This is a genomic window from Arthrobacter sp. Rue61a (assembly GCF_000294695.2).
Lineage (GTDB): Bacteria > Actinomycetota > Actinomycetes > Actinomycetales > Micrococcaceae > Arthrobacter > Arthrobacter aurescens_A.
Map to the genome: position 1 here is coordinate 3433886 of NC_018531.1, position 56738 is coordinate 3490623.

The 56738-nt window shown below is 62.7% G+C and carries 58 protein-coding genes and 2 tRNA genes (2 of these 60 running past the window's edge); 27 read left to right on the forward strand and 33 right to left on the reverse strand.

Annotation, left to right across the window (positions count from 1 at the left end; translation table 11 throughout):
- The 5 genes from ARUE_RS15625 to ARUE_RS15645 form a co-directional block, all read left to right on the forward strand.
- Positions 1–341 carry the end of a PspC domain-containing protein gene (locus tag ARUE_RS15625; protein WP_187329894.1) on the forward strand. Its footprint begins 1225 nt before the window's first position, so the window shows 341 of its 1566 coding nt (coding positions 1226–1566); the start codon falls outside the window, past its left edge; its stop codon occupies positions 339–341.
- Between the two features lie 154 nt (positions 342–495).
- The gene (locus tag ARUE_RS25105) at positions 496–747 is read left to right on the forward strand and encodes a hypothetical protein (protein WP_286140385.1); all 252 of its coding nucleotides are present in this window, start codon (positions 496–498) and stop codon (positions 745–747) included.
- Between the two features lie 49 nt (positions 748–796).
- Entirely contained in the window at positions 797–1045 is a 249-nt protein-coding gene (locus ARUE_RS15635) for a PspC domain-containing protein (protein WP_011775618.1), read from the forward strand.
- A 191-nt stretch (positions 1046–1236) separates the two neighbouring features.
- A complete protein-coding gene (locus ARUE_RS15640; protein WP_014922397.1) occupies positions 1237–2262 on the forward strand; it encodes an ATP-dependent 6-phosphofructokinase in 1026 nt (341 codons plus the stop codon).
- Positions 2263–2279: 17 nt separating this feature from the next.
- Positions 2280–3029 (forward strand): GNAT family N-acetyltransferase, encoded by a 750-nt coding sequence (locus tag ARUE_RS15645; protein ID WP_014922398.1) that lies wholly within the window; start codon positions 2280–2282, stop codon positions 3027–3029.
- A gap of 105 nt (positions 3030–3134) precedes the next feature.
- Here ARUE_RS15645 and ARUE_RS15650 read toward each other — a convergent pair whose 3' ends face one another.
- The 7 genes from ARUE_RS15650 to ARUE_RS15680 all read right to left on the reverse strand — a co-directional run bounded on the left by ARUE_RS15650 (position 3135) and on the right by ARUE_RS15680 (position 9158).
- Positions 3135–4652, reverse strand: a complete 1518-nt coding sequence (locus ARUE_RS15650; protein ID WP_043470513.1) for a DHA2 family efflux MFS transporter permease subunit — start codon at positions 4650–4652, stop codon at positions 3135–3137.
- Positions 4636–5265 carry a PadR family transcriptional regulator gene (locus ARUE_RS15655; protein WP_014922400.1) on the reverse strand — a complete coding sequence of 210 codons (630 nt, stop codon included), beginning with the start codon at positions 5263–5265 and terminating at the stop codon, positions 4636–4638. Before ARUE_RS15655 ends, ARUE_RS15650 begins: the two co-directional genes overlap by 17 nt.
- 110 nt (positions 5266–5375) lie before the next feature.
- Positions 5376–5768, reverse strand: a complete 393-nt coding sequence (locus ARUE_RS15660) for an ankyrin repeat domain-containing protein (RefSeq protein WP_014922401.1) — start codon at positions 5766–5768, stop codon at positions 5376–5378.
- Positions 5765–6850: a CAF17-like 4Fe-4S cluster assembly/insertion protein YgfZ gene (gene ygfZ, locus ARUE_RS15665; RefSeq protein ID WP_014922402.1), complete on the reverse strand. Its 1086-nt coding sequence runs from the start codon at positions 6848–6850 to the stop codon at positions 5765–5767. Before ygfZ ends, ARUE_RS15660 begins: the two co-directional genes overlap by 4 nt.
- A 39-nt stretch (positions 6851–6889) precedes the next feature.
- Positions 6890–7609, reverse strand: coding sequence for a flavodoxin family protein (locus ARUE_RS15670; RefSeq protein ID WP_011775624.1), 720 nt, complete (start codon positions 7607–7609; stop codon positions 6890–6892).
- Between the two features lie 49 nt (positions 7610–7658).
- The gene (locus ARUE_RS15675) at positions 7659–8258 is read right to left on the reverse strand and encodes a nitrobindin family protein (RefSeq protein WP_011775625.1); all 600 of its coding nucleotides are present in this window, start codon (positions 8256–8258) and stop codon (positions 7659–7661) included.
- Positions 8259–8423: 165 nt separating this feature from the next.
- On the reverse strand, positions 8424–9158 hold the full coding sequence (locus ARUE_RS15680; protein WP_014922403.1) for a hypothetical protein: 735 nt from the start codon (positions 9156–9158) through the stop codon (positions 8424–8426).
- Between the two features lie 262 nt (positions 9159–9420).
- Here ARUE_RS15680 and ARUE_RS15685 point away from each other — a divergent pair, with 262 nt between their 5' ends.
- From ARUE_RS15685 to ARUE_RS15700, 4 genes are all read left to right on the forward strand, one after another.
- Entirely contained in the window at positions 9421–10119 is a 699-nt protein-coding gene (locus ARUE_RS15685; RefSeq protein ID WP_011775628.1) for a winged helix-turn-helix transcriptional regulator, read from the forward strand.
- 231 nt (positions 10120–10350) lie between these two features.
- Positions 10351–11322: a mycothiol synthase gene (gene mshD, locus ARUE_RS15690; RefSeq protein ID WP_014922405.1), complete on the forward strand. Its 972-nt coding sequence runs from the start codon at positions 10351–10353 to the stop codon at positions 11320–11322.
- Positions 11323–11425: 103 nt separating this feature from the next.
- Positions 11426–13675: an RNA degradosome polyphosphate kinase gene (locus ARUE_RS15695; RefSeq protein ID WP_011775630.1), complete on the forward strand. Its 2250-nt coding sequence runs from the start codon at positions 11426–11428 to the stop codon at positions 13673–13675.
- A gap of 8 nt (positions 13676–13683) precedes the next feature.
- Entirely contained in the window at positions 13684–14652 is a 969-nt protein-coding gene (locus ARUE_RS15700; RefSeq protein WP_011775631.1) for an NUDIX hydrolase, read from the forward strand.
- 137 nt (positions 14653–14789) lie between these two features.
- Here ARUE_RS15700 and ARUE_RS15705 read toward each other — a convergent pair whose 3' ends face one another.
- Entirely contained in the window at positions 14790–15122 is a 333-nt protein-coding gene (locus tag ARUE_RS15705; protein WP_014922407.1) for a hypothetical protein, read from the reverse strand.
- An 82-nt stretch (positions 15123–15204) separates the two neighbouring features.
- Complete coding sequence (locus ARUE_RS15710; protein ID WP_011775633.1) at positions 15205–15549, reverse strand: WXG100 family type VII secretion target; 345 nt, start codon at positions 15547–15549, stop codon at positions 15205–15207.
- Positions 15550–15878: 329 nt separating this feature from the next.
- Here ARUE_RS15710 and ARUE_RS15715 point away from each other — a divergent pair, with 329 nt between their 5' ends.
- The 4 genes from ARUE_RS15715 (at position 15879) to asd (ending at position 18759) form a co-directional block, all read left to right on the forward strand.
- A complete protein-coding gene (locus ARUE_RS15715) occupies positions 15879–16682 on the forward strand; it encodes a thymidylate synthase (RefSeq protein ID WP_011775634.1) in 804 nt (267 codons plus the stop codon).
- A complete protein-coding gene (locus ARUE_RS15720; RefSeq protein WP_014922409.1) occupies positions 16679–17278 on the forward strand; it encodes a dihydrofolate reductase in 600 nt (199 codons plus the stop codon). The genes ARUE_RS15715 and ARUE_RS15720 overlap by 4 nt, the downstream gene beginning before the upstream one ends.
- 10 nt (positions 17279–17288) lie before the next feature.
- The gene (locus tag ARUE_RS15725; protein WP_011775636.1) at positions 17289–17510 is read left to right on the forward strand and encodes an NF038396 family protein; all 222 of its coding nucleotides are present in this window, start codon (positions 17289–17291) and stop codon (positions 17508–17510) included.
- 106 nt (positions 17511–17616) lie between these two features.
- Positions 17617–18759 (forward strand): aspartate-semialdehyde dehydrogenase, encoded by a 1143-nt coding sequence (gene asd, locus ARUE_RS15730; RefSeq protein WP_011775637.1) that lies wholly within the window; start codon positions 17617–17619, stop codon positions 18757–18759.
- Between the two features lie 13 nt (positions 18760–18772).
- Here asd and ARUE_RS24750 read toward each other — a convergent pair whose 3' ends face one another.
- Together ARUE_RS24750 and ARUE_RS15740 are read right to left on the reverse strand one after the other, a co-directional pair.
- Positions 18773–19282, reverse strand: a complete 510-nt coding sequence (locus ARUE_RS24750; RefSeq protein WP_286139766.1) for a DUF559 domain-containing protein — start codon at positions 19280–19282, stop codon at positions 18773–18775.
- A 633-nt stretch (positions 19283–19915) separates the two neighbouring features.
- Positions 19916–21046 (reverse strand): winged helix DNA-binding domain-containing protein, encoded by a 1131-nt coding sequence (locus ARUE_RS15740; protein ID WP_014922412.1) that lies wholly within the window; start codon positions 21044–21046, stop codon positions 19916–19918.
- 85 nt (positions 21047–21131) lie between these two features.
- Here ARUE_RS15740 and ARUE_RS15745 point away from each other — a divergent pair, with 85 nt between their 5' ends.
- Positions 21132–21611 carry a hypothetical protein gene (locus ARUE_RS15745; RefSeq protein ID WP_014922413.1) on the forward strand — a complete coding sequence of 160 codons (480 nt, stop codon included), beginning with the start codon at positions 21132–21134 and terminating at the stop codon, positions 21609–21611.
- A gap of 95 nt (positions 21612–21706) precedes the next feature.
- Here ARUE_RS15745 and ARUE_RS15750 read toward each other — a convergent pair whose 3' ends face one another.
- The 7 genes from ARUE_RS15750 to ARUE_RS15780 form a co-directional block, all read right to left on the reverse strand.
- Positions 21707–22774, reverse strand: coding sequence for a UDP-N-acetylmuramate dehydrogenase (locus ARUE_RS15750; RefSeq protein ID WP_011775641.1), 1068 nt, complete (start codon positions 22772–22774; stop codon positions 21707–21709).
- Between the two features lie 9 nt (positions 22775–22783).
- Positions 22784–24073: an MFS transporter gene (locus tag ARUE_RS15755; RefSeq protein WP_286139767.1), complete on the reverse strand. Its 1290-nt coding sequence runs from the start codon at positions 24071–24073 to the stop codon at positions 22784–22786.
- A gap of 50 nt (positions 24074–24123) precedes the next feature.
- Positions 24124–24561 carry a MaoC family dehydratase gene (locus tag ARUE_RS15760; protein WP_011775643.1) on the reverse strand — a complete coding sequence of 146 codons (438 nt, stop codon included), beginning with the start codon at positions 24559–24561 and terminating at the stop codon, positions 24124–24126.
- 2 nt (positions 24562–24563) lie between these two features.
- Positions 24564–25013, reverse strand: coding sequence for a MaoC family dehydratase N-terminal domain-containing protein (locus ARUE_RS15765; protein ID WP_011775644.1), 450 nt, complete (start codon positions 25011–25013; stop codon positions 24564–24566).
- Positions 25014–25071: 58 nt separating this feature from the next.
- Positions 25072–25296 (reverse strand): DUF3188 domain-containing protein, encoded by a 225-nt coding sequence (locus ARUE_RS15770; RefSeq protein ID WP_011775645.1) that lies wholly within the window; start codon positions 25294–25296, stop codon positions 25072–25074.
- A 103-nt stretch (positions 25297–25399) separates the two neighbouring features.
- Positions 25400–26320 (reverse strand): DUF2797 domain-containing protein, encoded by a 921-nt coding sequence (locus ARUE_RS15775; protein ID WP_014922415.1) that lies wholly within the window; start codon positions 26318–26320, stop codon positions 25400–25402.
- A gap of 2 nt (positions 26321–26322) precedes the next feature.
- Positions 26323–27186, reverse strand: coding sequence for an HpcH/HpaI aldolase/citrate lyase family protein (locus ARUE_RS15780; protein ID WP_014922416.1), 864 nt, complete (start codon positions 27184–27186; stop codon positions 26323–26325).
- A gap of 380 nt (positions 27187–27566) precedes the next feature.
- On the opposite strand from ARUE_RS15780, the gene ARUE_RS15785 reads away from it, so the two are divergent.
- From ARUE_RS15785 to ARUE_RS15800, 4 genes are read left to right on the forward strand one after another with little or no spacing between them, the layout of a single operon-like run.
- Positions 27567–28595 carry an ABC transporter substrate-binding protein gene (locus tag ARUE_RS15785; protein ID WP_187329895.1) on the forward strand — a complete coding sequence of 343 codons (1029 nt, stop codon included), beginning with the start codon at positions 27567–27569 and terminating at the stop codon, positions 28593–28595.
- A gap of 2 nt (positions 28596–28597) precedes the next feature.
- Positions 28598–29485, forward strand: coding sequence for an ABC transporter ATP-binding protein (locus ARUE_RS15790; protein WP_011775649.1), 888 nt, complete (start codon positions 28598–28600; stop codon positions 29483–29485).
- Positions 29485–30408 (forward strand): ABC transporter permease, encoded by a 924-nt coding sequence (locus tag ARUE_RS15795; RefSeq protein WP_014922418.1) that lies wholly within the window; start codon positions 29485–29487, stop codon positions 30406–30408. The genes ARUE_RS15790 and ARUE_RS15795 overlap by 1 nt, the downstream gene beginning before the upstream one ends.
- 50 nt (positions 30409–30458) lie before the next feature.
- On the forward strand, positions 30459–31388 hold the full coding sequence (locus ARUE_RS15800) for a TauD/TfdA dioxygenase family protein (protein WP_014922419.1): 930 nt from the start codon (positions 30459–30461) through the stop codon (positions 31386–31388).
- A gap of 103 nt (positions 31389–31491) precedes the next feature.
- Here the strand turns inward: ARUE_RS15800 and ARUE_RS15805 are convergent, their stop codons facing one another.
- From ARUE_RS15805 to ARUE_RS15825, 5 genes are all read right to left on the reverse strand, one after another.
- On the reverse strand, positions 31492–32451 hold the full coding sequence (locus ARUE_RS15805; protein ID WP_043470519.1) for an aldo/keto reductase: 960 nt from the start codon (positions 32449–32451) through the stop codon (positions 31492–31494).
- A 24-nt stretch (positions 32452–32475) separates the two neighbouring features.
- The gene (locus tag ARUE_RS15810) at positions 32476–34230 is read right to left on the reverse strand and encodes a glycoside hydrolase family 13 protein (protein ID WP_014922421.1); all 1755 of its coding nucleotides are present in this window, start codon (positions 34228–34230) and stop codon (positions 32476–32478) included.
- 76 nt (positions 34231–34306) lie between these two features.
- Positions 34307–35215: a carbohydrate ABC transporter permease gene (locus ARUE_RS15815; protein WP_011775653.1), complete on the reverse strand. Its 909-nt coding sequence runs from the start codon at positions 35213–35215 to the stop codon at positions 34307–34309.
- Positions 35215–36129 (reverse strand): carbohydrate ABC transporter permease, encoded by a 915-nt coding sequence (locus ARUE_RS15820; RefSeq protein ID WP_014922422.1) that lies wholly within the window; start codon positions 36127–36129, stop codon positions 35215–35217. The genes ARUE_RS15815 and ARUE_RS15820 overlap by 1 nt, the downstream gene beginning before the upstream one ends.
- A gap of 24 nt (positions 36130–36153) precedes the next feature.
- Complete coding sequence (locus ARUE_RS15825; protein WP_238324346.1) at positions 36154–37431, reverse strand: ABC transporter substrate-binding protein; 1278 nt, start codon at positions 37429–37431, stop codon at positions 36154–36156.
- 250 nt (positions 37432–37681) lie between these two features.
- On the opposite strand from ARUE_RS15825, the gene ARUE_RS15830 reads away from it, so the two are divergent.
- Entirely contained in the window at positions 37682–38905 is a 1224-nt protein-coding gene (locus tag ARUE_RS15830) for an ROK family protein (RefSeq protein ID WP_014922423.1), read from the forward strand.
- A gap of 51 nt (positions 38906–38956) precedes the next feature.
- Here ARUE_RS15830 and ARUE_RS15835 read toward each other — a convergent pair whose 3' ends face one another.
- From ARUE_RS15835 to ARUE_RS15875, 9 genes are all read right to left on the reverse strand, one after another.
- On the reverse strand, positions 38957–40528 hold the full coding sequence (locus ARUE_RS15835; RefSeq protein WP_043470524.1) for a Na+/H+ antiporter: 1572 nt from the start codon (positions 40526–40528) through the stop codon (positions 38957–38959).
- 126 nt (positions 40529–40654) lie between these two features.
- Positions 40655–41311, reverse strand: a complete 657-nt coding sequence (locus tag ARUE_RS15840) for an SDR family oxidoreductase (RefSeq protein WP_043470527.1) — start codon at positions 41309–41311, stop codon at positions 40655–40657.
- A gap of 64 nt (positions 41312–41375) precedes the next feature.
- Positions 41376–41449 (reverse strand) — tRNA-Met (locus tag ARUE_RS15845).
- A gap of 61 nt (positions 41450–41510) precedes the next feature.
- A tRNA-Thr gene (locus tag ARUE_RS15850) sits at positions 41511–41582 on the reverse strand.
- A gap of 129 nt (positions 41583–41711) precedes the next feature.
- Positions 41712–42191, reverse strand: a complete 480-nt coding sequence (locus ARUE_RS15855) for a LysM peptidoglycan-binding domain-containing protein (RefSeq protein WP_014922426.1) — start codon at positions 42189–42191, stop codon at positions 41712–41714.
- A gap of 229 nt (positions 42192–42420) precedes the next feature.
- A complete protein-coding gene (locus tag ARUE_RS15860) occupies positions 42421–44601 on the reverse strand; it encodes a DEAD/DEAH box helicase (protein ID WP_014922427.1) in 2181 nt (726 codons plus the stop codon).
- Positions 44602–44987: 386 nt separating this feature from the next.
- Positions 44988–45587, reverse strand: coding sequence for an MOSC domain-containing protein (locus tag ARUE_RS15865; protein ID WP_014922429.1), 600 nt, complete (start codon positions 45585–45587; stop codon positions 44988–44990).
- A gap of 99 nt (positions 45588–45686) precedes the next feature.
- Complete coding sequence (locus tag ARUE_RS15870; protein ID WP_011775662.1) at positions 45687–46361, reverse strand: response regulator; 675 nt, start codon at positions 46359–46361, stop codon at positions 45687–45689.
- Complete coding sequence (locus tag ARUE_RS15875; protein WP_014922430.1) at positions 46358–47893, reverse strand: sensor histidine kinase; 1536 nt, start codon at positions 47891–47893, stop codon at positions 46358–46360. The genes ARUE_RS15870 and ARUE_RS15875 overlap by 4 nt, the downstream gene beginning before the upstream one ends.
- A 151-nt stretch (positions 47894–48044) precedes the next feature.
- Between ARUE_RS15875 and ARUE_RS15880 the strand changes: the two genes are divergently transcribed.
- Genes ARUE_RS15880 through ARUE_RS15895 form a run of 4 tightly spaced genes read left to right on the forward strand, consistent with a single transcriptional unit; the run spans position 48045 to position 52689 of the window.
- On the forward strand, positions 48045–48743 hold the full coding sequence (locus ARUE_RS15880; protein ID WP_014922431.1) for a hypothetical protein: 699 nt from the start codon (positions 48045–48047) through the stop codon (positions 48741–48743).
- 2 nt (positions 48744–48745) lie between these two features.
- Positions 48746–49951, forward strand: coding sequence for a glutathionylspermidine synthase family protein (locus tag ARUE_RS15885; RefSeq protein ID WP_014922432.1), 1206 nt, complete (start codon positions 48746–48748; stop codon positions 49949–49951).
- On the forward strand, positions 49948–51474 hold the full coding sequence (locus ARUE_RS15890) for an APC family permease (protein ID WP_014922433.1): 1527 nt from the start codon (positions 49948–49950) through the stop codon (positions 51472–51474). The genes ARUE_RS15885 and ARUE_RS15890 overlap by 4 nt, the downstream gene beginning before the upstream one ends.
- 39 nt (positions 51475–51513) lie before the next feature.
- Positions 51514–52689: an acyl-CoA dehydrogenase family protein gene (locus tag ARUE_RS15895; RefSeq protein WP_014922434.1), complete on the forward strand. Its 1176-nt coding sequence runs from the start codon at positions 51514–51516 to the stop codon at positions 52687–52689.
- Here ARUE_RS15895 and ARUE_RS15900 read toward each other — a convergent pair.
- On the reverse strand, positions 52686–53333 hold the full coding sequence (locus tag ARUE_RS15900; protein ID WP_238324347.1) for a TetR/AcrR family transcriptional regulator: 648 nt from the start codon (positions 53331–53333) through the stop codon (positions 52686–52688). The genes ARUE_RS15895 and ARUE_RS15900 overlap by 4 nt on opposite strands.
- A gap of 150 nt (positions 53334–53483) precedes the next feature.
- Here ARUE_RS15900 and ARUE_RS15905 point away from each other — a divergent pair, with 150 nt between their 5' ends.
- The 4 genes in view from ARUE_RS15905 to ARUE_RS15920 are tightly spaced (each overlapping or abutting the next) and all read left to right on the forward strand, a layout consistent with a single transcriptional unit that may run on beyond the window.
- The gene (locus ARUE_RS15905; protein ID WP_014922435.1) at positions 53484–54818 is read left to right on the forward strand and encodes an ABC transporter substrate-binding protein; all 1335 of its coding nucleotides are present in this window, start codon (positions 53484–53486) and stop codon (positions 54816–54818) included.
- A complete protein-coding gene (locus tag ARUE_RS15910) occupies positions 54815–55762 on the forward strand; it encodes a carbohydrate ABC transporter permease (protein WP_014922436.1) in 948 nt (315 codons plus the stop codon). Before ARUE_RS15905 ends, ARUE_RS15910 begins: the two co-directional genes overlap by 4 nt.
- The gene (locus ARUE_RS15915) at positions 55759–56673 is read left to right on the forward strand and encodes a carbohydrate ABC transporter permease (protein ID WP_014922437.1); all 915 of its coding nucleotides are present in this window, start codon (positions 55759–55761) and stop codon (positions 56671–56673) included. The genes ARUE_RS15910 and ARUE_RS15915 overlap by 4 nt, the downstream gene beginning before the upstream one ends.
- A protein-coding gene (locus tag ARUE_RS15920) for a glycoside hydrolase family 2 TIM barrel-domain containing protein (RefSeq protein ID WP_014922438.1) crosses the window boundary here: on the forward strand, positions 56673–56738 show its 5' portion. 3009 nt of this gene lie beyond the right edge of the window; only the first 66 of its 3075 coding nucleotides appear in the window; its start codon is at positions 56673–56675; the stop codon falls past the right edge of the window. Before ARUE_RS15915 ends, ARUE_RS15920 begins: the two co-directional genes overlap by 1 nt.

A 56738-nucleotide genomic window follows, 5' to 3' on the forward strand; every position in this document is an offset into this window, starting at 1 on the left:
GGGCCCCCACCAGCGTGGCGCAGGCACAGGAAGGCATCGATATCACCGGCGCAAAGGGCTTGGTGGACTTGAGCGACATCACCATGACCCCGCCCCTGGTGTCCGAAGTCCTGATTCCGGTTGACGCCACCGCCAGCAACGTCACGGTGGTCATTCCCGACGACGTCCCCGTGGAAGTCAGGGCGGACATGACGTTCGGCAACCTGAACGAGCGCGGCACGGATCGTGGCGGCCGGCTCCAGGATGACAGGACGCTGTACAACACCGAAAAGCCCGGAGCCAACCTCGTGGTGGAAATTGACGGCACGTTCAGCAACGTGACCATCCAGGAAGGAAACTGACATGAACACCAATGAGCCAGGCAAGGCCCGCGAAGCGCAGCCAACCGAGCCGGTCTCCAAGCAAACGCGCCCCACTGAGGCCCTGCCCCGGGAAACCCGTCCCAATGAGGCCCTGCCGAAGCCGGGACTCCAGCAGATCCCGCTCACGCCGCCGCTGGAACCCAGCTTCAAGGTGGAACACACGGACGACGACGAACCCCGGCAGGCGCGAATCAGCACAGTGGTGTGGGGGTTGATTGTGATCGCCCTCGCAGCCCTGATTGTTATCTCGACACTCGGCTGGGTCACGCTGAACGGTACCTATGTACTGATCGGCCTGATGATCGGCGCGGGCGCAGCCCTGGTGGTCGGTGGACTCCTCTCAGCCCGCAAGGGTTCCGGCACACCAAAGAGCCCGGCGAAGTGAGTGGAAGCAACAACGTGACAAAGCAACCGCAACAGGGAAGGGTGTAGCCATGGACAAGTTCTTCAGCATCGTCAGGGGCTTCGGCCTGAAGCGTGGTCCGCAACGCTGGATCGGCGGCGTCTGCGGAGGAATCGCAGCAAAGCTCAAGGTAGACGTGGCGTACGTCCGAGTCGCTTTCCTGCTCTTCTGCCTGCTGCCTGGCCCCGCATTCGTGGCCTACATCCTCGGCTGGCTCATCCTGCCGGACCAGAACAACAAGATCGCTCTCGAGTCCTTCATCAGCCAACGTTCCCGGTAATTACTGGAGACAGCGAGCCGAAACGCCCCGCCGGCCGGCGGGGCGTTTGGTTGTTTTCAGCCAGGTTTCCAATACCGCACGGTCGTGGGCAAAAGTAACCGTTTGTGTCCCACCCCACATGCGCGTCTACAATCATTGGGAGCTCAGCGTGGCGCTCTGCACGTATTCCTCCAAGCCATGAGTGAGCAAACATGAAAATTGGCATTCTTACCAGCGGTGGCGACTGCCCCGGCCTCAACGCAGTGATCCGGGGATCAGTCCTCAAGGGTATTGCCATCCACGGCCAGGAGTTTGTGGGCTTCCGCGACGGCTGGCGTGGTGTGGTTGAAGGTGATGTCATCGACATCCCCCGCACCATGGTCCGCGGTATTGCCAAGCAGGGTGGCACCATTCTGGGCACCTCCCGCACCAACCCCTTCGAAAACGGCGGTGGCCCGGACGTCATCAAGGCGCACATGGAACGCCTGGGCATTGACGCCATCATTGCAATTGGAGGCGAGGGAACGCTGGCAGCAGCCAAGCGCCTCACCGACGCGGGCCTGAAGATTGTTGGTGTCCCCAAGACCGTGGACAACGACCTCGACGCCACCGACTACACCTTCGGTTTCGATACCGCCGTGCAGATCGCAACTGAGGCCATCGACCGGCTCCGCACCACCGGCGAATCCCATCACCGCTGCATGATCGCCGAAGTCATGGGCCGCCACGTCGGCTGGATCGCCTTGCACGCCGGCATGGCAGCGGGCGCCCACGCCATCCTCATCCCGGAACAGAAGGCAAGCATCGAGCAGATCACCGAATGGGTCCAGGAAGCCCACGACCGTGGCCGTGCGCCGCTTGTGGTGGTTGCTGAAGGCTTTGTTCCGGACCACATGGAGTCCCCGCACTCCGAGCGCGGCCTGGATACCTTCGGCCGTCCCCGCCTTGGCGGCATCGCCGATCAGCTGGCACCCGAGATTGAGGCGCGCACGGGCATCGAAACACGGGCCACGATCCTCGGCCATATCCAACGTGGTGGCGTCCCCACCGCCTACGATCGCGTTTTGGCGACGCGCCTGGGCATGGCTGCCATCGATTCCGTAGTGGAAGGCCGCTGGGGCACCATGGTGGCACTGAAGGGTACGGACATCTCCCACGTGGGCTTCGAGGAAGCGCTCGGCAAGCTCAAGACAGTGCCGCAACACCGCTACGACGAAGCGTCTGTGCTCTTCGGCTAGTCGGCTAGGCTGAATCCATGACTCTAGAGCCCACGTCTGCTGCCATTATCCAGCTGGCGTGGGCTCGACGTTTGGGGCTCGACGACGACGCTTTCGCCACCGCTGCCGCCAGGCTCACCACTTCCGCGGCGGACCCGGGCGAGCTGGGCAGCCGCATTACCCGTGTGGATGATTCTGCGCGGGCCTTGGTTTTCCTGCGTCTCTTCGGCGTCTCTGCGCTCGTGGGGCCACAGTGGGCCTTGGAAGCTGCGGCGTCCATCCCCGATACGGAGCTCGCCCAGCATGTGACGCTGTTGACCATCACGCGGTCCCACGGCGGACACGGGCTTGGATCCTCCGCCTTATTCTTCGCAGACGATCTGCCGCTCCAGCAGCCCTCCGAAGAACTCACGGTTTCGCCAGGCAACCCCGAAGCGATCACGCTGGAAGGCTTGTGCCCTCCGGATGACGTCAATGAAGTTGGCCTCCAAGGGCTCGAACATCGATTCACCATCATGCACCCCGAAGAGGAACAGCCCACGCCCGTGGCCTGCGGCGCCTATTCCGAATGGGAAGGCATCCTGGCCAACATGGGCGTCCTGGTTGCCCCTCCGTGGCGACGGCGGGGCCTGGGCACGCTGGCCGCGTCCATCGCCGCGCACGAGGCCCTGGCATCCGGGCTGACCCTCCAGTGGAAGGCCGACGTCAGCAACACCGGGGCGCTCGCGATGGCCCGCAGCCTGGGCTTTGCCACGGGCGGGCTCCACGCGAGCGTACTCCTGGGCTGACTAAGAACCGAACCGGCCCAGCTTTGGTCCGGTAGAGGGCTCGTCCTTCTCTAAATCCTGGCAGGACCAGCCCAAAAATGGGCTGGTCCTGACACCGAACAAACGCTACTTCCGGACAGTTTCCGGCACGGCCGGTTCTCCAGTGACTTTCCCGCCCCAACCCTGCACCGACTTGGGCTTGCCAAAGAACAACGCCACCACGGCACCCAGCAGAATCGCACAGGCGGGCAACAAGATGGACTGGCTCATCGCCGTCGAGAATCCTGCATGGAGCGCCTCCGGCAGTACGCCGTTCATGGAGGCTTCGCCTACGGGAGCACCGGCGGGAGCCGCAGGCAGCTCTGCCGCGAGTCGCGACTGAATGAGGGCAGCGATGGCCGCCGAGCCCAACACAGCACCGATCTGGCGTGTGGTGTTGAAAACGCCGGAACCGGCCCCTGCCTGGCGTGGTTCCAGGTTGCGGGTGGTCGCATTGGACACCGGCCCCCAGATGAAAGCGTTGGCAACACCCTGCAGGGCGCTGGGCAGCAGGAACATCCAGATGGGAGTGTCCGGCCCCAGGAGCGATGCCGTCCAGAACAATGCCCCGGCCAGGCAGACGAGGCCGAAGGATGCGAACCAACGCGGGTTGGCGCGGTCAATGAGCTTACCCACGAACGGGGCAAGCGCACCCGAAATAACGGCCATGGGGATCATCAGCAAAGCGGACTGTGTAGGTGTCAAGCCCCGCACCGTCTGGTAGTAGAAAATAGTGGGCAGCGGGAAGGCGGTCACCGTGAACCCAACGGCCATGATGGTGGTGTTGCCCAGGGAGAAATTACGGTCCTTGAACAGGCCAAGCGGCAGCAAGGGCTCCCCGCCACGGCGTTCAAGAAGCCACTGCCAGACGACGAACAGCACCAGAACCACGAGCCCCGTGATGATCAAACCCCACACGGAAACGACCCCCGTGACGGTCCCCCACTTGTACGTCTGGCCCTCTTGGATGCCAAAGACCAGCAGGAACATGCCGACGGCGGAAAGCACCACGCCCACGACGTCGAACGTGTGGCTATGCGTGGTCAGTTTCGGTACGAAACGCGTCACCAGGATGAAGGCCACGATCCCGATGGGGACGTTGACGAAGAAGATCCACTCCCAGCCAAGGCTGTCCACCAGCAAGCCGCCGAGGATCGGTCCAATCAGCACGGCCATGCCAGCTGTGGCGCCCCACAGCCCCATGGCTGCACCACGGCGGTCCGGCGGGAAAATGCGCGTGATGACGGCCATTGTTTGGGGAGTCATCATGGCGGCACCCAGGCCTTGAACGGCGCGGGCAGCGATCAACATGGTGACGTCGCCGGAGAGTCCGCACCACAGCGAAGCGAGCGTAAAGACGACCAGACCGATCAGGTACAGGTTCTTGGGGCCAAAGCGGTCACCCAGCCTGCCCGTGATCAGCAGGGGCACGGCGTAGGCCAGCAAGTAAGCGCTGGTGACCCAAATGACGGCGTTGATGTCCGTGTTGAGCCCTTCCATGATCCGCGGGTTCGCGACCGACACGATGGTGGTGTCGATGAGGATCATGAAGAAGCCCACCACGAGTGACCACAGCGCGGGCCATGGCTTAGCTACGTTTTCCAAGGGATTCCTTCGGCTTGTGTGAAAGTTCGGTTGGAGTTGGCAGGGGTTCATCCCAGGGCAGGCGCCCATTGCCCAACTCCTCGAGGAGATCGCGGATCCACGCGATCTCCGTTCGGCGCATTGCCTGTTGGTACGTGATGTCGATCCAGTACTTGCGGTCCAGCCCCTTGGCCGTCACGGTTGCCTCCGCATGGACCAGGAAGTCGAGATCGGCGCCGAGGGCCACCAGCCGCTCCTCCAGCAGTTCCATGACCACTGCAGCTGGAAGGTGGTGAGCCTCAGCTATTGCGTGCGGAAAGACGGGGTATTCGTTGACGGGAGTGGAGAGCATGGCCTGGAGACGTGCGCCGAGGGCCTCGTGTCCGGCGGGGGTGATCCGGTACGTGGTTCGCTCGGGACGGTTGCCTTCACGTTCCGTTCCTGTGGCCTCGACAAGCCCGTTTTCCTCGAGTCGACCCACGGAATGGTAGAGCGTGCCGGGGCGGACCTTGACGAGGCGGTCTTCATGACGGGCCATCAACAATTGGTACATCTCATACGGATGCATGGGTTCTTCTGCGAGGAGAGCCAGTGAGGCGACTCCAAGCGGAGTCAATTCAGCGACCTTAGGCACAACACCCAGCCCCTTCCGATCAAATATTCCACAACAACTATTCCACGTGGAATATCTAGACGCAAGAAAGCCCGGCCGCTGTGCGACCGGGCACTCCTCGCGTTAGTTGCTTAGCCCAGGAGTTCTTGGATCTCTGACCTGGCAAACATAGCGGCAGCCTCGCGCGCGGTGGGGGTTCCGGCGTCGGGATCCGCTCCAGCATCCAGCAGGACCCGGGCCACGCCGGTGTATCCCTTGAAGACCGCCCCGGCGAGTGGGGTCTGTCCGCGATCATTCGCGGCGTTGACGTCAGCACCGTGATGGAGGATCAGCTGCGCGGCTTCCTCGTGCCCGTGATAGGCCGCCAGCATCAGCAGCGAGTCGCCAGCGGCATTGGTCATTGTGGCAGGAGCGCCGGCGTTCAAGTAGCCTCGCAGCAACTCTGTGTCACCTTCGCGGGCAGCATCAAACAAGGCGTGGGCCAGGGCCAACGTTTCGTCGTCGGGGCCTGTAGCTTGGCTCATCGGTGGGGTCCCTTCAGGAATCCGGTCTGGCGCCCGACAACCTGGCCGGCGTCGGGGGCGACGATCACTTCCTGGGCCGCGATGTAAGGCTCCTCGCCGTCCATCACCGTCAGGGTTTCCTCCGCCGAAACGGACCGCTTGATCACGGCCAAAGCAACGGGTCCCATTTCAAAGTGCTGCGCCACCGATGTCAGAGTACCCACCTTGCGCTCCCCGACAAATACAACGCTGCCAACGGCCGGCAGTGTGTGCTGTGATCCATCAAGCTGCAGGAAAACGAGGCGCCGCGGCGGGTGGCCGAGGTTGTGGACACGGGCAATGGTTTCCTGGCCCTTATAGCAGCCCTTGTTCAGGTGTACCGAGGTCCTCAAAAGGTCCAGTTCGTGCGGAATCGTCTTCTCGTCAGTCTCTGCCCCGAGGCGGGGCCGCCAGGCAGCAATCCGCAAAGCATCTGCTGCCATGGCACCTGCCAAGGCGAGGCCTTCCACGGATTGTTCCAACTCGGTGGAAGGAACAAGGTACTCGTACCAGGGGCGTTCGAGGCCGGGATGCGATTCCTCGGGGACGATGCTGTACGCATACCCTCCGGGGCTGACGTGTGGCCATGGATCCTCCCACACCAAGCGGCCGGCCAGCTGCGCCAACGGCTTGGTGGCACCCACCACGGCCCACTGCTCAGAGACGTCTTGGATCTCGACGCGGAGCATGAACTTCATCCTGTTCAGCCACTCGGCCAGCGGCTCCGCCTCGGCGGTCTCCACGATCAGCCAGGTGGTGCCGCCGTCGTCAATAACGCGGGCGTCGAACTCGATGCGGCCCTGAACGCTGAGCAGCAGCAGTTCGCTGGCAACACCGGGCTGAAGGTTGGTGAGCTGTTGGGACGAGAGCGTGTTGAGCCAACTGAGCCGGTCCGGGCCAGTCACGGTCACCACGCCACGGTGCGAAAGATCGACGGCGGCGGTACCGGTTGCCAGGGCACGCTGCTCGCGCAGCGGTTCGCCGTAGTGGGCCGCGACGCCGGCATCCAGGCCGGTATCTTCAACGGCACCGGGGCGCGACAACAGGGGGCTCTTGTAAGTCATATGTAGTAGAAGTCCTTGCGGCTCAGCGGTATTCCGTGGTTAGCGGTATTCCGGGTTTTCGAAATCGAATCTGGTGCCCGCTTTCCATTCCTCCGGGAGGTTGCCGTAGGCAGGAATTCCCCCGGCATCCCGCAGGAGCTTGGCCATGTGGAGCAGGTTCCACGTCATGAACGTGGTGTTCCTGTTAGTAAAATCACTCTCCGGCCCACCCGAACCTTCATCAAGATAGCTGGGTCCGGGGCCGACCGGACCGATCCACCCGGCGTCCGCCTGGGGTGGAATGGTGAAGCCGATGTGTTGAAGGCTGTAGAGCACGTTCATGGAGCAGTGCTTGATGCCGTCCTCATTGCCCGTGATGAGGCAGCCACCCACCTTGGGGTAGAACGCCCACTGGCCTTTGCTGTTCAGTTCGCCCGAATGGGCGTACAGCCGTTCGATGAGTTTCTTGGTCATGGACGAGTTGTCGCCCAACCAGATGGGGCCTGCGATCACCACGATGTCGGCGTCGCGGACATCGGGATAGATCTCCGGCCATTCATCCGTCTTCCAGCCGTGCTGGCGCATGTCGGGATAGACACCACTGGCGATGTCGTGGTCCACCGTCCGGATGAGGCGCGTGGTGACGCCCTGCTTCTCCATGATGTCCCGGCTGATTTTGATCAGGCCATCGGTGTTGCTGAGCTGCGGCGATGGCTTCAGAGTGCCATTGAAAAAGACAGCCTTAAGCCCGCTGTAGCCCTCCGGTTTGAGGTTGGTCACTTTCTGCTCCTTTTGCTGGTTGCTGTGGAACGAACAGTGAGGCCTCGGGTCAGGAAACCTTGTGGAGGAATGCCGAGGCGTGCGCTTCGAGAGCCTTGCCGCTGGCAGCGACGTCCCAGCGCCACAGGAGGTTGCCATCAACCAAGCCAAAAATCCGGGTGGCCGCGGTGTACTCCTTGGAGTGGCTTCCGCGCATCACCATGTCGGTGCTCAGCTGGATTTGGGGTCCCTTGATCTGGCCGTAGTAGAGCTCGGTAATTCCGCCGGGGTGGGCGATCGACACCGAAATGTCGAAGCCGCCCTCCTTGTTGCGGCGTTCCTCGACCTCGTCGGCTGTCTTGAGGACGGGGACGATGTCCGCCGGGATCAGCCCGGGTCCGCCGTCGCCCTCTTCCAGCTTCCGTTCCAAGGCCCAGAACCCGGTCTCAACGGTCAACGGCCGCAACTTTTCGCCGGCATCGTCACTGAGCCAGGTCTCGGCCCGGTACTGCAGGTACGGGAGCCCGTTGTGGGTGAAGGACACGCGCTGGACGAAATGCTCGGAATCCTCGTCTCCGCTGCCGAGCCGGCCGCGGCCTTCCCACTCACCAATGAGCCAGGAAAGAGGGACAAGTTCGGGCGTCAGATCTGTTGGGATCTCAATAGGCACAACGATTACCTCTGGTGGGCTGCAGGATCAGAAGGTTACTTCTGGCCCTTGAAAAGGCGGTATACGACAAAACCCGCAAACCAAGCCATGGCGACGCTGGCCAGGCCAAGGAGAACGAGGAAGAAAATTTCAAATGCGAGTACAGACATGATGCAATCCTAACCTTTAGTAGATGAGTAGTTTGTCTATGAAGTAAGCCAAGGCCCCCACAGCCCAAACAGGCGCTACGCCCATTCCTATGGCGGCAGGGATGTTGAGGCGGCCCCTCCGGAGCGTGGTCATTCGCCGGAAGCACACCAAGACGGATCCCACCACTACGCCCACCAAAGCGGCGGGAAGCACAGCGATATCCGAGAAAACGAGACCAGCGAGCGGACCCATCAGTCCAGCCATCACAACGCCGAGCGGAGCCACGATGCGGTCCGGCCAACGAATGATTCCCACCAACAAGGCCGCCGCGGCACTGAGGCCCGCCACAAGAACCATCTCTTTGACGCCATTGAACCGCGCACTGGCGATCCAACCCGCGCCAAGGCAGTTCAGCAGCACACCGGCAGAGCAGCCAAGAGTGGATTCCAGTCGTTGGGCCTGTCCCGTGCCCCTAATGAGCTGGACGACGAACACAGCCATCACGCCCAGGGCAGCGAACGCCGGTGTACCGTCCAGGAATCCGGGCGCCGGGCTGTAGGCAGCAGTGACAGCCGATCCCGCGCCTGCAAGACCAATGACAGCGGCCAGCGTTTTCTTAGCCGGGACGGCAAGGAAATGCGGCCAGCCGATTCCGACAGCCGCGGAGGCTACGATGCCTACGCACACCATGGCTTCCCGGGAAACGAAGGTGCTGGCCACGATGGCTGCGAGCGCCACGAGTCCGAATACCCCGATGCTCCAAGACTTCACTGTGTGCCCGACCTCAATCCGATGCGCCTAACGACCTCTCGACAATCCTGCCTTAAGCCGGCCCAATATGTCGTAATTCCAGCGTTGGCCCGTCACGAATCCCTGTGTCGCAGGGCACTGGTGGGTATACTCAGACTTCAACGGCGCACTGTGTTGGCCTTGATCCCGTTACAACGGGCAGAGGCGGCCCGCGCGCTGTGACCGACCGGTGAGACTCCGGTTTCGACGCCCGATGATGCGCGTAAAGCCCATTGGAGGAACTATGTCGCACATCCTGCTCCTAACGAACAGCCCCGGCTCTTCGGTGGACATTTTGCCTGCCTTGGAACTGCTCAACCACCGCGTGCATATCCTCCCGGCAGAACCCACCGCTCTGCTGGAAACTGATCCCACGGATATCGTCTTCCTGGATGCCCGCAAGGATCTGGTGGGCGCCCGCTCATTGACCCAGTTGTTGAAGGCCACCGGCCTGAGCGCACCCCTCATGCTGATCCTCACGGAAGGCGGCATGGCTGCTGTCTCGTCCGCGTGGGCAGTAGATGACATCGTGTTGGACTCCGCCGGCCCCGCGGAAGTCGAGGCCCGCATCAGGCTGGCCATGGCGCGTGCTGTGCCGGGCGAAGAGGAGACGCAGACCGAAATCCGGGCAGCCGGCGTCGTGATTGACGAAGCAAGCTATACCGCCCGGGTCAGCGGCCAGCCCCTGAACCTGACGTTCAAGGAATTCGAACTCCTGAAGTATCTGGCCCAGCACCCGGGGCGCGTATTTACCCGCCAACAACTGCTGACTGAAGTCTGGGGCTACGACTACTACGGAGGCACCCGGACAGTGGACGTCCACATCCGGCGGCTTCGCGCCAAGCTGGGCGTGGACCACGAAAACCTGATCAGCACGGTCCGCAACGTCGGCTACCGGCTCACCCTTGTCCGCCTCCCGGACGATGAGCTGTCCGAGGCCTAAGCGGCCAACAGGGCAAACACAGAAGAGGCCAGGATCCACACGGATCCTGGCCTCTTTCTTCGTTTCTTGGTGGAGGACATACGGGTCGAACGTATCGAGGCCACCCCACTGGTGGATCCCCCCTGTGCTGACTTACGGACAAACCGGAAAGCCGAACGAGATAACGACACTACCTCCCATTTCCAGTGACATCAAATCCCGGGGCTTGCGCCGGGCGTATAGCCTTGCATCATGAGTCACGCGCACCCGGAAAACTGGCCCGTACTGATCATTGCCGGAGCCTTGGACACCGAACTTCTCAGGGACGTCAAGACCCTTGCCGCTGCTGCCGGAGAGTCCGACGGGAATCCTCCCTTCTCCGAGCAGACGTTGGTCACGCTGCGCGGTGCGGACGCGGGGGATCATTCTGTTCTGTCCTTCGTCCTGTACGCCCCGGACGAAGATTCCGATCCCGCCACTGCCGAAGACCTGGCTGGCGTCGCCGTCGTCGTTGAAAATGGCGACGAAAGCGGCGTGCTGGAACTGGCTGTCCACCCGAGCTACCGCAACCAGGGCGTTGCAGGTCGACTGCTGGACGCACTGCAAGGCAAACGGGGCCTCGGCGGATTGAGTGCATGGTCGCACGGCAACCACGAGGCCGCCGCCGAGCTGGCCACGCGCTTCGGCTACGGTCCGGTGCGCGAACTGTGGAAAATGCGGTTGATGTCTTCAACCTCTGCACTGCCCGACGCCGGACTCCCGGACGGCGTTTCACTCCGCGCCTTCGTCCCGGGCCAGGATGAGCAGGCGTGGCTGACAGCCAACAGTGCTGCGTTCTCCCATCACCCCGAGCAGGGTTCCATGACGCGGGCGGACCTAGAGGCGCGCAAGGCTGAAGATTGGTTCGATCCCGCTGGCTTCCTGCTGGCCGTGAATGCCGAGGGTGAGCTTTTGGGTTTCCACTGGACCAAGGTCCACCCCCGGCAAGGGCCGCACCCGGCAATCGGCGAGGTGTATGTGGTTGGCGTGACCCCGAAGGCGCAAGGATTGGGCCTGGGCAACGCCCTGACGGTTGCCGGCATCAAGCACCTTCAGGACCAGGGCCTGCATGCCGTGATGCTCTACGTAGACGCTGACAACGAGGCAGCAGTAGCCCTATATCAGAAACTTGGCTTTGTTCGCTGGGACACCGATGTGATGTATGGGCCTTTAACCAAAAATTAACCTGACGGGATCAGTTGCCGGAAAGCAGGTGACATCTTGGATTCGAGCGCCGGAATTGCTTGTAATGTGGGAGGAAACCCCGTCCTGAGCTTAGGAGAACCCCATGCAGCCGGACCCCGTCGGCACCGCCGGATCCACCTCGAAGGGCGCAACACTGCCCCCGCGCTTCGGATCATCGGAAGTGCCGGCATCGCGAGCCACCCAGGACCGCATCGACATTCCGGAATTCGCACCGAGCCTGGAGCCCGAGGGCGACATCACCCCGGACCGTTTCCTGGACCGCGAACTGAGCTGGCTGGCCTTCAACTCCCGTGTGCTGGAACTCGCCGAAGATCCTGACCTTTTCCTGCTGGAACGTGTCAATTTTCTTTCCATCTTCGCCTCCAACCTTGACGAGTTCTTCATGGTTCGCGTGGCTGGCCTCAAGCGCCGCATCGCCACCGGGCTCGCCGTGCCCTCCCCTGCGGGCCTGAGCCCCATCGAGGTGCTGGAACAGATCAGCGAAGAAGCCCACAAGCTGCAGGAACGCCACGCACGGGTCTTCGCCGAGCAGATCCGTCCCGCCCTGGCCTACGAGCACATCCACATCATGCACTGGAATGAACTGGATGAGGATGCCCGCCACCGGATCAGCATCATGTTCCAGGAGAAGGTCTTCCCCATCCTGACGCCTCTGGCAGTGGACCCGGCGCACCCCTTCCCCTACATTTCGGGTCTTTCCCTCAACCTTGCCGTGATCGTGAGCAACCCGATCAGCGACAAGGAACTCTTTGCCCGTGTGAAGGTTCCGGATCAGCTACCCCGGCTCATTTCCGTGGACGGACCGCGCGCAGGTGCCATCCCGGGCCGCGTGGCCCGGTTCATTGCCCTGGAAGAAGTCATCGCTGTCCACCTGGACAAGCTCTTCCCCGGCATGGAAGTCCTGGAGCACCACACCTTCCGCGTCACCCGTAACGAGGACCTGGAAGTAGAAGAGGACGACGCCGAGAACCTGCTGCAGGCTCTGGAGAAGGAACTCCTGCGGCGCCGTTTTGGCCCGCCGGTCCGCCTTGAAGTCACCACGGACATCAACCCGAATATCAAGGCCCTGCTGATCCGGGAACTTGGCGTCGAAGAATCCGAGGTGTACTCCGTCCCCGCGCCGTTGGACCTCCGCGGCCTGTCCGCAATCAGCGGCATTGACCGCGCCGACCTTCACTACCCCAAGCACGTGCCACACACGTCCCGGTACCTCAACGAGTCCGAGACGTCCAAGGCCGCCAACGTCTTTGCCGCCATGCGGCGCCGGGACATCCTGCTCCACCACCCCTACGACTCCTTCTCCACCTCCGTTCAGGCCTTCCTGGAGCAGGCCGCAGCGGATCCCAAGGTGCAGGCCATCAAGCAAACGTTGTACCGCACGTCCGGTGACTCCCCCATCGTTGATGCCCTGATTGATGCTGCGGAAGCGGGCAAGCAGGTTCTGGCCCTCGTGGAAATCAAGGCCCGCTTTGACGAGCAGGCCAACATTTCCTGGGCACGAAAGCTAGAGCAAGCAGGCGTCCATGTGGTGTACGGCATTGTTGGTTTGAAAACCCACTGCAAGTTGTCGTTGGTGGTGCGCCAGGAAGTGGACGGGCTGCGCCGCTACTGCCACATCGGCACCGGCAACTACCACCCGCGCACAGCACGCTATTACGAAGACCTTGGCCTGCTGACCGCCAACGAGCAAGTGGGCGAAGACCTGTCCAAGCTGTTCAACCAGCTCTCCGGCTACGCCCCGAAGTCAACGTTCAAGAGGTTGCTCGTAGCACCGCGCTCGGTACGTGCCGGCTTGGTGGACAGAATCGAAGCCGAAATCCGCAACGCCCGTGCCGGCGTCCCCGGTTTGGTGCAGATCAAGGTCAACTCGATGGTGGACGAAGCCATCATCGACGCCCTCTACCGCGCCTCGCAGGCCGGCGTGAAGGTTGACGTCGTAGTGCGCGGCATCTGCTCGCTGCGCCCGGGAGTGCCGGGCCTCAGCGAGAACATCACGGTCCGCTCCGTGCTGGGCCGCTTCCTGGAACACTCACGCGTCTTTGCCTTTGGCAACGGTGGCGAGCCCGTGGTGTACATCGGCTCCGCCGACATGATGCATCGCAACCTGGACCGCCGGGTGGAGGCACTGGTGCAGCTGGCCAGCAAGGAAGACACGGCCACCGTCATGGACCTGATGCGTCGCTATGTTGACGACGGGACGGCCAGCTGGCATCTGGACAATCACGGACACTGGACCAGGCACCACTTGGACGACGAGGGCAAGCCGTTGCTGGACATGCAGTCCTGGCTCCTGGCTTCCCGCTCCCGCCAGCGCGCTGCGGCCCGGCGGTAAGGACCGAATTGAACAGCGATACCCCCGTGGCGGATCAAACAGACCACCCCGGCGAGCCGGTGGCCGTTGTAGCCGCCGGCGCCATTCCCTGGCGCGTCACCAAAGGCGCTCTTGAGGTCCTCCTGATCCATCGTCCCCGTTACGACGATTGGTCATGGCCCAAAGGAAAACTCGACGCCGGCGAGACAGTTCCGGAGTGCGCCGCACGTGAGGTGTGGGAAGAGATCGGGCTCCAGGCCCCATTGGGCATCCCGCTTCCGGCGATTCACTACCATGTGGCTGCCGGACTGAAGGTTGTCCGCTACTGGGCCGTCAAGGTCAATGGAGCGCAGCTTCGGCCCGACGGCAAAGAAGTGGACAGCGTCATGTGGTGCAGCCCGGACCGGGCAGCCAGCTTCCTGAGCAACCCGTCGGACGTGGAGCCGCTGGAATACCTCGAGAAGGCCCATGTCCGCGGGGAATTGGACACGTGGCCGTTGGTGCTGATCCGCCATGCCAAGGCGAAGCCGCGGTCCTCATGGACCAAAGCCGAGGGCGATCGCCCCTTGGCAGCCACGGGCCAGCGGCAGGCAGTTGCTGTCCAGCGCCTTTTGGAAGTGTGGAAGCCGCAGCGGGTAGTGACCAGTCCCTGGGCCCGTTGTGTGGCCACTATCGCCCCCTACGCCAAGGCCAGCGGCGTCAAGGTGAAACTGGTGGAAGCACTCACCGAGCACACCCATCAGCGCTCCCCCAAGAAGACGGCTGCCGCAGTTGAGGCCTTGTTCGACAAGCAGCTGCCGATCGCCGTGTGCACGCATCGCCCCGCCCTGCCCACGGCGCTGAAGCAGCTGGGTCAGCACATGTCGCAAACCCTGCGTGCCCTACTTCCTTCCGCAGACCCCTATCTGTCGCCGGGTGAGGTCATCGTGTGCCAGGTAGCGCGGGGGTCCGAACGGAAGATTGTGTCCGTGGAGCAGGTCAAGCCTTTCGACGACTAGCTGGGCGGCGGGGAGTTTCGTTCTCCGATGTCGATATGCCGAACTGTTGCAGGCTGTCACGTGGTTTCCCTGCCGCCGAGGCAGTCCTGCAACAGGGTCGGCAAGGTTCGAACACCCGGACGATGACCTCGGCCGTCCTAGCTGCCGAAGAGTTTCTTGCTGAGATTCGTCCAGAAGCCTGGCTCTTTGGACGGATCGATAATTGTTGGTTCGACGGAGAGGTCCGTTCCGCGCTCCCTCACAGGGCGGCGCCGGTTCTTCCAATCCACAGAGTTGAACTCGGGGTTGTAGATCGGCGGCGTGACGCCCTCGGCCCGGAAGATATCCCACATCCACGCTGGAATGTTTTCCACGGTCCGGGGGTATTTAAGGAGCTGTTGTGCCCAAGTCTGTGCACCGACGGGCTTGCCGCCGGGGTGCCAACGGCCGTTGCTCATTCGTTCGAGATGTTCCTCATCGAAGACATCCAAGCGGCCAGCCTTGTTAGGAAAAACGTGGATTTCTGCTGTTGTCCAAGATCCAACGCCGCGTGTATATGACCGATCCCTACATTCATCCAGCCAGTGATCGAGGCATTGCGCTGAAAAATCGTCCTCGAAGCTTTGGCCCGCGGCGCGCGTTATCCGAAGCTGTCAGGTCGCCCTGGGTGAAAGCGGTGTTCATCCCGGACTGGCCCTGGACAATGCCGGCCAGGGCGGTGTTCAGCTCGGACGCGACCAGATCCGAGCGGTTCTTGAAGGAGTCGAACGCGGCCTTGCCAGCGCCGCTGAACTTGCCCTCCAGCGGGGTCACGGCATCCACGAAACGCCGCACCAACGCGCCGAGATCCTGATGCGACGCGTCCGTTTGCTTACTCAGATTCCCGAGCGTCTCGGCACCCATATCAAAAATGGCCATTGAATCTCCTAAGTGAAGTGGTCGGTCGTGTGGCGGGCCGAAGCCCCTGCGGCGTGGTCACCACGCCAGCCCAGATTCCCCCATCAGAAGCCGTCTAGGTGTCAAAAAGAGCAAACTAGGTGCTGTCTTTGCTACGACTAGGGGACAAAATCACCAAAATTGAGTGGTGGCGAAGCGCGTCTAGGTGTTCCGACGGCATGCAAGCGAAGTGGAGACTCTCTGGTGATTGCCGCCGTCGACGAATTGATAGGAATGGCGCGGGAAGCGGGTTTGGGTGACGAAACGCTCATAGATCTGCTTCGCGGCAGGCTGGCAAGTAAGCTGGACTCGTGAGCATCCCCACCCCTTATGAAGACCTTCTGCGCGACGTCATGGCTAACGGCACGCACAAGTCGGACCGCACCGGAACCGGAACGCGCAGCGTTTTCGGCCGCCAGTTGCGGTTCGATCTTGCCGAAAGCTTCCCCCTGATCACCACCAAGCGGGTCCACTTCAAGTCCGTGGCGGTGGAGCTCCTGTGGTTCCTGCGCGGCGATTCGAACGTGAAGTGGATGCAGGACCAGGGCGTCTCCATCTGGGACGAATGGGCGGATGCCGACGGCGAGCTCGGTCCCGTCTATGGCGTGCAGTGGCGAAGCTGGCCCACCCCCGACGGTGGACACATCGACCAGATCTCCGAGCTCATGACCAATCTGGCAGCCAACCCGGATTCCCGCAGGCACATCGTGTCCGCATGGAACGTCTCCGAACTCAAGGACATGGCATTGCCGCCGTGCCATGCGTTCTTCCAGTTCTATGTTGCGGACGGCAAATTGTCCTGCCAGCTGTACCAGCGCTCCGCGGACACCTTCCTGGGCGTCCCCTTCAACATTGCCTCCTACGCCCTGCTCACCCGCATGGTGGCGCAGCAGCTGGGGCTCGAGCCGGGCGAATTCGTCTGGACCGGCGGAGACGTCCACGTCTATGACAACCACGTGGACCAGGTTGCCGAGCAACTCAGCCGGGAACCGTATGAATACCCGCAGCTGAAAATCCTCCGCAAGCCGGACTCCATCTTCGACTACACGCTGGATGACTTCGAGGTTGTGGACTACCGCCACCACCCCACCATCAAGGCTCCGATCGCGGTATGAGCACTTCATCTTCAGACGTTCCGGCTCAGCTTCCCGGAGTTATCTTCACCCAGGAAACCGCGGCCAGCATGACCGGGATCGGGCTGGTCTGGGCGCAGACAAAGTCCGGTGTCATCGGCAAGGACGGCGCCATGCCGTGGCACCTGCCCGAGGATCTCAAGCACTTCAGCCAGCTCACCACAGGGCACCCGGTCATCATGGGCCGCAAAACGTGGTTGTCGTTCCCCGAAAAGTACCGTCCGCTCCCGGGCCGCACCAACATTGTGGTGACCCGCAACGCAGAGTGGGGGTCCACGCCCGAGGCGGAGGGCGCCGTCGTGGTTTCCTCCCTTGACGCCGCGCTGCTGGAATCGCAGTTCGCACCGGGTGGCCAGAAGGTCTGGATCATCGGCGGCGGCGAAATCTTTGAACAATCCATGGGCATCGCCAACCTGGCGGTCATCACCATCATCGACGCAGACCTGGAGGGTGACACCTATGCCCCCGAGCTCGGTGATGATTGGACCTTCGACGCCGTAGCCCCCGCCGACGGCTGGCTCACCGCCAAGAACGGCACCAACTACCGGTTCACCACATGGCGCCGGACAGAAAGCTAGGAAAGCCTGCATGTTGAAGAAACCCGAAACCCTGTTCGTGCTGGGCTACATGCTGCTGCCGCTTTTCGCCCTGATCTCTGCCATCGTGGGGCTCACCATGATCCTGGGTGGCAACAAAATTGCCGGGATCATAGTGCTGATCGTTGTCACACAGGTATTTACCTTTGGGGCGTTCTTCGCCCTGCGCAAGCGCAAGGCCGTACTTCTCCAAGAGCCCGACGCCGGCCACTAGCCCGGGCGGGCGGCTTGCGGGCCGCTGTGGCGAGTTCCGTCGTCGTGCTTGACCTGCGTGACGTAACCAACAGCGGCGGTGTGCTCCGAAAGTTTAGACTTGGTGAATGACTACAGCAGCTAATCCGTCCGTTGGACTGGTCGGTTGGCGTGGCATGGTCGGCTCCGTCCTGATGCAGCGCATGCAGGACGAGAACGACTTCGCCAACATCAACCCGGTATTTTTCTCCACCTCGAACGCAGGAGGTGCCGCCCCGTCCTTCGCTGATGGGGCCGGCAAGCTCGAGGATGCGTTCGATATTGAGACGCTGGCCAAGCTGCCGATTATTGTCACCGCCCAAGGTGGCGACTACACCAAGCAGGTCCACGGCGAACTCCGCAACCGCGGCTGGGATGGCCTGTGGATCGATGCTGCTTCCACGCTGCGCATGAACGACGACTCGATCATCGTGCTGGACCCCATCAACCGCGATGTCATCGACGCCGGACTGTCCGGTGGTGTGAAGGACTTCATCGGCGGCAACTGTACGGTTTCCTGCATGCTGATGGGCCTCGGCGGCCTGTTCAAGAACAACCTGGTCGAGTGGGGCACCTCCATGACGTACCAGGCGGCTTCAGGTGGCGGGGCCCGGCACATGCGTGAACTCCTCAACCAGTTCGGCACCCTCAACAACGAGGTCAGCAGCGAACTGGACGATCCCGCGTCCGCCATTCTCGAGATCGACCACAAGGTCCTCGCGGCCCAGCGCACCGGCGTTGACGCCACCCAGTTTGGCGTGCCCCTGGCCGGCTCCCTCATTCCGTGGATCGATGCCGACCTGGGCAACGGCCAGTCCAAGGAAGAGTGGAAAGCCGGAGTAGAGACCAACAAAATTCTCGGCACCGGCAACGGCACCGCAGGTAAGGACCACATCGCCATGGACGGCCTGTGCATCCGCATCGGCGCCATGCGTTCACACTCCCAGGCCCTCACGCTCAAGCTGCGCGAAGACCTGTCCGTGACGGAAATCGAGAACCTCCTGGCCAAGGACAACGAATGGGCCAAGGTTGTTCCCAACACCAAGGAAGCCTCCATGGCGGACCTGACCCCTGTGGCAGCGTCCGGAACCTTGGACATCCCGGTGGGCCGTATCCGCAAGCTCGAAATGGGCCCGGAGTACATCAGCGCCTTCACCGTGGGAGACCAGCTCCTGTGGGGTGCAGCCGAGCCGCTCCGCCGCATGCTCAACATCGTGACGGGCAAGCTCTAGTCCTGCCACGTCTCTAACCCGCTGTTCCGTTGCTACTTGGCCTCGGGACAGCGGTTTTTCCACGATAATAGGGCCTCCGCTCCAACGCCGCTTTTAGCTTCCGTTCCACTTCCCACGGCCTGCTGAGTTGTTCCCAATCAATCCGGAAAACTTCCCAGCCAGAGCCCGCAAGGGCCTTTTCCCGACGACGTTCGTTGAAAAGGACCTCGTCAGTAGGTGCGTAGTCGAAATACTTGGCGCGGCCGTCAAACTCAAGAATCACTCGACGGTCCTCCCAGCCGAAGTCTCCCCGGTATCGCCCGAGCGGGGTTTCCACCTCGAGTTGAAGGACGGCGTCCCGGATGCCAAGCCTGCTCAGCAGAATCCGTGTCCGGGTCTCCCCCACCGATTCGGATCTGGCATCCATCGCTTCAAGGACACGGCGCACTCGTCGAACACCCCGCGTGATGCGGCCGCTGTCCACATAGGTTTGAAGCAGCAGCTGATTCGCACCGCGGCGGAGCGCTTGATCTGCGATAACCACAGCCCTTTCCAAGTCCATGGTCCGGGCACAATCAACGACAGTACGCTCCAAACTGGTGACACGTACGGGCCGGGGCCACGACGCCTGTAACTCAACCATTTCCGACGGCTCCAAATGGCCGCCGTGGGCTGTGACGTCCTCACCAGAGCTTGCCTGGGCAGGTGAAAACGGCACGGTGACGTGAACCGTGGAACCCGCACCCCACGGAGAGCACCCATGCAGCCGGGCGGCACTTGCATGACTGTAGACGCTTCTGCGGCCCACATTGGAATGATGTGCCTGTATCCGCAGCAGGTCTTGCTCCCACGGTTTCTGTGTTCGCCAATCCAGTGTCCGAATGTAGGCACCACGCCGGAGCCTGATCAGCATTCCGGAGCGTACGCCCAGGGTCAAAACCCGGTCACTCAGCCCTCTCAATGCGAGATCCGTGGTGGTGGCAATGACGGCGTCCGGCCAATGGCTGGCGATCAATACATCTAGTTTTTTGCGTTGCATCGGCCCATCGTGTGTCCGGGGCGGGCTGTGAAACGAGCTGCCGGGCATCATATGTGGACAAACTCGTTGTGCTGCCGCAATTACGTTGCTGGCCAGCAACGTAATTGCGGGCCGCCAACGCGTTCGTGAGGCTCCAACTCAGCCTGCCATGAACTTCAGGTAGGCCCGTCCCTGAGCTTGGAACGAGCGCTCAGCGGCCGGACCCAACCACCCCGCGAACGGCTCCGGAGCGACGCCTATGGTCTTGCCGCTCACGGTCCTGGCCCACGTTCCCACCACTTCTCCGCCGGACACCATGATCCGTTTGAACACTCCGTTCTTGCCCGGCACCACCAACTCCGCATGCTCCGGAGCCAGCACGAGGCTCCTGTCCTGGTATCCGAGAAGGAATTCGTCGAAACCCGGGAGCGCCAGCAACGAGCGCGAGCCGGGGACGCCGTCGTCGAGCATTGCTGCCGTGTCCGGCGAGAGCCAATAGGCGGTGCCTCCGAACTGCATTTCAACCAGGCGGTCCTGTACCTCCTTGAGGGCGGCACGCGCCTCTGTAAGGGGCACCTGGCTCCACCACGAAAAATCCTTGATGGTGGCAGGGCCGTGGCTCAGGACGTAGCGAAAGAGAAGCTCGGCGATGCCTTCCTCACGTCCCAGTTCCCTCGAGTTCGGAATCCACTCGCCGAACGGCACGAACAGTTGCTGCACACCCACTTTGCCGTTGGACCCCGCCATCGGTCCTTGGACCAACCAGGCGCGCTGGCAAAGGCTGCCCAAGAGGTGGATCCCCCGTCGTGCCTTGGTGATTTGGCCGGCTTCCTCGAACGCCTGGAACAGCTGCTCCCTGCTTGCTCCTGGCGCCCCCTCCGCTTTGAGGACCTCGGCGGTTTTGAAAGCTATGTCCCGGCAATGCCTGATGTCGTCGGGCGTGATGTTGAGTTCGCGGTGTCGGCCCGCCGTCGAATTCATCAATCGGTCACTCGTGATGCCCAGGATCCAGCGAAGATCTTCGGGCGCGAGCAAATGCAGCGTCCCGCGCATGGGCCATGAGCGGACCACCGTCCCGGCGTCAAGGGCGGCCCTGACGTCCGATGCAGCCGTGCCTGGAACGCGCTGCCCAACCGCCCACAAGGCTGAGCCAAGATCCTGCGCCTGCATGGCTGTCATCCACCGGACCGCCTCCGGAACTCCAGGAAAGCCGTCGCCCAACAGGCCTTGGCTGGCGAGCCGCATTCGGCCCAAGACGCGCGGAGCGGGGTTCGTTCTCTCGGCAGGCATGCTTTATCGTAAAAGGACCAGCGAGCACAGGGAACCTTGCCGAGCCTCCCAGCCGTCACCCAGCAGCAGATCCTAGGATGGATTCATGCTTTTTGGTGATCTTGCTCCGTTTGTGCGGCCGATGAGCCGGTGGTTGGCTACCACCGGTTGGTTCTGCACGCTCGTCGGGCTGGGCGCAGGGCTGATCGTGGCTGTTGGGACGGGCGTCAGCTTGTCCCCTTCAATGCAAGCCATCCAGACAGTCAGCTTGGTGGCAACTGCGGCGGCCGCGCTGCTCATCGGAACCGCTGCCGCCACCCAGCCAGTAGCCGATCGCGACGACGACGCGCCCGAACCTTGGTTTTATCCGGCAGCTGCAGCACAGGTCCGCAGCTTCCTGCTCGGAGCGATCGTCCTGCTCCTGGGTTTGGTCGGCTTCGCCACTGCCGGCCTGTTCATGCCCAGCGGGCCGTCGCCGCAGAGTATCGCGTTCAGCCAGATCTTCTTATTGGGATCGGTCAGCTGCGGGCTTACGTTCCTGCTGCTCAACAAGGTGTTGCCGATCGCCGAGCGCCGCACACGCTGAGTTGGGTCCCTTCGCCGAGGGGCGACGTCTCGGCCGTATCGCACGCCCAAAGTCCCGAGAGCTTACCCCTCGCGAAGCGGTGAAAGCCAAGCCCGCTAGAGGCTGACGCCAATCAGCAATGGTTCCGGGTGCAGTTCAATGCCAAAACGTTCGACGACGCCGGAACGCACCTCACGCGCGATGGCCACCATGTCGGCGGCGGAGGCTGAACCCCTGTTGGTGATTGCCAGGGTGTGCTTGGTGGACAGGGAAGCCCGTCCGCCGGAGACACTGGATTCCTCGAGCCCGAAGCCCTTACCGAATCCAGCCTGATCGATCAGCCAGGCAGCGGACAATTTCACCAGGCCGTCGTCACCAGCGGGATACTTGGGCGCGTTCTCCGGCAAAACCGACGCACGCTCCGCAGGCACGATCGGGTTGGTGAAGAACGAACCCGTGGAATAGGTGTCGCGGTCTTCTGAGTCCAGGACCATGCCCTTGGACGCGCGGAGCCGGAGGACTTCCCGCCGCACATCGTTGGAGTACGCCCGCTTGCCGGCCTCTACGCCCAGCACGCGGGCCAGCTCACCGTACCTGATGGGGGCACTCATTCGTCCCAGCGGCAACTGGAACTCCACGGTCAGCACAACATAGCGGGGCGATCCCTCGACGGTGGTCTGCTTCAAGATGGAGTCGCGGTATCCGAACTTGAGCTCGGAGTTGGTGAATGTCTGCACTGCGTTGCGTTCGCGGTCCCATGTGCGGACAGCGGCAATGGTTTGTGAAACATCTGCTCCGTACGCTCCGACGTTCTGCACGGGGGTGGCTCCGGTGGCTCCCGGAATTCCGGACAGTGCTTCCAGTCCGGACCAGGCGTGCAGCACGGAGTGTTCTACCAGGGCGTCCCAGTTGTGGCCTGCCTGCACTACCACTGACACGCCTCCGCAGCTGTCTTCGGAGTTCACGGTGAAACCCTCGGAGGCGATCTTCAGGACGGTACCGGGGTAGCCGTCGTCGGAGATCAGCAGGTTGGACCCACCGCCGATGATCAGGAGTTTTTCGCCTGCAGCGTCAGCCGACCGGACGGCGTCGATAATCTCCGCTTCGGTGCGGGCCTCAACATAGTTGCCCGCGGGGCCGCCAACGGCAGCGGTGGTCAGTTCGGAAAGCAGCGTTTGGGTCACCAATCAAGCCTAACGGGCTTCGTTGGGCTGCGCGGACTTCCCCGTCTTTTGGCCGGCCAGGGGTGCCAGGAAGAAGCTGACCACCAGCAGCACCAAGGGCGCCAGCAGCGAATGCAGGATGCCAAAATGTTCAGCCAGCAGCCCCAGGAGCGGAGGACCACACAAGAAAGCACCGTAGCCGATGGTGGATACCACGGACACCCGGGCCGCAGCGTGAACGGGATCATCGGCAGCCGCGGACATCCCCACGGGGAACCCGAGTGAGGCACCCAGGCCCCATACGGCCAACGCCACGAACGCGAGCCACGGGACCGGAGAAAATACGAAAAGCGAAAGACCCACGACGGCGGTAGCCGAGCACCAGCGCATCACCACCACACGCCCAAAACGATCCAAGATGACAGTCCCGGTGAAGCGGCCGATGGTCATGAACGTGACGAAGAGTCCGTAGCCGACAGCGCCCGCCGCGTCAGACTGCCCATAGCCGTCGGCCAGAGCCAGAGCAACCCAGTCCCCGGCGGCTCCTTCGGCCAAGGCCAAGCCGAGGACAAGAACTCCAATGAGCAAAGTCCGGCGGTCACGCCAGGCAAGGGCAACCAGCCGCTTGTTGTCCAGCGGAGCTGTGGCCTCGCTGGCGTCTCGCTGGGCTGATTCGGAGGTGATGATCGGCAGCGGCCCGGTGGAGGGATCCTGGAAGGTATCCGTTTGTACGGGCCGGTAAGTTTGCGTGGCTGCAGCGGTCTTTTCCGCGCGGAACCAGAAACCAGCGGTGACAACCGAAGTAGTCACTACAACGCCCGAGATCAGGAAATGCCAGAACACGGGCATGTGGATGGCGGCTGCCCAGGCGCCGAAGCCTGCAGCGGCCACCGTTCCGAGGCTGAACGCGCCGTGCAGGTGCGGCATGATGTGCCGCTCCAACTCGCGTTCCAGCGACGCCCCTTCCACATTGGACGCAGTGTTCCAGCTGGCGGTGCCCAAGCCAAGGACTACCAAGCCTGCTGCCACCACCAGTGAATTGGCTGCAATCGAGGTGCCAACACCCACGGTGACAAGACCCGCACCCACCATGCAACTGCCGATCCTCGTGGTCAGTTTGGGACCGAGCCGTAGCACAATCAGCCCCGAGGCTGAGATCGAGATGAACGACGCCACCGTCATGCACATCAGCAAGAGGCCGATGCCGCCCGGAGTGAGATTCAGTCCGTCGCGGATGGCTGGCAGGCGCGATACCCAGGTTGCGAACGCGATGCCACTGGCTGCGTAGGAGGCAAGAACAGCGGCGCGCCACCGCGACATTTCAGTCGGTGTGGCGCACGGTTTGCTGCTATGAGTGGTGTTCGGGCGGTTCAAGAGACCTTCACAACCGCCTGCGACTTCATGAGGACCTTCTGTCCGGCCGCAACGACGGTGAGGTCGATGCGAGCTGTGCGAGCATCGTCGTCGAGCGCTCCCACCACACCGGTGACGTCGATGACCGCGCCTGCCTGATCGGTGCCGGTGGTATCCGTGACGAGGACGGGTTTGGTGAAGCGGGTCTGGTAGTCGACGACGGCGGCGGGGTCGCCTGCCCAGTCGCTCACCAACTGCACTGCGGCACCCATGGTGAACATGCCGTGGGCGATGACGCCCGGAAGCTCCACGGAGGTTGCGAACGATTCGTTCCAGTGGATCGGGTTGAAGTCGCCCGAAGCTCCTGCGTACTTGACCAGGTCCTGGCGGGTGACGTCGATGCTGCGGGTGCCGATTTCCTGGCCGACCGTCAGTTCTTCGAATGTAGGGCTCATGGTTACTGTCCCTCTCCGCGGACCAGGATGGACGACGTTGTAGTGGCGACCTTTTCGCCCGCCTCGGTGGAAATCTCGGAACGTGTAGTGATCATGGCTCCCCCGCCCATGGCCCGGACGCCGTCAACGTGCAGTTCTGCCACAAGGCGGTCGCCGGCGACGATCGGCCGGTGGTGCGTGAACCTCTGGTCGGCGTGGACCACCCGGGAGAAGTCGATGCCCGACTCCGGGTCCTGGACCAATTGGGCGTCAGCACGCTGGGCGACGATGATGGCAAACGTAGGCGGGGCGACGAGGTCGCTGTGGCCCAAGGCCTTGGCAGCCTCAACATCGAAGTGCGCGGGGTTGCTGGCTTTCACGGCCTTGGCGAACTCGCGGATCTTTTCTCGGCCGACGTCGTATACCTCTGCGGCAGGGTAGCTTCGGCCCTGCAGGTCCGGATTAATACTCATGCTCCAACCCTATCGGGCCGAGGGAGCGCGGGTGCAGCGCGCTGCTGAGGTGAAGGAGTTACTTCTTGTAGCTTTTGCGGATCTTCTGGCCCCGCACTACCAGCCCTGCAACGTGGAGCAGCAGCCCGACACCAATGATGGGCAACGAAGCAATGGCCAAGCCTTGGTTACCGGACGTGTTCCCCACAATGGACAGGATGAGTCCGACGGCGATCAGCCCCATGGCGCTGAAAACCAACGCTTTGTATGACGTGGAGGCGGTGGCCCAAAATTCTTCTAGCACCGTCCAAGTCTACCGGGGCGTGGTTGGTGGGTTCGCGAGGGGTTAGCTCTCGCGGGAAAGGGGCGAACTTACCCCCGAGATGTCGCCCCTCGCGGGGAAAAGGCTAGAAGAGCGAGTCCTGCAGCGCCGGAATTTCCGTGATGTGGGGGCCGAACTCGATCTTGCGGCCCTTCAACGCGCCCAGGTCAGCCACGAAGCTGCCCTCCACCTCGCTACCCGAAGCGTCCGGCAGGCCCGCCAAGGCCACCGCCCCGGACAGTGAGTGGATCCGCAAACCGTGCCCGCCGCCGTCGAACGTTGCCGGGTACGGATGGCGGCGTCCGCCTTCGGCACCCGCAACACAGAGCCGCTCAGCCAAAGCCGGCCGGTCCCACTCTTCCTCCACAACGGCGTAACCAGTCATGGCCAAGCCACCGAGCAACTCGCGCACCCTACCGGCGTGCTGACGATTCAACGACAGAAGCTCGACGCCGGCACGCGGCTCCACGAGTCCCGCGGCTTTGGAAGCGGAACGGACCTGCTGGACGAGGCCGAGCTCGCGCGTCACCATGTCCTCGAGAATGCGAACAACACGGCCGTCTTCGGCATGCGCTACATAGGAGGCGTGCACAGCGCCCTGCTCAGCGAGCCTGTTCCACTTGCGGGGGGCAGAGGCGGTCCCCACTTTGGTGGCACCGTTCGCGAACGTGGCCACATAGAGCCAGTGCGGTTGCATCAGGTAGGCCCGGAGACCGGTGGGAACGGACGTGCCCCGGTGAAAATCGTGCATCAGCCGGGAGTCGTCCCGCGCAAAGCAGGCCCCGCACTGCTTTCCACGCTCGGCCGGAGAACCACTACGGCAGGGAACATGGGTGCGCTCCCCCGGACCGTGAACCTTGGTGTGGCCAAGACACCACAAGCCAGGGATAACGCGCAGGCCCAGGGCTGAGCCCCGGGCCAACGCAACATCAGTGAACTCCGCGTTCGGTGTGAAAATTCGCAACGAGGGGGACGTAGAGTCCCAAGCGACTCCGTGGACCAGCATGCTTACAGGGAAGGCTGGACTCCGAAGGCGACTGCGAGCTTCATGATCTTCTCGGCGCGGCCCAAACGCGGGAGGTCGGAACCATCGCGGATGACACGGCCGTTAGCCTCGAAGTCGTTCATGAAGTCCGTGGCCCAGGCGACGTCCGAAGGCGTGGGGCTGATGACCTCATTGATCACGGTGGTCTGGTCGATGGCCAGGCAAAGCTTGCCGGTCATTCCCATGGTCACGGTGATACCGGTCTGCTCACGCAGGATGGGGTGGTTGGTACCCACGGTGGGACCGTCGATGGGGCCCGGCAGGTTACCTACGCGGCTTGCGACAACGAGCTTTGCACGCGGGTACGCCATGGCCTCCGGGGTGGCCGCCATGCCCGTATCGCGGCGGAAGTCGCCGGAGCCGAAAGCAAGCCGGAAAGCACCCTGCGCGCGTGCGATGTGGTTGGCTTCCTCAATGCCGAGGGCTGACTCAACCAGTGCGATCACCGGAGTCTTACCGTCCATGCGGTGGTAGGACTCCGTGACCTGGTCAGCGGATTCGGTCTTGGCCAGCATGACGCCGAGCAAGCCCGGGGTACCGCGCAATCCGGCGAGGTCGTCGGCCCAGAACGGGCTGGTGGCGTCATTGATACGGACCCAGGCCCTGCCACCGGCGGTCAACCAGTTGATGACGTTTTCGCGGGCAATGTCCTTCTGGGAAGGGTCAACGGCGTCTTCGATGTCAAGGATGATGGCGTCTGCCCGTGAACCCGCGGATTCGTCAAAAAGCTCCGTCTTCATGGCATTCACAAGGAGCCAGGAACGGGCGATATCGGCGGGAATATTGCGGGTAGGCCGAACTGATTCGGCGGCGATGCTAGACGTCATGTATCTACCGTATCCGGCCAGCGCCCTGCACAGCGAAGAATTCCGCCCGCTTGTGAGGATCAATACGAACTAAACCCCATATGACTGTGGGGTCCCGCAGTATGAACGCCCGACGACGGTACCCGCCAGTCATATCCGGCCCAGTTGTCGCTGTTGTTCACAAGGCTCAACACTGCGTCTTTGTGTCCCCGGGTTGCCGGAAAAGGCCCCGGATTTCGTCCCGTTTCGGGCTGTTTCGCAGCGTTTCCGGGAGTTACCGCGGCACTTCCCAGCCGCCGTCGGAATGGGCTTTCATCGTTCCCAAGCCGTTGCACAGGATCCCAAGCCCTTACGTGAGCCGGCCTTACCCAACACCCTGCAATCCATCGAAAGTAGCTCCCATGAAACTGCACCTGCCCCTGCTGAGCGTCGCGGCCGCCGTCGTACTAGCGCTGACGGTGTCCGGCTGCGGCGGTGCAGCCGAAGCCGGACAAGCCAGCCAGACCGGCAACGAGGTCAAGGAACTCCGGTACCAAGGCTCAGCCAACAACGTGACCTTTCCCGAGCTTGCGGCGGATCTGGGCTACCTCGGCGACCTGAAACTGAACTGGGTGGGCAACACCACCAGTGGCCCGCAGGACATCCAGTCCGCAGCCACCAACCAGACCGACTTCGGAGGCGCGTTCTCCGGTGCGGTGGTCAAGCTCATCGAAGCCGGCGCTCCCGTCAAGGCCGTGACCAACTACTACGGCTCGGACGAGAAAACCTTCAGCGGTTACTACGTGAAGGCCGATAGCACCATCAAGGAACCGCGCGACCTGATCGGCAAGAAGATCGCGGTCAACACCTTGGGCGCGCACCACGAAGCCGTCATCAACACCTGGCTGACCAAGAACGGACTCAGCCAGGACGAAATCAAGCAGGTCCAGCTCGTCCCGCTCGCACCCAACGATACCGAGGAAGCCATCCGCCGCGGACAGGTGGACGCGGGAACGCTCGGTGGCGTACTGCAGGACAGGGCCCTCGAAGCAGGCGGACTGCGCTCGCTGTTCAGCGATGTGGAGTTGTTCGGAACGTTCGCGGGCGGCCAGATCGTGCTCCGCAACGAGTTCATTGAAAAGAACCCAAACACCACCCGAACCTTCACCACGGGCGTTGCCAAAGCGATCAAGTGGGCAGCCGAGACGCCCCGCGATGAAGTCATTGCCCGTTTCACCAAGATCATCGAAAGCCGCGGACGCAATGAGAGCACGGCCAACCTGAAGTTCTGGAAGAGCCCTGGCGTCCCGGACGCCGGCGTGATCCAGGACAAGGACTTCACCCGCTGGGAGGCCTGGCTCAGCTCCGCCGGCATCGTCAAGGACAAGCTCACGCCTTCCAAGTACTACACCAACGAGTTCAACGAACTCGCTGCAGCGAAGAAGGGATAGCCATGACCGCGAAAATCAGCCTCCGGAACGTCACCAAAGAGTTCACGGTCCGGGCCACCAAAACCACCAGCGCCACCCGCCTCACTGCCATCGATTCCCTGAGCCTGGACGTCCGCGACGGCGAATTCCTCACCCTGGTGGGGCCCAGCGGGTCAGGAAAGACCACACTCCTGGACCTGCTGGCCGGGCTCTCCACGCCGACTTCCGGTGAGGTCCTGGTGGATGGGAAGGCCGTCACCGGGCCAGGGAAGGACCGGGCCGTGGTGTTCCAGCAGTACGCACTGTTCCCCTGGCGGACGGCCTCGGCGAACGTCTCGATCGGGCTTGAAGGCGTAGGGCCGGACGGCAAGAAGCTGAACCGACGGGAACGGGCCGCGAAAGCCAGCGAGTACCTGGCACTGGTGGGGCTGGCGGGCTTTGAGGACCGCTACCCCCATGAGCTGTCCGGCGGCATGAAGCAGCGCGTTGCCATCGCCCGCAGCCTGGCCTACGAGCCGGATGTGTTGCTGATGGATGAACCATTCGCAGCCCTTGACGCCCAGACCCGCGAGCAGCTGCAGGATGAGCTCCTCAGGATCTGGAAGGCCACCGGGAAGACCATCGTCTTCATCACGCACGGCATCGATGAGGCCGTGTACCTCGGCGAGCGCGTGGCTGTGCTGAGCGCCCGCCCCGGCCGGCTCAAGGAAATCGTGGACATCAACATCCCGGACCGCGACGGTGACGAGGACATCCGCTCCAACCCCGCCTTCGTGGAGCACCGCCACCAGGTGTGGACGCTCCTGCACGACGAAGTCCGCCGCGCCCAGGACGCCGGCCACCGCAAGATCCTGCCGGACGGCAGCGCACCGGACGAACCGGCAACCACCACTGAGAGGAGCGCCGCCTGATGACCACCACACTCACGCACGCGGAATCCGTAGCGTCCAAGGCGGGCAGCGCCACTGAACCGGGTGCCGCCGTCGAACCTTCCGCTACTCAAGCGGCAGCTGCAGAGCCTACGACGCCGGCACCCGGCATAGCGCGACGCGTCGCCGGGGCCGTGGGGTCAGGTTTGTGGAAGTCCGCGGCGGTCCTGGCTTTCCTGGCGCTGTGGGAGCTCGGACCGACGTATCTGGCCAGCCCGTCCACCCGGGTGTTCCTCCCGCCGCTCCACGAAGTGCTCCTGGCATGGGGCAAGCTGTTCGAAGCCGGAACCATCCAAGGCCACATCGCGGCCAGCCTCACCCGTTCCGTGGCCGGTTTCGGAGCCGCACTGGTGGCAGGTGTCTCGTTGGGCCTGCTGATCGCTTGGTACGGTCGCCTGAACTCGGTCCTGAACCCGCTGCTGGAACTGTTTCGCAATACTGCGGCACTGGCTCTACTTCCCGTGTTCACACTGCTGTTGGGTATCGGCGAGGAGTCCAAGATCAGCATCGTGGCGTACGCAGCGTTCTTCCCGGTTCTCCTCAACACCATTGCCGGCGTGAAGACCGTGGACCCGCTGTTGATCAGGGCCGCGCGCTCCTTGGGGCTCAACAGCTTCCGACTGTTCCAGAAGGTGATTCTTCCGTCCGCAGTTCCCACCATTTTCACGGGCATCCGCATGGCCGGCACGGCATCCATCCTTGTGCTGATTGCTGCCGAAATGGTGGGCGCCAAGGCTGGCCTGGGTTACTTGATCGTGAATGCGCAGAGCAGCTTCCTGATCCCGGACATGTACGCGGGCATCCTCACGGTGTCCTTGCTGGGCCTTGGCGTGAACTTCCTGCTGGTAGCCCTTGAACGGCACTTTTCCCGCTGGCGGACCGCCGTTGGCGCCGCTGCTTCCTAGACCCACCCGCGGCCCGTGCCGCAACCATCACAACAAGTAAGGAAAGAACCATGACCGTCATTACCGAAACCAAACTGGAGTTCGCCAAACTCGGCTCCCGCATCGGCGCCGAAATCCGTGGCTTGGACATCAGCGGAGACCTTAGCCAGGAAACCGTCGCCCAGATCCGGGCTGCGTTGAACGAACACAAGGCGCTGGTGTTCCGCGAGGCGAACATCCTCAGCGACGAAGCCCAGGTGAAGTTTGCCAGCCACTTTGGCCCGCTCACCAAGGCCCACCCCACGGTTGCGTCCGTGGAGGGAGAAGAGAATGTCCTGCCCGTGGACAGCGAGAACGGCTCGGCCAACAACTGGCACACGGATGTGACCTTCGTGGTGAACCCGCCGCAGGCTTCCACGCTGCGCAGCATCGACCTCCCGGCCTATGGTGGCGAGACCCTGATCGCTTCCTCTGCCGGCGCGTACCAGGACCTGCCGGAGGAGCTGCGGAACTTCGCGGACACCCTCTGGGCCATCCACACCAATGACTACGACTACTCGGTGCCCAAGAACCTTGAGCACTCCAACGCCGAAGAGCGCCGCAAAGAATTCACCCGCCTGAAGTTCGAAACCGCCCACCCGGTGGTGCGGGTCCACCCGTTGACCGGCGAGCGCGGATTGTTCATTGGGGGCTTCGCGCAGCGGCTCCGGATTGTGGGCCTGTCCAACACTGAGTCCAAGGACATCATCCGCCTGCTGCAGGCATACGTGACCCGTCCGGAGAACGTAGTCCGGGTGAACTGGGAGCCCAACCAGGTGGTCCTGTTCGATAACCGCATCACGCAGCACTACGCACCGGACAACTACGACGGCCAGCCACGCAAGCTCAACCGCGTCACCATCGCGGGCGATATTCCGGTGGGCATCGATGGCAAGCCGAGCCAGGCACTCCACGGTGATTCGAGCACCTACTCGGTAGTGGCTCCTTTGGCAGCTTCCTAGGAGCGCCCATGTGTTGCTGTTGTAGACCCAACTGAGTCGCAGTTCAGGCCGTTTTAAGTGCTCAAAAGGGCCCGAACTGCGACTCAGTTGGGTTAAAACAGCGTTAGGGGATGTTGTTTCCCCGCGCTGCCACCCACAATCCGTACCACTCGGCACGGGTCATATCCGCCGCAACCGCTGCGGCATCGGCGCATGCCTTGATGCGCACGGGGTTAGTAGTTCCCACTACAGGGGAGATCCCGGCCGGGTGCTTCATCAGCCAACCCAGCAATACCGATTCCGGCGTGGTGTCCTTATCCGCCGCCAGTTTTTCAAGCATGTCCGCGGTAGCCGACTCAGCCGGCGAGAACTCCGCAGACGGCGCACCTGTATAACGCCCTTGGGCCAGGGAACCGTACGCCTGCAGTTCAATACCCTTGGCCATGCAGTGCTCAAGAGTCCCGTGCGGGAAGCTGTACTCCAGCCCCTCCGCATGGTTGACGAGCACAGTGCTCTCCAGCCAGTCCCGGCGAAGCAGACTCATTTCCAGTTGGTTCGCCACAATGGGAATCTCCAACTCGTCCTGCAGGAACGCGATCTGCGCGCCGGACATGTTGGACACCCCCACCTGCCGCACCTTGCCTTCCGCCACCAACTGCCCGACCGCGTCAGCCACCTCACGCGGGTCCATCAACGGATCGGGGCGGTGCAGGAGCAGCGTATCCACGTAGTCTGTCTGGAGCCGCTTCAGGCTCTGGTTGACACGTTCGAGGATGGCTTCACGGCTGAGGTCGTAATGCGTATCCAGCCCGCGCTCCCCCAGCCTGATCCCGCACTTGGTCTGAAGCTGAATCTTTTCGCGCAGCCCCTGCGAACGGGCCAGGACTTCCCCAAATACAGCCTCGGACTTTCCGCTGCGATAGATATCCGCATGGTCAAAAAGCTCAACGCCAATCCCCTGTGCAGCTTGGATCACTGCAGCGGCCTGATCGATCTCCGAAGCTCCGTAGGACGTACCGTCCCAAGGGCCACCGAGTCCCATACAGCCGTAAATGAGGCGTCCCCGCCCGTTCGCATGAGTCATAACTTCAGTATTCTGCCGCAGCGCTTACGCGTTGCTGACAATCCACGCGGTGGTGTCGGAAGGCAGTTTGCCATCCTCCAGCGGGCCGCTGGCCACTACGACGTTTCCTTCCGGAAGTTCCACGGGCTTGCTGCCGAAGTTGGTCACCGTGTGCCAGCCACCGGGCCGGCTGAAGTGCAGCACGTCCTGGTTCCCTGTTTCCACCCACTCGAGTTCCTCGTCGGTCTGGAGTTCGCTGCGCAGGCTCAGTGCCTTTCGGTAGAGCTCCAGGGTGGAGCCTTCCACGTTCTCCTGCCCGGACACTGCATAGTCCTTGAACCATTCCGGCTGCGGCAGGTGTGCTTTGCCCGCACCGAAGCCGTATGACGGACCTTCTGCGGCCCACGGCAGCGGCACGCGGCAACCGTCGCGGCCAATCTCGACGCCCGGGTTACGGAAGAAGGACGGGTCCTGTCGTTCGGAATCAGGAATCTCCGAGACTTCGCGCAAGCCGAGCTCCTCACCCTGGTACAGGTAAGCAGAACCAGGAAGCGCGAGCAGCAAGAGCGTCGCGGCGCGTGCACGACGCAAGCCGAGTTCGACGTCGAGCTCTTCCGCCGGTGCGCCGGCCAGCAGCCAGCCCTTGCCGTCCTGTCCCTTGGGCTTTCCGCCCGTGATGTCCTGTGCCGCATTGGTTCCCTGGGCCACCGAGCCGCCCTTGGGCAGGCCGTACCGGGTGGCATGACGGACTACGTCGTGGTTGGAGAAGACCCAGGTGGAGGATGCGCCCGATTCCTTGGCAGCTACCAGGTTGTCCGTGATGATCTTCTTGAACGATGCAGCATCGAAATCGGACTGCAGCAAATCAAAGTTGAACGCCTGCCCGAGTCCTTCAGGGCTCGCATAGCGGGCACGGCGGGACTCATGGACCCAGGCCTCGGCAACAGCGGTGCGGGGCGGGTTGTACTCGTTGAACAGCTTGCGCCACTCCGCGTAGACCTCGTGGACTTCATCGCGGTCCCAGAACGGGTGCGATCCATCGGTGAAACCATCCGTGCCATGGGCCTTGGCTTCCAAATCAGCCTTCATGGGCAGCGGCTCGGAAAGGTCCTTGGCCATGCCGTGGGCAACGTCGATGCGGAAACCGTCCACGCCGCGATCGGACCAGAAGCGCAGCGTCTTCAGGAAGTCCTCGCGAATCTCCGGGTTCTCCCAGTTGAAGTCCGGCTGCTCCTTGGCGAAGATGTGCAGGTACCACTGGCCGGGAGTGCCGTCGGGCTCGGTGATGCGGTCCCAGATGGGTCCGCCGAAGACAGAGTCCCAGTCCGACGGCGGCAGCTCACCGTTCTCGCCGCGGCCGTCGCGGAAGATGTAGCGCTCGCGGGCCGCGGAGCCTTTGGGGGACGCCAGCGCTTCCTTGAACCACTCGTGACGATCGGAAGAGTGGTTGGGAACGATGTCCACCACGATCTTGATTCCTGCGGCGTGCAAGGCTGCGGCCATCTCGTCGAAGTCCTCAAGGGTTCCCAACTTCGGGTCCACATTGCGGTAGTCGTCCACGTCGTAGCCGCCGTCTGCGAGCGCCGACGGGTAGAACGGGCTCAGCCAGACGGCGTCGATCCCCAGTTCTTTCAGGTAGGGGACTTTGGCCGTGATGCCCTTGATGTCACCGAGTCCGTCACCGTTCGCGTCGTAGAAGCTGCGCGGGTAGATCTGGTAGACGGCCGCCTGGCGCCACCAGTTCGGATCGGACATGCGGTCGGCGTCGGTTCGGTGTGCCTGAGTGGCGGAAGTGCTCACGAAACTCCTTTGATTTAGTATCTAAATTTATCTCCTGGACCAGTATGAAACGCGGTCCCGGGAAGGTCAACAATGGTTAGCCCTTGACGGCACCCTGTGTCACTCCGGCCATGACCCACCGCTGCGTGAACAGATACGCAATGATCGCCGGTGCCATCGCCATGAGGTAGGACGCGAAGGACACGTGGTAGTTGTTGCTGAACTGCGTCTGGAAAAGGTTCTGCCGCACGGGAAGCGTCTGCAGTGCCGGATCGGAAATAATCAGCGACGGCATCATGAAGTCATTCCATGCATAGAGGAACGCGAAGATCCCCACGGTGGCACTCATCGGTGCCAAGAGCGGGAAAATCAGTTTCCAGAAGGTCTGCCACGTGGTTGCGCCGTCAATCCTGGCGCTCTCTTCAAGTTCCATCGGAATGGAGCGGAGGAAGGCGGTGAAGAGCAGGACGCTGAAGCTCAGTTGGAACATGGTGGCCAACAGGATGACGCCAAACGGATTGTCCAAGCCAAGGCGGCCCGTGAGCTGAATCTGCGGCAACGCAACTACGGGGAAGGGAATGAACATTGCTCCCAGAAGATAGAAGAACGAATACCTGAACAGCCGCCGCTCCCAGTTGCGCACGATCGCATAGGAGGCGAAGGCGGCCAAGACGATGGTGGCAAGGACTGTCCCGGCTGTTACCAGCAAAGACATCGCGGCCCCCACCGGGAAGTTGGTCAGGGTCCAGGCTTGGACAAAGCCGTCCATGCTGAACGGGGCGGGGAAGGAGAAGGCGTTGCCATCCACGGCCTGCCCTTGGGTCTTGAACGCCATGGAGACCGTGACATACAGGGGTAGCAGCACAGTGACCGCGCACAACACGAGGATGGTGGTTGCGGACCAGTTGACCCGCTCCACCTTCGACGCAGCCCGGCGTCGGGTGGTTCCGGCGGCGGCGGTGTCCAAGGGCGAGTTCTCAATAGCGAGGGTGGATTGGTTGGTCATTAGAGTGCGTTCCGTCCGCGAGTCAGCGAGAGCTGTACGAGAGAGATGAGGATGGCGACCACAAAGAAGATCGTCGCGTTGGCCATCTGGTAGGCGTAGTCGCCGCCGTTGAAGCCGGAGATGACAGTCATGGCGATGCTCCGGGTAGAGGTCCCCGGGCCGCCGTTCGTCAGCCCGACGATGATGTCGTAGGCGTTGAGGAAGCCTTTGAACCCGAGAATGATGTTGATCACCACGTACCCGGCCACCAGCGGCAGCGTGATCTTCAGCAGCTGTTGGAATTTGCTGGCCCCATCGATTTCCGCAGCCTCGTACACATCACCGGGCACAGCGACAAGGCCCGCGATATAGATGAGCAGAGCCCCCGGAACCGCCTGCCAGGCGGTGACCAGCACGATCGCGATCCACGCGAGGTCGGGGTTGGCCAGCAAGCTGCTCTCCAGCCATGGGATCCCGGCCGCAGCCCCCGCCGCCGGCAAGGAATTGGAGAACAGGAAGTTGAAAACGTAGGCGATGATGATGCCGGAAACCACCATCGGGATAACGAAGATGGTTCGCAGTGGCGACTTCATCCGGATGCGCGAGGTAAGCCCGACGGCCAGCAGGAACGCCACAACGTTGACCACGATCACCGTGACGATGGAAAAGCCGAAAGTGAACAGGTAGCTCTGCAGGATGGCGGGATCGCTGAAGATCGCAATGTAGTTGGTCAGGCCAACGAAGTCCCAGTCACCGATTCCAATGGAGTTGGTAAAGCTGAAGAAAATGCCGATGATCCCCGGAATCGTGATGGCCAAGGTGAACAGAATCAGGCTGGGCACCAGGAAGAGGTAGAAGATCGGCTCGACGCGTCTCTTCCCGCGCTGCATTGGGCTGCCCTGCTTGGATGCGTTTGGGGTGGTGATGGTGGACATGTATCTGACTCCCTATGGTCTGCACTACTGGCGGAACGCCAGGCGCGCCCAGTCTGCGTCGAGGGTGCGGAGGGTGGATGCAGGGGACGCGCCGAACACGATTGCCTGCGTGTAGTTCATGATCGGGATGGTGCGGGGAACGAGCACCGAGGGGCCCTGATAGACCTTGGCGTCGTCGTAGTACTGCACCATCCCCTCAATCCGGGGGTCGGGGACGTTCGCAGAGTCCTTGGTGGGAGTGAAGCCCAGCTGTGATTTGTTGTAGGCATCGATCACCTCGGGACGGTACAGATACTCAAGGAACCCACGCGCAGCGTCCTTGTGCTTGGAGGCCTCCGGGATCCAGGCGGCGAGGTCCACGTTGACGCGCACGCGCAAGTCCTCGGGGTTCTCGGTCATCGGCAGCGGAAAGGTGCCGAGCAACAGGCCCGGGGCGGTCTTGGCGATCTCGCTGAACGCCCACGGTCCCTGCAGATACATGGCAGCCTTGCCCTGCGAGAAGGCAAGGTTGCCGTCGCCGTAGGCCCGGCTTGCAGCATCCTTGTTCACGTAGTTCTTTGCCAGCGTCAGCATCTTTTCGACGGGCTGCTCAAAGTCCTTTTGGAATGACACGGAAGACTCCGGCCCAACGTTCACGCCTTCAGCATCGAGCTTCTTGAAGAAGTCGATGGTGTCCACCTGGCCGCCCACAGAGTAGTCGAACCACCCCTGGGCGATGGTCCAGTCATCCTTCCACGTGGCATAAAACGGCGTCACCCCAGCGGCTTTCAGCGCTTCACACGCGGCGATCAATTCGCTCCACGTGGTGGGGACCGCAATGTTGTTGGCGGCGAAGATTTCCTTGTTGTAGATCACGGAGGACGCCATGACCGAGTACGGGAGGGCACTGGTCCGCCCCGGGTATGAACCGTACTGTTCCATCAGCGGTTGAAGGTCTTCGCGGATGTGGGACGCTGCCTCCGTACCGGACAAGTCGCTCAGAGCACCGCGCTGGACGAAGCGGGACGTCTCCATGTTGTAGTTGGCAAGCGCGATGTCCGGCGGGTTGCCGCGAACGAAGCTCGCAGATACGACGTCGACGCCGGACGTATCGAGTACCACTTCTGTTTCATCCTGAGAAGCGTTGTAATCAGCAACCAATTTGGTCATGAAGCCGATGGCCTCCCGCTTGCTGAACGTAAAACGGATGGTCTCTTTACCCGAATCCCCTGATGTGCCCGGTTCCCCGGTGCAGCCGGAGAGAAGGCCGGCAAACAGTGCCAAGCCCAAGCCCATTGCTGCGAAGCGTTTCCTGCGTGTCATTTTCACAGACACCGTAGCCCTTTCGTATTGCGGACCTCAGTGGCCGCATTGCCATCGTGTAGCGGACCGTGTGCATCGCCACCCGAAGTTTAGATAGGCGGTAAATTTACGACCTATCGCTAACCATGGTGAGTGATGTCCGCCACAGGGTCAAGCGTTTGGCGAAATGCGTCGTCATCTAAATTTATGCACTAAATTTAGAGAGACCGTCCTATCGTTCCGATGGACGGCTGAGAAATGGGAGCTCCGAATGCAGACCGGGACTGCACCGTCAACGCAACTGGTACGGCGGGTCAACGCCAGCGCAATGCTCAAGGCCATGCGCGGCGCCGGAGTCGTCACCGGCACCGAGCTGATGGCCGCCACTGGACTCTCCCGGGCCACCGTCATCTCGATTTGCGATGAACTCGTCCGGCTCGGATGGCTCCAGGAACTGGAGAACCAACGAGGAGCCGGTGACTACGTCAAGGGCAGGCCTGCGCGGCGCTTCGTTTTCGACGACAGCGCGGCCAGCGTGATCGGCATCGACATTGGCGCCACCAAGATCACCGCGATAGTGGCTGACATGGCAGGGACGTCCTTGTCCCAGGTCACGATGCCCTTCCGCGCCTACAACGTCCCGGCCGATGAACGCGCAGATGTGCTGGACAAGATCGCCGCCGACGCCTTGGACAAGGCGGGCGTATCCGCCGACTCTGTTCTAGCCGTGTCTGTTGGCGTAGCTGCCCCGGTCAGCCGGGACGGCGAGGTCCTCACTGCCCAGGAATTCTGGAAATCCTTCGATGTCCGCCGGATCGTGTCCGAACGCCATGGTTGGCATGTGCTCCTGGAAAACGATGCCAATCTCGCGGCCCTCGCAGAACGGTGGCAGGGCAGTGCGCAGGGAGTCGACAACCTTGTGGTCATGCTCGCCGGCGACCGTTTGGGGTCCGGAATCCTCGAGTCCGGCCGTTTGCTCCACGGGCAGCTTGGTGGCTTTGGCGAGCTGGGATACTTGGACAACGTGGACGGCGTGGGCGACACCTACGGCATTGCCCACTACGCAACACTGTGGGGACGGGAAGCCCTCGATGCCGGTACGGAAACCAAGCTGACGACACTGTGCGGCGGTGATCCTGAAGCCCTGACCGCAGAGATGGTATTCAGGGCGGCCGCGGACGGCGACCACTCAGCCCTCGGCGTCCTCAACCGCGTGGCGCACCGCATGGCCCGGGCCATTGGCTCCATCAGTACTTTGGTCAACCCTGAGCTGGTGGTCATTGCCGGAGCCGTCGCAGCGTCCGCCAATGCCCTGATCCCCACCATGGAAAAGCAAGTCCCGGACTTCACCTTCACTCCCCCACGCCTGGCAACCTCCGCCCTGGGGGACGGCATTGTTTCCCTCGGCGCGATCCGCCATGCCCTGGACTACGTGGAAGAGCACGCGCTGGATCTTTACCCGGCCTCCCTGTCAAAGCACGTGGCCGCCGGCTGATTCGGCCAGGACCTTATCCGGGGCCTGGCCCGGACCCGGCTCAGCGCTGCCCTAATCCGGCATGGACATGGTCCGCAGGTCCAGTTGCCGGAGTACCCTGTCAGCCACTTCCGGATCGGTGCCTGGCTCGTTGCGGGCTGCCACCACTTCCTGGCGGGCAGCATCCAGGGCGATGGTCTGAACGGCGATGGATAGTTCCCGTCCACGTTTGCGCTTCTCGGCGACGGTTTCGTTCCGCAACGTGCCGTCCAACAGCTCCGCATGGAGGCGGCGCATCTTTTCCTTGACCAGGGTCACTTTCTCGGCAGGGAGTTCCTTCATGAGGTCGTGGTCTTTCAACGCAGCCACAGCAGCGGACTGGGCGCGCTTGGCAAGGACCTTGGCGGCGTCCTGTTCATGTGATCCGTCCTCGGTCGCATCCAGAACGCGCATGAGCCACGGAAGCGTGAGGCCGGGGAGGACCAAAGTGGCCAGGAGTACCGCGCACGCAATGACCAGGATTTCGTGGCGTGCCGGGAAGTCGCTGCCATCCGGCAGGGTCATGGGGAGGGCCAGTGCCAGCGCCAGGGTGGCCAGGCCGCGCATGCCGCACCACGTCAGGATCAACACTTCCTTGGGCGACGTCGGTTGCAACAGGTTTCTGCGCTTCCGCGCTGTGAGGGCGAGGAGGCCCAGCCATAGGAAACGCACCACGAATACCAGGATGCAGATCACTACGGCCATGCCGATCATCCCGAAAATCGCCGTTCCTTCGTCCCGGATGACGTGCCGGATCTCCAGCCCCACCAAACCGAAGGCCAGGCCAGTAGCAAGCAGTTCCACCACGTCCCAGAAGGCGGTGCGCGTGATGCGTTCAGCGGCGTCCTGCGGCCGCGTATGGCGCTGCAGTTCCAAAGCGGTGACGACGACGGCCACCACACCTGAAGCGTGCAGCTCTTCCGCGAGGATGTAGGCGGCGAAAGGAACCACCAAGGTCACGGCGCTGCGGGCGACCATGGAGGTTACCAGCTTGGTGATGAACTTGGTCAGCCAACCCATCGCGATCCCGATGACGACAGCCAGCGCCGCACCGATGACAAACTGCGGAATGACTTCCGGGCCCACTTCCTTGCCGGACATCGTTGCGGCCACAGCTGCTTGGAAGATCACGATTGCCGCGGCGTCGTTGAAGAGCCCTTCACTTTGAAGGACCGTGATGAGCCGGCGCGGCATGTGGACCCGGCCCGCCACGGACTCCACGGCAACGGGGTCCGGCGGGGCCACCATGGCACCCAAAGCAATGGCCGCCGGGATGCCGATGCCCGGGATCATGAGCCACGCAGCACCGGCTACCACCGCGGTGGACACCACCACCAGGGCCACAGCCATCAACAGGAGGGTCCGCCAACGCACCCGGAAAACCGCCCAAGAGCTCTTCTGCGCCGTAGCGAACAGGAGCGGCGGAAGGAAGATCGGCAGGATCAGTTCGGGCGAAATCTCAAACTCAGGGAAGCCGGGAATGAAGGTGAGCGCAACAGCCAGGATCAGCATCAGGACCGGGTAGGGAAGCCGGAGCCTGTCTCCCAGGCCCACTGCCACCACCGTTGCAAGCAACAACCCGACGATGAGCGCCAACTGATCCATTTTCCTGCTTCCCCTGATGGTGTACGGCACTTCCCCAGGCCAAGCCGAAAAAGTTCCCTACCAACATATCCCGGTCCGCAGGACTGTCCCCGTACGCAGACGGTGCGGGGTCAGTACTCCGCTGGGTCAGTACTCCGTGAGGGCATCCACTACATCCTCGGTTCCATCCTTGAACCTGATGGTTCTGTGGATGGTCCCCGGGAGCTCCAGGACGGCCGCTGTCACCAGGGCAACATTGGCCCTGGAGGTCTCTGTGCCGTTGCCGGGGTTTGCTGGATCCGTTTCGATCAGGCCGGTGGCAGGTTCATCCGTCAGAGTTCCCGGGCCAAGGATCGTCCAGTCGAGGTCAGTGCTGCGCAGGTACTCATCTGCCGCCGCTTTGGCCTCCGCGTAGGCGAAGAACGGGTGGTCCTCGGGAACACCGTGATCTTTGGCAGCGCCGATGTAGGAGACCATCACATACCGTTTGACGCCGGACTCGGCTGCCGCGTCCATAGATCGTATGGCTGCGTCGCGGTCCACGGCATAGGTCCTGGCAGGATTCCCTCCGCCGGCGCCGGCTGACCAGACCACCGCGTCATGGTCGGTGAACGCCTGGGCGAGTTCCGCCGTCGTCGAATTTTCCACGTCCAGCACCTCAGCAGTAGCGCCGGTCTCCGTGACATCTGCCACATGGTCGGGATTTCGGATGAAAGACGTGACGTCGTGACCTTCGCCACTAAGAATGCGGGACAGATGCAGGGCCACTTTCCCGTGGCCGCCAATGATTGCGATTCGGCTCATGGACCCATTCTGTCCCACGGAACGAAAAAAGACCCCGCAGGCGAAGCTGCGGGGTCTTGCTCTGTAGCGGTGGGGAGGCTCGATCTCCCGACCTCACGATTATGAGTCGTGCGCTCTAACCAACTGAGCTACACCGCCACGAATGAGAAAAACCTGTGTCAAGCCGGTCAAAACCGCCTTGACACAGGCCCTCATCCAGAGCCCCCCACCGGAATCGATCCGGTGACCTCGTTCTTACCAAGAACGCGCTCTACCACTGAGCTAGGGGGGCAACGAGTAAATACTCTACCGGACGTTTTCAGAAGCTACAAATCGGCGAAAAAACGCGGAAAAACAGCGCCGACACAATTTGCGAAGACGCGGCCTTCGTGATCTATTTCCGGCTTCGAAGCGGCAGGCTTCAGGGCAGCCGGAGCACCTGCCCGGGGTAGATCCGGTCCGGGTTCGGCACGGTGTCCGCATTGGTTGCGATCAGGGCTCCAAGGTCCACGCCGTACTGCGCCGCGATCCCGCTCATGGTGTCGCCCTGCTCCACCACAACCTCCGTGACCCGCGGTGCCACCGGTCCCGGCTGACCCGTCCCTGCCGCGGCCTCAGAGGCGGCCTCCTGCGCTTGCGGCTGGACTTCCGGGGCCTCAGGTTCCAAGCCCTCCTGTTCGGCCTCCTGGGCTGCTGCGGCGTCTGCTGCTGCCTGCTGTTGGGTTGCCTGTGCGGCAGCGGTCTCCGCAGCAGCCTTGTCGGCAGCGGAAACCTCGACGGCGGCGGCATCCTCCGCGGCTTGCCTCTCCGCAGTCCGGTCAAACGGAGCTGCTCCGCTTCTCTCGTCTGCGCCCTTGCCTCCGAAGCCCAAGTTCTTCTTCACGTTGTCCAGCAATCCCATGGAGCACCCTCCTGTTTTCTGCCGACTGTCTTTTCTGCCGACTGTCAGCCGTGCCTCGATCGTACGGCCGGGCACGGCCCCACGGAACCCGCTCCTGTGGGAAATCCCCGCCGCACAACGGCGCGCGCAGCCAACAAGCCCCGGAGGGAAGCATTAAACACATCAGGGGGCCGGCTCGAAAGCCGACCCCCTGACGGGAACTACTTAGTGTTTACCACCAAGGAAGTGTTTACCACTTGCCCTTGCGGTTGAAATCGCGGTTGCTGCCTTCGCCGCCGGTGCGGGGCTTGCGGGCACCGTCACCGTGACCACCGAAGCGGGAACCGCTGGCCTGGCCACGATCGCGGTCGCCGAAGCTGCCTGCGGTGCGCTCTGAACGGTCGCTGTAGGAGCGTCCACCACGATCAGCAGAGGTACGCTCGCCGTCGGACTTGCGGAAGTCCTTCTTGAAGCCGCCGCTGCCCTTGAAGTTTCCGCCGCCACGGTTTTCGCGGTCGCCGTAACCACCGCGTCCACCAGCGCCGCCACCGGAGTAACCGCCACGGTCGCCGCTGGGCCTGCGTCCGTTATCCAGTTCGAGGTTGATCAGCTCGCCACCGATGCGGGTGCGGGACAGTGCGCGCAGCTGCTCGGGGCTCAGGTCTGCCGGGAGCTCCACCAGGGAGTGGTCCGAGCGGATGTCGATGCCACCGATCTGTGCGGAAGAGATGCCACCTTCGTTGGCAATGGCACCAACGATGGAACCCGGCATGACGCGCTGACGGCGTCCGACGGCGATCCGGTAGGTGGCGTTGCCCTCGGTGAGCGCACGGGTCGGGCCACGGGAACCGAAGCCGTCCTTGGAGCGCTCGCGCTTCTGGTACTCAGGAGCGGCAGGCAGTTCCTTGACCAGCAAAGGCTGTCCACCCTGGGCCATGACGGCCAAGGCTGCAGCGATCTCGGAGGCCGGCACGTTGTGCTCTTCCTCGTAAGAGGAGATGAGGTCGCGGAACGCTGCGACATCCTCGGACTCGAGGGTCTCCGTGATGCGCTCGGCGAACTTGCCAAGGCGCAACGTGTTCACGGTCTCAGCTGTGGGCAGGTGCATCTGCTCCACCGGCTGGCGCGTGGCCTTTTCGATGGAACGCAGCAGGTACTTCTCACGCGGCGTCATGAACAGGATGGCATCGCCGGAACGGCCTGCACGGCCCGTACGGCCAATGCGGTGCACGTAGGACTCGGTGTCGTGGGGGATGTCGTAGTTGATGACGTGGCTGATGCGCTCAACGTCAAGGCCACGGGCCGCGACGTCGGTAGCAACCAGGATGTCGATGCGGCCTTCCTTCAGCGCGTCCACAGTGCGTTCGCGCTGCTGCTGCGGGATGTCGCCGTTGATGGCGGCAGCTTGGAAACCGCGGGCCTTGAGCTTGTCGGCCAGGTCCTCGGTAGCCATCTTGGTGCGCACGAAGGCGATGACGCCGTCGAACTCTTCAACCTCAAGGATGCGGGTCAGGGCGTCCAGCTTGTGCGGGCCCATGACCTGGAGGTAGCGCTGCTTGGTGTTGGCGCCGGTGGTGGTCTTGGACTTCACCGAGATCTCAGCCGGGTTGTTCAGGTACTGCTTGGACATGCGGCGGATCTGGCCCGGCATGGTGGCAGAGAACAAGGCAACCTGGCGGGTTTCAGGAGTCTGCTGGAAGATCTGCTCAACGTCATCGGCAAAGCCCATGCGCAGCATTTCGTCAGCTTCGTCCAGCACCAGGTACTGGAGTTCGGACAGGTCCAGGGAACCCTTGGCGATGTGGTCGATCACGCGGCCGGGGGTACCGACAACAACCTGTGCACCTCGGCGCAGGCCGGCGAGCTGGGGGCCGTAAGCCGAGCCACCGTAAACGGGAAGGACCGTGAAGTCATCAATGTGCTTGGCGTAGGAGGTGAATGCCTCAGCAACCTGGAGGGCCAGTTCACGCGTCGGAGCCAGAACAAGCGCCTGGGTCTTGCGGGACGGGCCGTTGAGGTCGTGAAGTTCAGCCAGGCGGGACAGGGCAGGAACAGCGAAAGCTGCGGTCTTGCCGGTACCGGTCTGTGCGAGGCCTACAACATCGCGGCCTTCGAGGAGGAGCGGGATGGTGGCTGCCTGAATGGGGGACGGCTTTTCGTAGCCGACGTCCTGCAGGGCGGCCAGAACGCGTCCGTCGATGCCAAGATCGACGAAGCGGACGCCTTCTTCTTCCTCTTCTTCTGCCTTCGGGGCAGGAGCTTCGGTGAAGGCGGGGGCTGCAGTCTCAGCTGCAACGGTCTCGACGGGGGCAGCGGCAGCAGCCGGTGCTTCAGCTTCGGCGGGAGCGGAGGTCTCCGCTACATCAGCGGACTCGGTGGTCGCTACATCAGCGGACTCAGCGTCGAAGTTTTCGTTGAGATTTTCGGTCATAGGGGGAAATTCCTCATCCATAGGGCAGTCGGCGCGGCCCGGTTGGGCTTGGCCGCATTACTCGTCGCGAGAAACAGGAAAAGGTGCCCTGCTTTTCGCAAGAAGTCCGGCGCTATCGCAATCCCATGGCAGGACTTCCCGCTGCATCTCTTGGCTGCTATCCCAGCAGTCTGTACAGCGTTTTCTTTAGCCGGCTCTCCCTATGAAAATGCCCGCACACATTTGCGGGCCCCAACACTTACCAGTCCTGCCTCAAGAATTGGGCAGGATAAAGGGATTTCCGGAGTGGGGGATATTTCAAGTGTAGGGCACAGAGGCCCATCACCGCGACCCGAGAGCCCCTGAAGCCCGGGTGAGCTTGTTCACACAAGCTCTTCGCTCCCCCGCTAAAGGCCCTGGAGCCCGTTTCTCCGCATGACCTTTTCAAAGACCGGACGGTAGTCCTCCTGCAAACGGATCTCTCCGTCGGCCTCGGCATCCAAGAGAATCTGTACCAGTTCGGGGCTGGGCTCGCTGAACCACTGCCCCACCGTAATGCCGTGCTTGGGGACGAAGGTGCGGTGGATGTGGTCTCCCGCTGAGATGGTGCCTGTCTTGATCACCCTGAGGTAGGTCCCGATACGGCCGGCCTGCGTGAAGCGCTTCACCCATTGGGGCTCACCGATCACCCTTTGGAAGGTTGCGCACGGGACACGCGGTGACGTGACTTCCAGTTCCACATCCAGGCCAATCCTCCAGCGTTCGCCGATCACAGCGCCGGTGGTTTCGATTCCGGCCACGCGCAGGTTTTCCCCGAAGAGACCGGCGGGCAGCTCCCGCTGCAACTCGCCGGACCAGTAGTCCGCATCCGCCTGTGAATATGCGTACAGGGCTTGGTCTTCGCCGCCGTGATCAACCCGGTTGGCCTGCACATCCCCGTGAAGGCCAAGTTTGTGAACCTTGATTGCCCCCTCTACAGGGCGCTTGTCTATGCCGGTGACTCCCACGCTCCCCGTGGGGGTCGGGCAGCAACTGGTGGACACGGCAGACGGCAAGGAGGGATGCGGTGTTCATGGACACCAGTGTACGGACGGGCGGAGCCAGGACTAAGGATCAAAACGATAGCCCATGCCGGCTTCCGTGTGCAGGTGGCGTGGTTCAGCGGGATCGCGCTCCAGCTTGCGGCGCAGTTGGGCTATATATACGCGCAGGTACTGTGTTTCCTTCGCGTACGCCTGCCCCCACACCTGGGTAAGGATTTGCTGTTGGCTCACCAGCTTCCCCTTATTGCGGACCAGCAGCTCCAGGATGTTCCATTCCGTAGGCGTCAGGCGCACTTCCGAGCCATCCTTGACGATCTTCTTACCGGCCAGGTCAACCATGAAGTCCGTGGTGGCCAGCGTGGGTTCCTCGTGCTCGGTAACCACCCGGCGGGAGGCGACCCGAAGCCGCGCAAGCAGCTCATCCAAACCGAAAGGCTTGGTCACGTAGTCGTCCGCACCGGCGTCGAGCGCTTCAACTTTGTCCTCCGAGGCGTGCCGGGCGGACAGCACAATGATGGGCATACTGCTCCAGCCGCGAATGCGGCGGATGATCTCCACGCCGTCCATGTCCGGCAGGCCGAGGTCCAGCACCACGATTTCCACCGGCTGCTTGGCAGTGGCTTGCAGCGCGTCAGCGCCGGTCCCCACAGTCAGCGCCTGGTAACCGTTGGCTTGAAGGGTGACCTGCATGGCCCGGGCAATGCGGGCCTCGTCCTCAACGATGAGCACCAGCGTCATTGCGGCCCACCGGTCCACAGCGGCAAGGTGACCACCATGGTCAAGCCGCCGCCCGGCGTCGGCTCCGCAGCGAGCCTGCCGCCCATGGCCTCGCTGAAGCCCTTTGCGACGGCCAGTCCCAAACCGATTCCGCCACCGGCACTGATTCCGGCCCCGGGCGCAGGCGACGTCGAATCACCAAAACGCTGGAACGGCTGGAAAATATCCACCACTTCCTTATGCCCCACTCCCCTGCCGTGATCGACGATTCTCAGTTCGCTGGCGGGCCGGTCCCCCAAGGTGATGCCGGCGCCGGTGCGGGCAGTCAGGACCACATCGGAGTCGGGCGCATACTTCACGGCGTTCTCCACAATGTTGGCCACCACCCGCTCAAGCATTCCGGCGTCGGCCTGCACAGGTGGAAGGTTGGGCGGCAGTTCATTGCGCAGCCGTTCCTTGGAAACTCCCCTCAACGCCTGCGGCAGCACCTCAGCCCACACAATGCCGGTCAACAGCGGATTGACTGCATCCGCCGTGATTCGCGACATGTCCAGGAGGTTGTCCACCAAATGGTCCAGGCGGTCCGCATACTCCTCGATGGTCTCCAGCAACTCCCGTTCCACGTCCGGCGGGAAACTCACGTCCTCCTGGCGCAGGCTGCTGACAGCGAGCTTGATCCCGGCCAACGGAGTCCGGAGGTCATGCGAAACAGCGCGCAGGATGGACGTTCGCATCTTGTTGCCCTCGGCCAACCTCACGTTGTCCCGCCGGCTCTTCACCAGCTGCTGCCTCTCCCGGACGGCCACCACGAAAGCACCGAAGGCGGCCAGCATCCGCTGGTGCTGGGCTGACAAAGGACCGCCGCGCAGCAGCAGCGTGTAGTGAGGATCGACGACGGCGGCATGGTCGGCGGCGGCATGGGTCACCGGCGGATTCGGCCCGGCACTCGCCAGGACACGCCACTCGGTCTGGGCGCCGGCTGTTGCTGCCAATCCGGGGGCGACCGGCGACTGGGAACCCAGCAGCGACACCGCTTCCATGCCCAGGTTGCTGCGCACTTTCTCAAGGAAGGTTTCCAGGCTTCCATCCGAGCTAAGGATGCGCAGGGCGAGCTCACTGAGCGCCGTGGCCTCCGCCCCGGAGCGTGCGGCTTCCTGTGCCCGGCGGCTGGCAAGCCCCACTGCGAGCGCCACACCACAGGCCACAGCAAGGAAAACCACCACGGTAAACAAAGTGGTGGGGTCGGCGATGGAGAGGGAACCCACAGGGTCCGCGGAGAAATAGTTCAGGAGGACGCTGCCCAGAACGGCGGCCACCACTGCCGGCCACAAACCGCCGATGGCAGCCACCGCAACAGCCACAGCCAGTTGCAACAGCATGATCATGGCGAAGTTGCGGAAGCCGAGGACCGTGACCACCAGTTCAATGCCCGGCGGCAACAGGACTGCCAGCACCAGGCCCGTGACCACCCGGCCGGTGCCAATGCCGCGAACCGGGGGAAGCCGCAGCAGCACGCCGTCGTCGCCGCTGTTATGTGCTTCAGGTCCCGCCATGGCTACATCCTTACACGGTTCCGAATATGGGGAGTTATCCCCATATACCGCTGTCACCCGTGCCTGCACCGCGCACAACGACTAGGCTTGCTCTGAGCATTCTGGTCCGGCGTGCCGCCGGACATTTCAACGGTCTATCCAGGGGGATACCATGGGCCCGAAAGACAGCCCTGACGCAGCCGGCAACAACGGCGGCAGCAGGGACAACAACGCCGACTTCGGAGCGGGCAATAATCAGCCCAAGCCTCCTCCCTGGCAGGTGCCCAAGCCGGAGCTCCATCCTGAGCTGTTCACGCCCGTGGAAAACGACCCCGCCCAAAGCAGCTCCAGGAAGAGGAAGAAATCCCCCGCCGGGGCACCCCCTGCCGGGGCAGGCGCACCCCAGCCCGGCCAGCCCCTCCCCGTGGTTGACCCCTTCGCGAAAGAACGCGAACGCGGCGAGGCCGAGGCAGCAAAGAAGAAGAAGCGCTCGCATCGCCGCACCTTGGTGGTGGGCCTGGGCGTGACCGCCCTTCTGGCCGGAACCATTACGGCGATCGTGGCCAGCAATGAGCAGGAAGCCGACTACGCACAAGTCTGTTTCAATGACGAAACCGGCGAACGCGTTGATGACACCCAGTGCGACAACAGCAGCTCGGCGGGCCGCAGCTCAGGGATATACGCCTGGTACTTCTATTCCCGGGGTGCCAGTGTGCCTGCCGTGGGGCAGAACCGCAGCGCCTACCCGAGCTACACCAAGACCGTGCCTACGGGGGCAAAGTCCTCCACGGGGTACAGCACCAAGGGCGGCACGGTCAGCCGAGGCGGCTTCGGCAGCAGTTCCAAAAGCGGCGGAAGCTCGGGAGGTTAGGCGTGCGTCGACTGCCCTCCGCGCCCAGGCCGGACTGGAAGCAAAAGATCGAAGAACAGGGCCTGGTATTTTCCACTACCACCATGCCCGATGGCCGGAAAATCGAATACTGGAACGAATCGGCCTACTACGAATTCACCGAGGACGAGGTGGAGACCCTCGAGAAGACGGCCGAGGACATGCACATCATGTGCTTGGAGGCCGCGAAGTACTTGGCCACCGGGGCCATGGGCGATATCGGCATCGGGCAGCAGGCCTTGGAACTCGCTGCCGAGTCGTTGATGGCCGCGGACATGGACATTTACGGTCGCTTCGACTTCATCTATGACGGCAACGGCGGTCCGGCGAAAATGCTGGAGTACAACGCCGATACCCCCACGGGCCTGATCGAAGCCTCTGTGGCCCAGTGGTTCTGGCTCCAGGACGTCTTCCCGGAAAAGGACCAGTGGAACGGAATCCATGAGGCCCTGATCCGCCAATGGAAGAAGCTGCAGTTCCGCACCGGCATGAGCACCCTGCACGTTGCCCACTCGGAGGCGGAGGAATCCGGCGAGGATTGGATGACTGCCGCCTACATGCGGGACGTCGCGAGCCAGGGCGGCTGGACCACCATCGGCATCAACATGTCCGATATCGGCTGGGACCCCAACTTGAACCGGTTTGTGGACCTGGACAACTTCATGATCAGCACCATGTTCAAGCTGTACCCGTGGGAGCTCATGATGAAGGAACCGTTCGGGCAACGGCTTCTGCAACGTGCCCACAACCCCCGCTGGGTTGAGCCGGCATGGAAGATGCTGCTGTCCAACAAAGCCTTGCTGGCTGCGCTATGGCACCTCTACCCCAACCATGAGAACCTGCTGCCTGCCTACCTCGGCGATCCGGGTCCCCTCAAGGAATGGGTGGCCAAGCCGCTGCACGGGCGGGAGGGCGACAACATCCGAATTCACGCCCCCGGCATCGAGATCCAACAGCCAGGTGGTTACGGCCGTGAAGGCTGGTGCTTTCAGCAGTACCACGCCCTCCCCGACTTCGACGGGAACCACCCTGTCCTGGGTCTTTGGGTAGTGGATGGCGAATCCGTGGGCTGTGGCATCCGCGAATCCGACGGACCCATCACGGACTACTTTTGCCGCTTTGTTCCCAATACCATCGACGCCCCGGCGCCTGTCGCGCCCCCTGCTACTTCCTACGGAGCTGCACTATGAGCACTGAAACCTCGACGCCGGGTGGCGGCTCAGCGGGCGGCGACCGTACCGCCGTCGTACCTCCCAAAGGCCTCCACGCCGGGATCCTGGACCTTGGCGACTCCGTCATGCTGGGCCTTGCATCCACCGCGCCCGTCTACTCGCTGGCGGCAACGCTGGGGCTCATTGTGGCCGTTAATGGGAACTACACTCCCCTGATCCTGATCCTCGGCTTCATCCCGGTGCTGTTCATTGCCTACGCGTTCCGTGAGCTCAACAGCGCCATGCCGGACTGCGGCACCACGTTCTTCTGGGCCCGCAAGACCTTCGGGCCGTGGGCCGGTTGGCTGGGTGGCTGGGGCGTGGCACTCGCGGGAGTGGTGGTGCTGGCCAACCTGGCGCAGATCGCGGGCAAGTATTTGTGGCTGCTGATCGGTGACGGTTCCCTGGCCGACAACACGTGGCTGGTGACGGCTACTGGTGTGTTGTTCATCGTGTTCATGACGTACGTGAACCATCGTGGCATCCGGCTGGGCGAGCATGTCCAGCGCACGCTGACTTACATTCAGTACATTTCGTTGGGCATCTTCGCGGTGGCCATCATCTTCCGGATCGCCGGGGGCGCGCCTGAGGGCCAGGCCTTCGACTTCGAGTGGTTCAACCCCGCCGGCGCCTTTGCCGATCCCGGCGCCGTGGTTCACGGCGTGCTGCTTGCCCTGTTCATCTACTGGGGCTGGGATACCTGCCTGGCGCTGAACGAGGAGACGGAGAACCCTGCCAAGACGCCTGGACGTGGCGCCGTCATCTCAGCCTCTGTTCTGGTGGCGATCTATGTTTCCGTGGCGCTGCTGGTGATGATGTATGCCACGATCGGTACGGACGGTATCGGTCTGGGCAACGAAGCAAACCAGGATGACGTGTTCCTGGCTATGAAGGACGTGGTGTTGGGTCCTTGGGGCTGGCTGATCATCGTGGCTGTGCTTGCGTCCGTCCTGTCCTCCACACAGACCACCATCCTGCCGACAGCCCGCGGAACCCTGTCCATGGGTGTCCACGGTGCACTGCCTCCCCGGTTCGGCAAGGTCCACGAGCGCTTCATGACCCCGGGCTTCTCCACCCAGGTGATGGGTGCGGTGGCCGTGGTGTACTACGTGGCCATGAGCTTCTTGAGCGAGAACCTCCTCTCGGACTCCATCAGCGCCATCAGCTTGTTCATCGCCTTCTACTACGCACTGACCGGCTTCTCCTGTGTCTGGTTCTTCCGTTCCACGCTCCGGGATTCCGCCCGGAACCTGTGGTTCCGTGGCATCCTGCCGTTCCTCGGCGCACTGTCCCTCACAGCGGCGTTCTTCATTTCCGCAGTCCAGATGTGGGATCCGGCGTACGGGGACACCCAAATCTTCGGCATCGGCGGGGCGTTCGTCAGCGGAGTGCTGCTGCTGGCCTTGGGCGTTGTTTTGGCCGTCGTGTGCCGCTTCGCCCCCTCCACCCGGGGCTACTTCACGGGTGACCGGGCCGAGGTTGGGGTGGTCCGCGGCGAGTAACCGCGACGGAAGGCAGTGTTCGGCGCCTAGGATGCTGGAATGAGCGATTCGATGACGAACACCTCCGACGTCCTTGCCCTCGATTCTCTGCTGACCGCGGACGAGCTTGCCCTGCGCGACCGGGTCCGCGACTACACCGCGCAACGGATCCGACCCAACATCGCCCGCTGGTACGAGGACGCTCATTTCCCGCGCGAACTCGCCCCGGAGTTGGGCGAGCTCGGTGTCCTGGGCATGCACCTGGACGGTTACGGCTGTCCCGGCCGGACCGCCGTCGAATATGGTCTTGCAGCGATGGAACTGGAGGCGGGTGATTCGGGGATCCGCACCTTCGTTTCGGTGCAGGGCTCCCTTGCCATGACGGCGATCCACAAGTGGGGCTCGGAGGCGCAGAAAGAGCAGTGGCTGCCACGGATGGCGGCCGGCGAACTGATTGGTTGCTTCGCCCTTACGGAGCCGACGGCGGGGTCGGACCCGTCATCCATGACCACCTTTGCCCGCGAAACGGCCGACGGTTGGGTCCTGGAAGGTGCCAAACGTTGGATCGGCATCGCGTCCATCGCGGACGTCATGGTGGTGTGGGCCAAAACCGAGGACGGAATCCGCGGGTTCCTGGTTCCCGCCGGAACATCCGGGGTGACCGCGACGCCTATCGAGCCGAAGCTCTCCATGCGTGCGTCCATTCAGTGCGATGTGAAGTTCGACGGCGTGAGGCTGGGTCCTGAGGCCGTCCTCCCGGGTGCCATGGGACTTAAGGGACCGTTCTCGTGCCTCAACGAGGCACGCTACGGCATCGCGTGGGGAGCCATGGGAGCTGCCCGGGACTCCTACGAAGCTGCGCTGGAGTACGCAGGGAACCGACTCCAGTTCGGCCGCCCCTTGGCCGGTTACCAGCTGACGCAGGAGAAACTGGTGAACATGCTGGTGGAGATCCAGAAGGGCACCATGCTGGCCCTTCACCTGGGCCGGTTGAAGGACGCCGGTCATCTTCAACCCCAGCAGATTTCCTTGGGCAAGCTGAACAACGTCCGCGAGGCCATCAAGATCGCCCGTGAGGCCCGCACCATCCTGGGCGGCAACGGTGTGACGCTGGATTACTCACCGCTGCGCCACTCCAACAACCTGGAGTCGGTGCGGACGTACGAGGGCACAGATGAGGTGCACACCCTGATCCTGGGGCAACACATCACGGGCATCGGGGCTTTCCGCGGCTAGCCCGACTGAGTCCCGGGCTGTCCCTCGTTGGGTCCGGGTTCCGGGAGCACCAGCAGCTTGAAATAGCCACGCAGGCCCTTGACCACGTCCACCTCGTCGGGGGCCAGCAGCCATTGCGTTTGAAGCCCGTCCCACAGGGCAACCAGGGACATGGCAGCTTCACCAGGATCGACCCCGGGGCGGAGCCTGCCCTCTGCGGCCAGCTCGGCAAACCGCCGCGCGTAGCTCTTTCGGAGACGTTCGAATCGTTCGGTGAAGTAGACCCGTCCTGGGTGCGAATCGGTGACCGACTCCGCGGACAGAACGGTGTACAACTCAACCACGCCCGGGATGTTCTCGTTGAAGAGCGCCGTCCGGATCACCGAGTCAACCAGGCCTTCTTCCATGTCGTCCGGAAAGGCGTCGCCCGTGATTTCGTCGCGGCGCTCCAGGACTGCCATCAGGAGATCGCGTTTGGAAGGGAAATAGTGCAGCAGGCTGGTTTGGCTTAGCCCCACCCGATCGGCAACGTCCTGCAGTGATCCACCACGGTAGCCGTGGGCAGCAAACACCTCATGGGCGGCGTCCAGAATGGTCCGGCGCCGTTCTTCGGATTTCGCGTACGGACCCCGCCTCGCTGCGCGGCCCACGTCCTTTGTGGTCATGGCAAGCCAGTGTACATGCGTCTTGGAACCCTCTTTGCGAAATTCGAGTACCCACTCGAATTTTCTGTTACCGTTGTCACACTTGCCACGGCCGGACCTACGAATCCAAGCGCGCGGCATCGTCAACCTGACACGAAGAGGTGAAGGCTAATGACCCCATTCACGCGAAGACAACTCTTGGGCGCAGGCCTGGGAACAGCAGCCATGGGCCTGCTGACCGGGTGCGCAACTCCAGGAACACAGTCCGTCAACGCTGCGCCGACCATCCCCGCCGCCGGCGAGCCCGTGCGACTTACCTACTGGGCTTGGCTCAAGGATTTCCAGAAAGTTGCCGACGTCTGGAATGCAGCCAATCCGAACATCCACGTGGACGTGGTGTGGATTCCGGGCGGCAACTCCGGCGGATATCAGAAGCTCTACTCGGCCCTGGCAGCAGGAGGCGGACCGGACCTGGCCCAGGTGGAGTTCCGCTCCATCCCGGAGTTCATGCTCGTAAATGGCCTGGTTGATGTGTCCCGCTACGGCGCCGATGATCACGCCCACTTATACGACCCCACCTTGTGGAAGCAGGTCAGTTACACCGGGGGTGTCTACGGCATCCCCCAGGACGCCGGCCCCATGGGCATGTTCTACCAACCGGCCATCCTGGACAAGGTGGGCGGAGTCGCTCCTAAAACCTGGGACGAATGGGCTGCGCTGGCCGTAGAACTTCGCTCCGTGGACAGCTACCTGGACTGCTTCCCCATCAGTGACGCCTCTCCGTTTGCCTCTTTCGCGGCGCAGGCCGGCGCGCAGTGGCTGCGCCCCGAGGAAGACGGCTGGGTGATCAACATGACGGACGACGCCACGCTCAACACCGCGCGTTTCTTCGACAAAGCGATCGACGACGACCTCGTCACCACAGCGTACGGCGCCTTCTCCCCGGGCTGGTTTGCAGCTGCCAGCAAGGGCGGCATTGCCTCGACCATAACCGGCAGCTGGGGTGATGCTCTGGTTCAGGGTGTCAGCGGCTCCGAAGGAAAGTGGCTCGCAGCACCGATGCCCACCTGGGGTGATACTGGCTTCGGCTCAAGCTACCTCGGCGGTTCCACGGCAGCAGTCCTGGCCAACAGCAAACACCCCAAAGAAGCAGTCGAATTCGCTGTGTGGCTGACCACGTCCACAGAAGGAATCGACGCCCAGATCAAACACAGCGGCATCGGCTGGTCACCCAACCCCGATTTCATCGGCACGGAGCGGCAGCAACCCTCGGCATTTTTCGGCGGCCAACGCTACAACGAGGAAGTTTTCGTCCCCGCTACCAAACAGCAGAACCCTGACTGGTCCTGGTGGCCGGTAACCCAGCAGTCCTTCAACATCCTCAGCGACGGCTTCCGCAAGAAGGCCTTCGGGACCACATTGGTGGACTCCGTTGCTGATTCGGAGCAGCAGATCATGACCGTTTTCAAGAACAAGGGCCTCAGCATCCGGAAGGAAACGGCATGACGACCACCCGCACCGAACCCACCGTGCAGCGCCCCGCCGCACCAAGCCGCCCCGGCAAGCGAAACGGCGCTGCCGCACGCGCACCTTGGCTCCTGCTCGCCCCATTCCTGGGACTCTTCGTCCTCACCTTCCTGCTGCCCATTGTTGTGGCCATCATGTCCAGCTTCACCAAGGTGACCCGCAGCGGACTGTTCGGCGAGGCCGGGGTGACCAGCGAATTCGCAGGGTTCAGCAACTACGCCCAGGCCCTGGCAGACGGCAGCTTCGTGGCATCCATTGGCCGAATGCTGTTGTTCGGTGTGGTCCAGGTGCCCGTCATGATCGTCCTGTGCACCGCGTTGGCTCTCATGCTCGAATCGGCGTCGGCAAAATGGCCGGGCTTCTTCCGTGCCGCCTACTTCCTCCCCTACGGCGTACCGGGAGTTATCGCCACCATCCTCTGGTCCTTCCTGTACGTGCCCGGGCTCAGCCCGTTGTTTGACGTCGCGAAAATTGTGGGCCTGACCCCGGATTTCCTCGGCGCGAACAGCGTGCTGTGGTCCATCGCGAACATCGTCACATGGAGTTACACGGGCTACAACATGCTGATTATCGTGGCCCAGCTGAAAGCCATCCCGGTGGAACTCTACGAGGCCGCCAAGGTGGATGGTGCCTCCACCTGGCGCGTTGCCCGGAGCATCCAACTCCCCCTGATCCGTCCGGCCCTCATGCTCACCACGGTGTTCTCCATCATCGGAACGCTGCAGCTCTTCGCCGAGGCCCAGGTCCTCAAGACGGTGGCTCCGGCAATCGACAGCCAATACACGCCGAACCTCAGCGCCTACACAACTGCTTTTGCCTACAACGACTACAACGTCGCGGCAGCCCAGTCGGTCATCATCGCCGTGGCCGCTTTTGCCCTTTCCTTCGCCTTCCTCGCACTGACGAACAGGAAGTCCTCATGACCGCCACAGCCACGAAGCCAACCACCACGCCCGTCCGCAGCAAAGCTTCGGCAGGCCCGGACCGCTCAGCCGGACTACGGCGGTCGTCCACCATCATTGTCACCGCACTGTTGGTGGTGGTCGCCTTGTACTTCCTGATCCCCGTGTATTGGGTCTTCGTTGCCTCCACGAAGTCCACGGAAGACCTCTTCTCCACCAACGGCTTCTGGTTCGCCCCCACGTTCTCTTTGTGGGAAAACATCGGCCGTGTGGTCAGCTACGACGACGGCATTTTTGGCCGTTGGTTCCTGAATTCGGCGATCTACGCCGGCGTCGGCGCGCTTCTGGCCACGTATTTTGCGGCGGCCGGTGGCTATGCCTTGGCCAAGTATGAGTTCAAGGGACGCAACCTGGTGTTCGGCACCATCCTGGGCGGCGTGCTGGTTCCCGGCACAGCCACGGCCTTGCCGCTTTTCCTGCTGTTCAGCCAGATGGGCCTGGCCAACACGTACTGGAGTGTCCTGCTCCCCTCGCTTGTCTCGCCGTTCGGCCTGTTCCTCTGCCGCATCTACGCCCAGGCCACTGTGGAGACCTCGCTGATCGAGGCCGCCAGGATCGACGGCGCGGGAGAGCTCCGCATCTTCCACACCATTGGGCTCAAGGTTCTGACGCCGGCACTGGTCACCGTATTCCTGTTCCAGCTGGTGGGCATCTGGAACAACTACTTCCTGCCGCTGGTCATGCTGTCCGATTCCGAGCTTTACCCCATCACCCTCGGCCTGAACAACTGGCTCAGCCAGGTTGACCGTTTGCCCGAATTCTATGAACTGACTACCGGCGGAGTGCTGCTTTCCATTATTCCGCTCAGCATCGCCATGGTTGTCCTGCAGCGCTTCTGGCGCGGTGGACTGACAGAAGGAGCCGTTAAGTAATGACCATCAACTCCCACTACATCACTGACACCGGTCCCGGCACCGGAAAGAGACTCGCGGCCCGT

Excerpts from the sequence above, each read along its gene's own strand:
- ARUE_RS15755 (WP_286139767.1), bottom strand. The coding sequence starts at position 24,073 with ATGTCGCGGTGGCGCGCCGCTGTTCTTGCCTCCTACGCAGCCAGTGGC.
- ARUE_RS15895 (WP_014922434.1), top strand. The coding sequence starts at position 51,514 with ATGAGCGATTCGATGACGAACACCTCCGACGTCCTTGCCCTCGATTCT.
- ARUE_RS15855 (WP_014922426.1), bottom strand. The coding sequence starts at position 42,191 with ATGGGATTGCTGGACAACGTGAAGAAGAACTTGGGCTTCGGAGGCAAG.
- ARUE_RS15740 (WP_014922412.1), bottom strand. The coding sequence starts at position 21,046 with ATGCCTGCCGAGAGAACGAACCCCGCTCCGCGCGTCTTGGGCCGAATG.
- ARUE_RS15835 (WP_043470524.1), bottom strand. The coding sequence starts at position 40,528 with ATGGATCAGTTGGCGCTCATCGTCGGGTTGTTGCTTGCAACGGTGGTG.
- ARUE_RS15720 (WP_014922409.1), top strand. The coding sequence starts at position 16,679 with ATGAGCACTTCATCTTCAGACGTTCCGGCTCAGCTTCCCGGAGTTATC.
- ARUE_RS15915 (WP_014922437.1), top strand. The coding sequence starts at position 55,759 with ATGACCGCCACAGCCACGAAGCCAACCACCACGCCCGTCCGCAGCAAA.
- ARUE_RS15905 (WP_014922435.1), top strand. The coding sequence starts at position 53,484 with ATGACCCCATTCACGCGAAGACAACTCTTGGGCGCAGGCCTGGGAACA.
- ARUE_RS15635 (WP_011775618.1), top strand. The coding sequence starts at position 797 with ATGGACAAGTTCTTCAGCATCGTCAGGGGCTTCGGCCTGAAGCGTGGT.
- ARUE_RS15785 (WP_187329895.1), top strand. The coding sequence starts at position 27,567 with ATGAAACTGCACCTGCCCCTGCTGAGCGTCGCGGCCGCCGTCGTACTA.
- ARUE_RS15820 (WP_014922422.1), bottom strand. The coding sequence starts at position 36,129 with ATGTCCACCATCACCACCCCAAACGCATCCAAGCAGGGCAGCCCAATG.
- ARUE_RS15685 (WP_011775628.1), top strand. The coding sequence starts at position 9,421 with ATGTCGCACATCCTGCTCCTAACGAACAGCCCCGGCTCTTCGGTGGAC.
- ARUE_RS15830 (WP_014922423.1), top strand. The coding sequence starts at position 37,682 with ATGCAGACCGGGACTGCACCGTCAACGCAACTGGTACGGCGGGTCAAC.
- ARUE_RS15900 (WP_238324347.1), bottom strand. The coding sequence starts at position 53,333 with ATGACCACAAAGGACGTGGGCCGCGCAGCGAGGCGGGGTCCGTACGCG.
- ARUE_RS15645 (WP_014922398.1), top strand. The coding sequence starts at position 2,280 with ATGACTCTAGAGCCCACGTCTGCTGCCATTATCCAGCTGGCGTGGGCT.
- ARUE_RS15745 (WP_014922413.1), top strand. The coding sequence starts at position 21,132 with ATGCTTTTTGGTGATCTTGCTCCGTTTGTGCGGCCGATGAGCCGGTGG.
- ARUE_RS15790 (WP_011775649.1), top strand. The coding sequence starts at position 28,598 with ATGACCGCGAAAATCAGCCTCCGGAACGTCACCAAAGAGTTCACGGTC.
- ARUE_RS15880 (WP_014922431.1), top strand. The coding sequence starts at position 48,045 with ATGGGCCCGAAAGACAGCCCTGACGCAGCCGGCAACAACGGCGGCAGC.
- ARUE_RS15640 (WP_014922397.1), top strand. The coding sequence starts at position 1,237 with ATGAAAATTGGCATTCTTACCAGCGGTGGCGACTGCCCCGGCCTCAAC.
- ARUE_RS15875 (WP_014922430.1), bottom strand. The coding sequence starts at position 47,893 with ATGGCGGGACCTGAAGCACATAACAGCGGCGACGACGGCGTGCTGCTG.
- ARUE_RS15825 (WP_238324346.1), bottom strand. The coding sequence starts at position 37,431 with ATGACACGCAGGAAACGCTTCGCAGCAATGGGCTTGGGCTTGGCACTG.
- ARUE_RS15870 (WP_011775662.1), bottom strand. The coding sequence starts at position 46,361 with ATGACGCTGGTGCTCATCGTTGAGGACGAGGCCCGCATTGCCCGGGCC.
- ARUE_RS15695 (WP_011775630.1), top strand. The coding sequence starts at position 11,426 with ATGCAGCCGGACCCCGTCGGCACCGCCGGATCCACCTCGAAGGGCGCA.
- ARUE_RS15800 (WP_014922419.1), top strand. The coding sequence starts at position 30,459 with ATGACCGTCATTACCGAAACCAAACTGGAGTTCGCCAAACTCGGCTCC.
- mshD (WP_014922405.1), top strand. The coding sequence starts at position 10,351 with ATGAGTCACGCGCACCCGGAAAACTGGCCCGTACTGATCATTGCCGGA.
- ARUE_RS15710 (WP_011775633.1), bottom strand. The coding sequence starts at position 15,549 with ATGGCCATTTTTGATATGGGTGCCGAGACGCTCGGGAATCTGAGTAAG.
- asd (WP_011775637.1), top strand. The coding sequence starts at position 17,617 with ATGACTACAGCAGCTAATCCGTCCGTTGGACTGGTCGGTTGGCGTGGC.
- ARUE_RS15660 (WP_014922401.1), bottom strand. The coding sequence starts at position 5,768 with ATGAGCCAAGCTACAGGCCCCGACGACGAAACGTTGGCCCTGGCCCAC.
- ARUE_RS15910 (WP_014922436.1), top strand. The coding sequence starts at position 54,815 with ATGACGACCACCCGCACCGAACCCACCGTGCAGCGCCCCGCCGCACCA.
- ARUE_RS15760 (WP_011775643.1), bottom strand. The coding sequence starts at position 24,561 with ATGAGCCCTACATTCGAAGAACTGACGGTCGGCCAGGAAATCGGCACC.
- ARUE_RS15840 (WP_043470527.1), bottom strand. The coding sequence starts at position 41,311 with ATGAGCCGAATCGCAATCATTGGCGGCCACGGGAAAGTGGCCCTGCAT.
- ARUE_RS15860 (WP_014922427.1), bottom strand. The coding sequence starts at position 44,601 with ATGACCGAAAATCTCAACGAAAACTTCGACGCTGAGTCCGCTGATGTA.
- ARUE_RS15805 (WP_043470519.1), bottom strand. The coding sequence starts at position 32,451 with ATGACTCATGCGAACGGGCGGGGACGCCTCATTTACGGCTGTATGGGA.
- ARUE_RS15815 (WP_011775653.1), bottom strand. The coding sequence starts at position 35,215 with ATGACCAACCAATCCACCCTCGCTATTGAGAACTCGCCCTTGGACACC.
- ARUE_RS15780 (WP_014922416.1), bottom strand. The coding sequence starts at position 27,186 with ATGACGTCTAGCATCGCCGCCGAATCAGTTCGGCCTACCCGCAATATT.
- ARUE_RS15725 (WP_011775636.1), top strand. The coding sequence starts at position 17,289 with ATGTTGAAGAAACCCGAAACCCTGTTCGTGCTGGGCTACATGCTGCTG.
- ARUE_RS15775 (WP_014922415.1), bottom strand. The coding sequence starts at position 26,320 with ATGCTGGTCCACGGAGTCGCTTGGGACTCTACGTCCCCCTCGTTGCGA.
- ARUE_RS15890 (WP_014922433.1), top strand. The coding sequence starts at position 49,948 with ATGAGCACTGAAACCTCGACGCCGGGTGGCGGCTCAGCGGGCGGCGAC.
- ygfZ (WP_014922402.1), bottom strand. The coding sequence starts at position 6,850 with ATGACTTACAAGAGCCCCCTGTTGTCGCGCCCCGGTGCCGTTGAAGAT.
- ARUE_RS15765 (WP_011775644.1), bottom strand. The coding sequence starts at position 25,013 with ATGAGTATTAATCCGGACCTGCAGGGCCGAAGCTACCCTGCCGCAGAG.
- ARUE_RS15795 (WP_014922418.1), top strand. The coding sequence starts at position 29,485 with ATGACCACCACACTCACGCACGCGGAATCCGTAGCGTCCAAGGCGGGC.